Below are 57,671 nucleotides of genomic sequence, written 5' to 3'. Positions count from 1 at the left end.
ATATCCATTTTTATTTAAAACTCTGGAAACGGTCGCAACAGATACTCCCGCTAATTTCGCAACGTCTTTAATCGTACTCATTCTCTTTTCTCCTCATTTAATGTAACCGTTTACAGAAAATAATATAACGTATTTCTAAAAATACGTCAATCATTTCTCACTAAAAAGCTTTTAAGGTTATACTCAAAAAAGCACCGCCATAAGGCGATGCTTCTTCATTACGAGTATGATACAGTTTTTTCTTTTTCTTCTACAGCAGGCTCTTTAGCATCTTTTTTACGATCTGATAATTTAATTTTTTGTAAGAAAATCGTAAAGATGGCACCTACTACGATAAATACTAATCCTGTTAAGAATACAGTATGAAGCGAGTCTACTAAAGAGTTTTTCAAAATAGGTACAATGCTGTTAGCGAACGCTTCTGGCATTTGTTTTAATGCCTCTGGGCTAAATAGCATCGAATATAAACCTTGTGGATCTGTGTGAATCATATCTTTAAATTTCGTTACCATTTGTCCCGCTTCTTTCGGGAATGTATCTAATACAGGTACTAATTTATTTGTTAACGTTGTACCTGAAGTGTTATTCATAATTGATCCTAAAATTGTAATACCAAATGTTCCACCAATTTGACGGAAGAACTGACTTGATGACGTTACGACACCAAGGTCTTTTTTCGGGAAGCTTTCTTGTAACGCTAATGTTAATGTCGGCATTACAAGACCCATTCCTAAACCGATAACCATCATATAAGAAGTAGCTGTAAGCTTCGTTGTGTGCATATCCATCGTTGTTAATAACCAGAAACCACCCGCCATAATAAGCATACCTGCGATAATTTGTGGTTTTACACCAACTTTTAATACAAGTTGCCCACCGATAATACTCATTACAATCATTGTAATCATCATTGGAGTCATAATTGTTCCTGATTCAGCAGCACTTACTCCTACAATACCTTGCATGAAGAATGGTACGAACATAATCGCGCCGAACATTCCAATACTCATAAAGAATCCAATCGCATTCAGTATTGTAAATGTGCGATTTTTAAAGAAATGCATTGGTAAAATCGGCTCTTCAGCTTTCGTTTCAACAATAACAAAGCTAACGATACCAATTACAGCTAGTGCAAATAAACCGATAATTTGCCAAGAGTCCCATGCATAATCTTTTCCGCCAAACGTTAGCGCAAGTAATAAACTTACAACACCTAGAATCATCGTAAAGATTCCAGCGATATCAATTTTAATTGGTCCTGTTTGTTTATGTGATTTTAATCCCATTGCAATAAAGATTGTTGCTAAAATACCAACCGGTAAGTTAATGTAGAATACCCATCTCCAGTTCACTGCATCTACAATCCACCCACCAACTTGTGGTCCAATTACAGAAGCAAGACCGTATAACGCACCAAAAATACCTTGCCATTTCGCACGTTCTTTTCCCGTGAACATATCTCCAATAATAATCATAGCCATTGGCATCATAATACCGCCACCAAGACCTTGAATACCACGGAAAATAATTAATTCTGTCATACCATTTGCCATACCACATAACGCCGAACCAATCATGAAAATAACTAGCCCTGTTATATATACGTTACGACGACCAAGTAAATCCGCTAACTTACCTGCAATTGGTACAACTGTCGTTGATGTTAACATATATGCTGTTGTTAACCATGTCATTAAACTTAATCCGCCTAGGTCACCGACGATACGTGGCATTGCTGTACCAACAATTGTTCCATCTAATGCAGCAAATAGCATCGCGATTACTAAACCGATTAACAACAACTTTCTATTTTGATTTTCTTGTTGTTCCATGTAATCTCCTCAATTCCTCTTAGTTATTCTCTTTTTTCTCTTGTGTCCCGCAAATAATGGTTTCTAGCTTCTCAAAGAGACGTAATAAATCTTCTCTTTCTTGCAACTCTAAATGTGAAAAGTATTTTGCAATATGCTCGTTGCGAGCTGTCATTGCCTCTTCTACTCTAGATTTCCCCTTTTTCGTTAACTCGATGATGACAACACGACGGTCATCTTTGTCGTGATAGCGTTCTACAAGTTCTTGATCGATTAGACGATCAATCATCACTGTAATTGCGCTAGGCTTCACGTACATCTTTTTTGCTAATGTTGTCGCTCTTGAAGCCCCATAATGATCTAGAATCTTTAAAATATAAAACTGCGGTGGTGTAAGTCCTGTTGCTTGCATTTGTTCTAATAACTCCGTCTGCATTTTCTTTCCAATCGAAAAGGCTAGAGCTTGAATTTTATCGATATGCGTCATATCATTTGGCATGTTATCCACCTCTTATTTAAACAATAAAATATTTAACGTATTTAAATATTAATCCCACGAACAAAATCCGTCAATACTTTTATTCATAAAAACGTTTACATTTTTGTCACAAAGTTGTATAATTTTCGACGAAGTTAATATTGACAGTCACGGAGAAACGGAGTACACGGCTATGAATCATAAAAAAGGAAACTTTTTTATATTTCATGGCCTTTTTATATTCTCTGTCTTAAAACGCTTCGAATTAATTAGGGGAGGATTTTCATTTTATGTTTTTCACACAATTATTTAAACCTGCGCCCCACGCGGAACGCTTACCAGCTGATCGCGTTGATAGCGAATACCGTAAATTACGTTTACAAGTATTCTTAGGTATCTTCATTGGTTATGCAGGTTACTACTTTGTTCGAAAAAACTTTTCACTAGCAATGCCATACTTAATCGAGCAAGGATTTAGTAAAGGGGAACTTGGGGTTATCCTTTCAGCAGTATCTATCGCTTACGGATTAAGTAAATTTCTTATGGGTATCGTATCCGACCGTTGTAATCCTCGCTACTTTTTAGCAGCTGGGCTATTTTTATCAGGTATCATTAATATTATTTTCGGCTCATTTTCTTTCATTACAACGAGCATTATACTTATGTTTGTACTTCAGTTTTTAAATGGATGGGTACAAGGCATGGGATGGCCTCCTTGTGGTCGTACGATGGTTCACTGGTTCTCTATTAGCGAACGTGGTACAAAAATGTCTATTTGGAACGTCGCTCATAATGTCGGCGGCGCGCTGATGCCTTCTCTTGTAACATTAGGCTTATACTTCTTTGCAAATGACTGGCATAGTATTTTTTACTTCCCAGGTATTCTTTCAATTTTAGTTGGTATTTATGTACTAATTACAATGAAAGATACACCTCAATCTTGTGGACTACCTTCTATTGAAGAGCATACTGGAGAATATCCACCAGATGAGAAAATAAAAGATCGCGAACGCGAACTTTCGGCAAAGGAAATTTTATTTAAATACGTACTAAACAATAAATTTTTATGGTACATCGCTATTGCGAACGTTTTCGTGTATTTCGTACGTTACGGCGTTGTAGACTGGGCTCCTACTTATTTAGTAGAAGAAAAAAGCTTTACTCATAGTAGCTCACGTACTGCTTACGCTCTATATGAATGGGCTGGTATTCCAGGTACACTTCTTTGCGGATGGATGAGTGATAAACTATTTAAAGGACGTCGTGCACCTGCTGGTATTTTATTTATGATTGGTGTATTTATCGCAGTTCTTGTTTACTGGTTAAATCCTCCTGGTAATCCAATGGTTGATAGTATCGCTCTTGTCGCAATTGGATTTTTAATTTACGGACCGGTTATGTTAATTGGTCTACACGCTCTTGACTTAGCACCAAAGAAAGCTGCTGGAACTGCAGCAGGCTTAACTGGATTCTTCGGTTACTTAGGCGGAGCTGCTTTCGCTAGTGCCGCTATGGGCTTTATCGTAGATGCATTCGGGTGGGATGGCGGATTCATCTTATTACTTGCATCTTGCATACTTGCAATGTTCTTCCTTGCCCTTACTTTAAATACAGGGTCAGTAAAATCAAAACAAGCTTAAATAACATATAAAAATCATAAAAATAGCTCTTAGCATCTACATACATGCTAAGAGCTATTTTTTATTTTCATTGCTGTTCCTACTAATGATAACAACCAATTCCTTCCCTACTCTAATATTAAAAAATTTGATGAAACACCTTTATTAAAACAGCTAACGTAACAGATGCAGCAAATCCCCCTAGACAAATTAAGCTTACCCCTTGACTATATGACAAATTTTGAAATGATTTCATTGCTTCCATCCTCCCTATCTCCCCTGTGATACTTTTATTTTACCAATGGGAAAAATTTCATAACATCGATTTCTCTAACAACTAACTTACAAATTTGTAAGTTAACATCTTTTCAACTTATATATCTAGTATTTCCACAAATAAGAGTTATTTATACATAAAAAAGACCTCAGTTATACTAAGGTCTTCATTACATTCTATTTTATTTTATAATCATCACCGGACATTTCACTCGTTTTGCTATTTTATGACTGACACTACCAAGCACCATTTCTTGCAGTGTATTTAGCCCTCTGCTTCCAGCGATAACAAGATCTATATCTCCTGTATTTACATATTGAACAATTGTATCTCCAGGATCACCATGTAATATCGTAATTGTATAAGAAATGCTCTCTTTCTTTAATAGACCTTCAATCTCTTTTAATTTATCTTTTCGACTAGCTGATATTGTTTCTAAGTCTGTTTGACCTTGTATAATATCTGATTTTGCCGTTCTATTATCTACTACGTACACAACTTCAACATTTGTTTCTTCGCTACATTTCGCAATATATGTTGCATGTTCCGCTGCTCGAAGTGCATGTTCAGAACCGTCACATGCTAATATAATTTGTTTGTACATATGCTGAATCCCCTTTTCGTTATCCTACTCGTATTATATAATAAAGCCCCCTAAAAAGGAGGCTTTTAACTAGCAATTCTTTTATTATAAGTAGCCAAATTTGCAACAAGTTTTGAGCTACGTTCATTTAATCCTGTTATACTTACTTTCACACCACTTTGCTCATACTTCATGATAACTTTATCAATTGATGCCACTGCTGAATCATCCCATACGTGCGCATGAGTAAAATTCATTTCAATTTCTTTTACATCTTCATTAAATGAAAAATTATTTATGAAATCGGCTGTAGATGCAAAGAAAAGTTGACCGTGAATTTCGTATATTTTCTTATTTTCAATATATAAATGTTTCACGTGAATCTTTGCCATATTGAATGCAAATAACACCGCACTAATTACTGTTCCGATAATTACACCTAATGCTAAATTATGTGTAATTAAGACAATCACAACTGTTACAATCATAACAAATGCGTTTCCTTTTGGTACTTTATGAATCGTTGTTACAGAGTTCCAATCAAACGTTCCGATTGAAACCATAATCATAACCGCAACTAAAGCTGCCATCGGAATATGAACGACATAATTCCCTAAAACGAATAGTAATACGATTAAAAATCCGCCCGCTACAAATGTTGATAGGCGACCTCGTCCACCTGATTTAATATTAATAACAGATTGACCGATCATTGCACATCCTGCCATTCCTCCGAAAAATCCAGCAACGATGTTTGCGATCCCTTGTCCGCGTGCCTCTTTATGCTTATTACTTTCTGTATGCGTCATATCATCTAAAACTGAAGCTGTTAATAAAGACTCTAGTAAACCAATGATTGCAAGCATAACTGCATAAGGTAAAATAATCCCTAATGTTTCTAATGTAAATGGCACATCAGGAATACTAAAGAACGGTAATTCTTTCGGTAGGCTTCCCATATCCCCTACTGTTTTCAACTGTAATCCGCTCATAAGTGCAATACTCGTCACAATAATAATTGAAATAAGCGTAGAAGGTACAGCCGTTGTAATACGTGGAAATAAATATATAATTGCAAGTCCTAATACAACGAGTGCATACATTTGCCAAGTTGCATTTTTAAAATGCGGTAATTGCGCTGTAAAAACTAAAATTCCAAGTGAATTTAAAAAACCACTCATAACAGATTTCGGAACAAACTTCATAAATGAGCTCAGTTTGAACACGCCAAAAATAATTTGGACGATACCTGTTAATATTGTTGTAGCAAATAAATATTGCAAACCATGATCTTTAACAAGCGTTACCATTAATAATGCCATTGCACCTGTTGCAGCTGAAATCATTCCAGTTCTTCCGCCAACAAATGAAATGGTAACCGCAATACAAAAGGCTGCGTATAGTCCAACTGTCGGATCCACGCCTGCAATAACAGAGAAGGCTATCGCTTCAGGGATTAATGCTAAAGCAACGACAATTCCTGATAACACGTCCCCTCTCACATTAGAAAACCAGTCATTTTTTATCGTTTGAAACAAAATACCACTCCTCTACCCCTTTATAATTTGATTTTCTCCATAAGAAAATCTAGCCGACTGCACGAAAGCTATTATATAACGAGTAGAAGCTTTTTTGCTATGTAAAAGTTTCCTAAAAAAGATGTTACCTTCGTAGCTTCTTTTCCTAGAATATCAGGAAGACTTTAAATATACTATCACCTATTGTTGATTTAACGTACAACGATTTCGGATTCTACCGTATGTCAAATGAAGAGAACTTTGTTTGGATGGATGAAAAATGCACATGTAATTCAGCTCATTTAATTGAGTAGTCCAAGGATCAAGATATTAGCTACTCAAGGAATTCATTTACATTTCTATGGATATTTCCACTTCATATATGAGGTTTAGGATTAGAGGAGTTTATGCTAATTTAATGAAATTAGTAAAAGCACTCTTTCGAGTGCTCATTTTATGCAGATACAGTTGCTTTATCCTTACGGAATATGCCCATTAATCCACCGATTAATAATAATACGCCTGGTAATAAGTAAATTATAGAAATACAAATAAATCCACCGATAGCAGCCACAGTCATCATAATACCGCCAACCTTCGCTTTACTTCTTACCATAACAGATCCAACAATTCCTAAGATTGATAGAGCCACAGCTCCCCAACCTAAGCCAATAACAGTATTTGCTCCATCAGCTTCAAAAGCAGCTCCCATACCGCCGATTAATAAAGCAACAAATGCACAAATAATACCAAAAATACCTCCAATAAGACCTAATACAAATTCAGCTGTTCTTTTCATCTTAATCTCTCCTTATTTAGCAACTTCAAATTCAAATTTCACTGATTTCTCGTCAAATGTAAATGTAGGTTTAAATGTACCAACAAACTTATCGCCTTCTGGTACATCAAATAACATTTTGTTTGTAATTTGGTTACCTGGCGCAATATTTTCGTTTATAAACGTATTTTCCCCACCAAAGTACTCTTTGAATTGGTTGCCGTTAGTATCAGCAATTTTTAATTCAGAAGTTCCAAAATATATATCTTTTTTGCCATTATTTTTAGCATTAAAAGCGATTTCTAGTACTTTCCCTTTTTCAGCTTTTACGTATTCGTTAGGCTCAACGAATTTAGCTGAACTGAAAGTAAGTTGTAGGCCATTAACTTCTACCGTATCTCCAATTTTATAAATCTTGCTTTCAGCTTTTTCCTTTTTATCTTTCTTTTCAGCCTGTTTAGGAGCATCGTTTTTACTCACTTCTTTAACTTCAGTTTCACCACAAGCAGCTAAACTAAAAGCAAGTGCACCTGTTAAAGCGATAGTACCCAATTTTTTATACATTTCTTTTCCTCCGATTATGTAAAATGTAAGATTTCCGAAACTATCATAACAGAAACAGTTACAACTTTTTTGTCATATTTTGTCGAGGGAAATAAAAAAAGACGCTATATCAGTAGCGTCTTTTCTCATTTTATTAATGTCCACCGTGTCCTTGACCACTTTCCTGAACAATTTCTAACCTCTCATCTAGTATTCCTTGTGTTTCAAATGAAATATCACTCGTACTTCCTAATAAGAAGCCATGATTATATGGTCCAAGTGTTGGATCATCTTTAAACTTCGGCTGAATAGTAGCAAGGAAGTCATACACTGGTTGTGAAGCTTTCCCTTCTTCTAACAAGACAACAGGTGCGTGTTTACCCATATGTGAAAAAGGTGCTCCAGCAACTGCTAAATCTGGTGTTTTGCTTGAAACAAATGATAAACCGTGACCAGGTTTTGTGAATCCCCAGCCAAATTTTGTTTTTTCATCTTTAAATTTAGCGAACGCAATCGAGTTTTCTGTAGGGGTCTCTCCACTAATACGCGTTACTTTCCCGTATTTGCTTAACTCTTTTTCTACTTCTTTTGAAACAATTTTTTCTGGCCCTAATACATATATATTTGCTTTATCTTTTCTCATTTTTAATGCCTCTATTGTCGCTTCTGGCACTTTATTCTTTTCTGTATAGAGTAGTGGTTCCGGCATATGAGAAATCCAATTTACAGCGGGTGTTGTATATAAACGTCCTTCTTCTGCAGACGAACCGATAATAACACTATTTGGGTAGCTTCCTGTTATATCGGCATACTCCTTATCAACATCCTTCGCAAATATAGCTGGGTCCGTTTCTTTTATTTGTTTTACTTTATAACCTTTCAATTGTTCAAGCGCGCTAGTACCTACATCTCCCATCACCATAATTTGTGTTCCATCTTTCGTTCCGATTGGATTTAATCGTTTTATTTCTTTTAACGTCATTTCCGGTATCTTTTCTTTTTCTATAAATAAAATCGGCCCGTTATTCGGATGATGAATAAGGTCTGCACTCGCAATACCTAATTGCCACTCGCTTGCTGGTACTAAAATAACAGCACCTGGCTGGTTCTCTTTATGGGTTGCTGGCCATATCGTTTGCGAAGTTAACACTGCCATTTTTAGGGGGTCATTTGTATTTAACCTCGTTACATTTTTTAGACTTGTCGTTAATAAATCATTCGATGCCCCTTCGTTCATTTCTTTTGGCGCGGTTACTTCCTGATTCATTTTCATTTCCTTTTGCTCTGTTTTCTTCTCTTTTGTAGATTCATGATTTTTATGGTCTGTATTCGTTTGCCCACATGCAGCAAGACCAACTGCTGTAATTATTGTTATCCCAAAAATTCGGGTCATTTTTTTCACTATACCGCCTCCGTATTAATCATTTTTGAGCCAATATGATTACCTAAAATGTAATTTCAACTCCACAATAACAAGCAATTCTGAAGAAATTATGCAGACACATCATAATCTGCACCATTTCTTCATGATTTTGCATTACACTTTAAGTAACGATTATAAATATGGAGGGCTCTCTATGATTGATATACTGCTCGTAGACGATGAACCGAGAATGCTTGAATTATTAACGCTTTATCTTACTCCAATTGGATATAACTGCGTATGTGCGACTTCCGGAGAAGAAGCTATTTTACATATAGAAAATCGAAACTTTAAATTTGTTTTACTCGATATTATGATGCCAAAGATGGACGGATGGGAAACGTGCAAAAGAATCCGTTCATTTAGTAACGTTCCTATTATTATGGTTACCGCTCGTGATCAAACAGTAGATGTCATCCAAGGATTAAAACTCGGAGCGGATGATTACGTAACGAAACCTTTCCATGAAGAAGAACTTTTCGCAAGAATTGAAGCCGTTTTAAGACGTACAAATGAACATAAACAAATCCAATATCACGGTATTGTATGGGATGAAACAAAACACTTCGCTTCTGTACATAATGAAGAACTTCTTCTCACACCGATCGAATTCTCTTTACTCGGGTTATTTTTACGCCATGTGAATTATGTATTAAGCCGTGATCAGCTCATTGAACGAATTTGGGGATTAAACACAAATACAGAAGATCGCACAGTCGATTCACATATTCGTAATTTGCGTGATAAATTGCGAAAAGCAAATTTCCCTATTGATCATCATTTAAAAACCGTGTATGGAGTAGGTTATCGATGGATTGATACCGAACATTAAGGAGCAAAGTGATGAAACGAATCTCTATTCAATTCGGATTTTATTTTTTAATTGTCACACTTTTAATTGAAAGTGTTCTATTTGTATTGCTCTATTATAGTCTCGTAAACACTAGAGTAAATGAAGAAATGACTGCTTTATTAAAACGTGGAAACAGTCATCGTGATGTACTTGAAAAATATTATGATAAGCAAACAATCTCTCACGTAGCACTAATGGAATCTGAAGCTGAAACAACTGTCGTTATTACAAATACAAATAAAGAAATACTAGCTAAATCTAACGAAATAAACACGACTATAAACGATCATATTAGTAAAATGCAAACTCGAACAGACCATAATGGAGCGATTATAGAAAATCATTGGAAAACATCTAATTATATATGTACAGTTAGCCCTATTGTAGTCGATGGAAAACATGAAGGCTATGTGTACATGTTTCTTGGAACAGAATCAATTGAAAAGTTGGTTAATGGATTAACGAAACAATTCATTATTGCTGGTGCCATCACGTTTCTACTCACAGTCATCACAATTTTCCTATTATCACGTTTATTAACAAAGCCATTGTTACACATGAAACATGCAACTGAAAAAATGAGTAAAGGCGATTTGTCCGTTTCATTAACGACTACTCGAAATGATGAAATTGGTGAACTAGCATCATCTATTCAAACGCTCGCAAATGATTTACATTATATGAAAACAGAGCGAAGTGAATTTCTAGCAAGTGTTGCTCACGAATTACGAACACCGTTAACATACGTACGAGGTTATGCTGACATTGCTTTAAAAGAAAGCACCCCTCCTGAACAACGTTTGCGATATTTATCAATTATAAAAGACGAGTCTGATTACATTACAAACTTAGTTCAAGATTTATTTTCACTTGCACAAATAGAACAACATAGCTTTTCTATTCAAGTAAAGGAAGTGCATTTACACACCTTCCTTACTCGCATAGCTGAAAAAGTAAACGCCATGTATAAAGAAAGATACATTAAAGTTTCTTTCTCTTGTTCTCCTACATTGCTAGTAAACTTAGATGAACAGCGATTCGAACAAGTGATAGTGAACATTTTAAATAACGCTTATAGACATTCAAAAGAACATTCTCATATAAACATTTCTATTACAGACGAACATAAACGTATCTCCATTACAATTGAAGATGAAGGCGAAGGTATTCCACCTGAAGACCTCCCTCACATTTTTGACCGCTTTTACCGTGTCGATAAAGCAAGATCACGATCTACAGGCGGAACTGGTTTAGGACTCTCTATCGTGAAGGAAATTGTAGAACTACACGGCGGAAATATTACTGTAACGAGCGAAGTCGATTACGGGTCTTGCTTTATAGTTTCATTACCATCCATAAAGAAACACGACTATCATCAATAGTCGTGTTTTTTTATCACTTTACTTTATAATATAAATTTACAAATTGCCCAAAACGTTTCGTATCCGTTAAAATTAAATTGATTTCCGGATTCTTGTCTTGAAATAACGGAACTCCAGAACCTAATATATGCGGTGTAATTGTAACAACATATTCATCAATTAGATTATTCTTAAAGAACTCTCTCAGTAGACTCCCTCCACCGACCATCCATATTTTAGATCCTTCTTGTGATTTTAACCTTTTTGTAAACTCCACTACATCTTCATTTACAAACTCCACGTGTTCATTTGAACCTTTTTGTGAGTTAGAAAAAACATAACATTTTTTATCTAAATACGGGAATGTTTCCATATGCTCTACTACATAATCGTACGTTCTTTTTCCCATAATTATTGTATCAATCGTTTCGTACATTTCTGTATAACCGTTATCTCCCTCTCCTTCGGTTTCCATTAACCACTGTAAATCATCATCTTCTTTCGCAATATATCCATCCAAGCTAGCGGCTATAAATAAAACTATTTCACGTGACATATTTTTTCCTCCTTACATCTCATCTTGATAACATTATGCTGTAAACAATATACTAACAATAAAACACGACAATTTATGTCATGTTTAAAAAGAAAAAAGGTGATACATTTGTCAAAAGCTAAACGCTTATTAGATATTCTTATATTTGCTTCTGCAAAAAAAGCATTTACAGCTCAAGAAATAGCTGATGAATTTAATATTTCCGTTCGTACTGTCCACAGATACATTTTAGATTTAAGTGATATGGGATTACCTATTTATGCAGAACAAGGTCGTAATGGAGGATATAAAGTATTAACGAATAAAGTCATTCCCCCTATTTTATTTACTGAAGAAGAAGCGGTATCCATCTTTTTTGCTTTTCAATCTTTAAGTTACTATCGAGACTTACCTTTTAACACAGAAATCAATTCCGTTACGCATAAACTGTATAGCTCTCTACAACATGATGCGAAAGTGAAAGTTAATAAAATACGTTCTTATATCGCTTTTTGGAATCCGAAGAGAACAATTGATACACCTCTATTAAACGCAGTGTTAAGTGCGGCTATTGAAAATAAAAATTTACACTTTCAATACGAATCTAAATCGGGGATAAAAACAAAACATGTTCATCCTATCGGTGTATACGCTCATGATGGGCTATGGTACTTACCATCCTATGACTTCAGGAGAAAAAAAGTATTACTGTATCGTGTTGATCGTATTCTTTCTATATTATCAACAGAAAAAAATGAAAGTACGTTCATGAATTTAGAAGAATGGTTTACCTCTAGCTCTAACGTAGTGCACATTCCTACCCAATTACATGTTTTACTAACGACAGAAGGCGTGCGCCAATGTAAAAGTGTTCCTTACCTTGAAGAATTCGTGGTAATAAACGAAGACGGGACAGGATATATACATTCAACAATTGATAAAGGCGAAATCAACTTTATTACCCCTTTATTTTATAGACTTGGAAAAGATGCACGAATTTTAGAACCGAAAGAATTGATAGATGGTTTACTTATGCGTGCGAAAGAAGTTTTACATATGTATGAAGACGAAAAAAGCTGCTAAATATAAGCAGCTTTTTTCGTCCCGTTGTTCCTATTGTTTTATTATTGACGAATGTCAAACCACCAACGATTTTTCGAATTCATATTCTCAGTTCCACTAAAACCACTGTAACGGAAAGCATCAAGGAAAATTGAATCTAGTTTATCCTCATCCACAAAATAACCTAAATTAACTTTCATCGTTTGGCCAGGTAGGATACTGCCAATATTGTAGAAGCTTTTCCCATCTCCGTGAGGCTCTAAATAATCAACTTCTCCCGTCATAATACGCGTTGCATCCATTCCCTCTTCTTTAGCGTATTTCCATGCATTCCCTTCAAATTTAAGCTGCTTTATGGATGGATGCATATAGATTTCTTCTGTCGCCTGTTTACCAATGTTTCTCACTGTTGTTGTCAAGTAGACAAATTTAACATTAACTAATTGCGAATCTACTAATGTATCAATTGAATCTTTACCATTCCCTAATTTATATACATCCCGTCTGTACGATAGCAGTTTTCCCGTCTGATCTAAAGCCTTCTTCTTGCTTAATATCCCTAGGCCAAGTTCATTAAAGTTCTCTTGTTTAAAATCTTTAATCGAATCAAAAACTTCAACTTTTTCTATCACATATTCAATTTGGCTGTTATCCATAGATATCGTTACTGGAACCTTTTGCCCTATATGAAATAGTCGTTTGCTATCTTTTTTCAAAGGAATCACTTTAGATTTTTTAGGTTCATCTGCTTGGCTAAAATACTTTTTATCATAATTTGATATATGTGATGCCTTTTCTTTTGACGTGGGCTCAAGTGAAATATTCCCTAAGACATCTATCATTTGTTCTTCATTTATATCTGATCCAATAAAACTTTCTAACATAATCCCTTCTTTCTCAAAAAAGAGAAAGACCTTCCTATCAAACATTACATTGTTGTTTCCAGTTTCTTTATGAACAATTACTGCTTTCTTGCCACCTATCTCTTTTTCTTCGTAGCTTTTTGAATATAAAGTTTGAAAGTCCGCATTTTCCCCTACTCTCCAAAGACTAAATGAAAAGCCTCCATTTGCGTCGTTATCTTTAAATGAATATTTCATAGCAGAGTCATCAATTGCTTCCATATTTTCTGGTAATTTATCAATTTTCAGCTTATACCACTTATCAGCCTTTTTCGTGTCCTTATTTGTTACCGACACATTTACTTCATAATTTTGTTTTTGAACAATCATATTATAGACTTTTACTGCACCAAAAACGGTTGTCGGCATACCAATCAATAAGCAGGCAGCAGCGATTAACATACGATGTCTTTTACTCTTTTTCTGTGGTCGCTCGTCCTTCAGCTTCATTTCCTCCATAAACAGTTTCTTTTTGCGCGTATATGTATGTGAAAATTCATGTTGTTCTTCGGATTTATCAAAATCATCTAAAGCAATTTTTTCAGCAAGTTCATATATTTCTTTGGAGTTCTTTGAATTCGTCATGTTGTATACCTCCTATCATATTTTGGACTCGTTTTCGAGCGCGTTCAAACTGCTTGCGGACATTAGCCTCCGTAATCCCCATTACACTTGAAATTTCTTGATACGTTAAGTTATAGAAGACTTTGTACTTAAACACCTGTCTGTTAGATTCATTTAACTCTTTTAGCAATGTATCAATTTGAACCTCAGACATTTTACGTTTTTCCCACTCTTCAATATTTTCATCTACTGCTTCTATTGATTCTCTTTCATATTCTTCTAAAAATGTTTCATGTCGTTTATTTTTCCGGTAACTATCAATCGCCTTGTTTTTCGCGATCCTCAAAATATAGCGTTTAAGCTCTTCAGTGCTCAAGCTATGGAGCTTTTCCAATTTCTTATAAAGAGTAATAAACGTCTCTTGAACCGCATCTTCAGCCTGTTGAATATTATTTAAAATAGAATACGCTACATAATAAATTTTTTGTTCGTACAACTCGTATAGCTCTTCCATCTTTTCATAATCGTTATTTGTAACTTTCATATAATTCCTCCTCTCACTCTATATAACGAATGAGCACTGTACTTTGTGACACTGCAAAATCTTTTTATAGATAAAATTTAATAATAGAATAAACAAAAGCCCAATTTCTCTATTGTAACTGAGAAATTGGGCTTTTGTTTATTAGAATTTTCCTGACTGTATCTCTAAGAAAAATTCTTTTACACCTTTTCAATATGCAGTATTTGCTCTATCGCTTCTTTTAACAAATTCTTTGTCTCTTCAAAGTTATGATTCTTCTTTTCCTCCGGTTGCACCGTATAAAACTCAGCAAACGAACGCTCTTTATATCTTGGTACGACATGCATATGGTAATGTGTTAACTCGTTAAATACTCCACCATTTTGACAAACTGTAATTCCATCTGGTTTATATAATGCCTTAATCGCTTTTGCAATCAGCTTAGAAGCATCCATAATTGATCTTGCTACAACGTCATCTAATTCTTCTACTTCTACAACATGTTGCTTTGGCACAATTAAAGTATGTCCTGGGTAGAAAGGCGCATGATCTAAAAAGCAAGTTACATAATCATCTTCATATACTTTATATATTTTTTCCTCTTCGTTTGCTAATTTACAACCTAAACAGTCCACTACACTTTCCCCTCTTTCTAAAAACATAAAAACGTGAGAATACGGCTCTCACGTTTTTATGTTTCATTTTATTAGTTCAATTGTTTCCGTAACCTTTATACTATCTTTTACAGATTGAACAATCGTACAATTTTTCACTGCAAGCTGCAATGCTTTGTCCAACTGCTCTTCTGTAATGTTTTCCGCTTTAATTTTATATTGCAAATGAACACTTTCAACTGGTTTGGATAAAGCTTCACTTCTACCAATTTCAGTTTCGATCGTAAACGTATCGTATGTAATACGTTTCTTTTCTAAAATTGTTCGAAAGACAATTGCACTACATCCTGCGATAGAAGAAACGAGTAATTGTAACGGTGAATACCCGTTTTCTTTTCCAATCGCTAATTGAGCGTACGATAAATCTGCCTTTATATCATCGTGTTTGATTGTTAGTTTCATTTGTTTTGTCCATCTCCACTTTCATCGGTTTCTGCTGTTTCTTACTCATATAATAATAATATATATAGCAGAAAATGATAAATGGAATACCGCAGTATAACGCCATTCTTTGTTCAGGAATAAACGCTAAACTAATAACAACGATGCTATTTGTAATTAAAGCTAAAATTGGAACAATCGGATATAGTGGTGTTCTATACTTTAAGTCCTCTAACTTTCCTCCACCTTTTATATACTGACTTCTAAAGCGAAGTTGCGATAGAGCAATAATGATCCAACTTGAAACAGCCGATAAACCAGCTATCGATAATAAGTACATGTATACTGTATCTTCTGCAAGGAAACTTGTGAATAGGGATAATCCAGCTACCGCAATCGTTACGACTAGCGCTGTAATTGGAATACCACGTTTATTTACTTTCTTGAAAGAAGTTGGTGCCATTCCTTCATTTGCAAGTGACCATAATATACGTGTCGCTGCATATAATCCAGAGTTCGCTACAGATAATAACGCAGTAATAATAACAAAGTTCATAATATCAGCTGCATATGGAATACCGATTTTATCAAATACAACTACGAATGGACTTTCAATTACGCCTGCTTCCTTCCAAGAAATTAATCCTACTAAAATTGTCATTGTTAAAATGAAGAATAACATAATGCGCCATACTGTATTACGGATCGCACGTGGAATTGTTTTTTCTGGATTTTCACTTTCTCCCGCTGCAATCCCGATTAACTCTGTTCCTTGGAACGAGAAGTTAACTGTAATCATTGTAAGTAATACGGCAGCTAGTCCATTCGGGAAAAGTCCACCATCGCTTACAAAGTTAGAGAAAAGAGGTGCTGCTTCTTTTCCGTCATATGATATAAATCCTAATAATGCACTACCACCAAGAACAACAAATGCAAGGATTGTAATTACTTTAATACTAGAAAACCAAAATTCTAATTCAGCGTAGCTTTTCGCTGAGATAGCATTTGACGCATATAGAATAACGCCGAATACAAGGCACCATACCCAAACATCAACATTTGGAAACCATCTTTTCATCATTAAACCTATTGACGTTAATTCTAGACCCACTGTTACTGCCCAGCCGAGCCAGTATAACCAACCAATCATAAAGCCTGTTCCTGGTCCAATAAACTTCGTTGCATACTTTTGGAAAGATCCCGAAACCGGCATTGCTACCGTTAACTCTCCAAGACAAAGCATTGTTAAATACATAATAAATCCGCCTACTAAATATGAAAGGATGGCCCCCCCTGGTCCAGCCTGATTAATGGTGTAACCCGAACCTAAGAAAAAACCAGTTCCAATTACACCACCAAGTGCGATCATAAATAAATGTCTACTCTTCATCGTACGATGTAATTTCTCATTCGTTGGTTGCTGCATCTAAATCCTCCCCCTACAAATACCCCTATATCTTGTTAAAATTTTCTGATAATAAAAATATACACGAAAGCGATTACATTTTCTATATAAAATTAAAACTTTTCTGATAAAATAATATAAAAAATCTAATTATAGCTAGATTTAGATTCTATTTAGAGGAAAATAAGGAGAAACAAGGAAAAACCCTTACATATATTGTAAGGGTTAACGAAGTTCTAATCTTCTGGATAAAATTGATAAACTATAATTTACGATAAAGTACATACAAGCTACTACCATAAACGTTGGAATCATATAATTCACATTTTGTCCGCTAATAATTTGAGCATTATGCATAAGCTCTGGCAGTGATATAACAACTGCTAATGCTGTATCTTTCAGCAATGAAATAAATTGACTGACAAGCGGTGGAACCATTCTCCTTAATGCTTGTGGTAAAATGATATGCCAAAGCGCTTGCACATACGTTAATCCTGAAGATCTTGCGGCCTCAATTTGTCCTTTTTCAATCGATAATAGACCACTTCGAACAATTTCAGATATCATTGCTGCTTCAAATATTGTTAAAGCAACAATTACAGCTGTTATAATTTCTAATTTCAAGCCTGCTTCTGGTAGTGCAAAATACGTGAAAAATATAATCAAAAGTAGTGGTAAATTTCGAATTACTTCAACGATAATTCCTAATACTTGTGAGACGACAGGTATTTTCATGTAGCGCAATATCCCTATTACACTACCAATAATAAAGCTAAGTACAATTGCTACGAGCGCTACCTCTAACGTTATAAGTAATCCTTTTAATAAAAATAGAATATGATCCCCTGTAATTGCTCCCTTAAAATCCATTTACACCGCCTCCTTTGCTAAGCGTTTTTCTAAATAACGCACTAGCATACTGAGCGGAATTGTTAATATTAAATAAAACATCCCGACAAATATATATACATCAAACGTAACAAACGTCTTCGTTGAAATTAAATCTCCTTGATACATTAAATCAGCACCAGCAATAATTCCAAGTATTGAGGAGTTTTTAACTAAATTGAGAAACTGGTTTCCTAAAGGGGGAATTACAATTTTCATAGCTTGAGGTAAAACGACATGGTACATTGCTTGCGTATAAGTCAATCCTGAGGAACGTGCTGCTTCCATCTGACCTTTCTCGACTGATAGAATACCAGCGCGAATAACTTCCGCAATAAACGCTGCTGTATATACGGTAAGCGTAACTGTTCCTGCTACAAAACCATTTAAAGTAATTCCTATTACAGGTAACGCGAAATAAAATATAAATGCAATTAATACGAGTGGAATATTTCTTACAAACTCTACAAAAGCTGAACCTACCCAATTTAAAATACGAATCGGTGCGATGCGCATTACTGCCAAAATTACTCCTAAAATAAAACTGCCTATCAATGCAATTACACTAGACATAACTGTATATTTAAATCCTTCTAAATACATATCAATGTTATTCGTTAATATAGAAAAATCAGGCACATATTCTCCCCTCTTTCTTTACAAGAAGAGGATGAGCACTCTCATCCTCTCACTTTTACTATTTATCAAGAAAAATAAAGTTTCACTTTACTTCTCTTGTTTTTGACCGATCCATTTTTCATACAATTTATCGTATTCCCCGCTCGCCTTCATATCTTTTAGTAAGTTATTAATCTCTTTCGTTAAATCGTCTGCACCTTTTTGCACTGCAATTCCGTACGGTTCATCTGTAAAAATTTTTCCTACTACTTCATAATTAGAATCTTGTTTTGCCATTCCGTAAAGGATTGCATTATCTGTCGTTAACACATCACCTTTACCTGCCTTTAACGCTGTAAATGCCTCACTATAATTTTCAAATTCTAATACAGTCGCTTCTGGTGACTTTTGACGAATGTTATTTGTAGATGTTGATCCTTTTACAGCTAATACTTTAACGCCTTGTTTTATATCATCGATGCTCTTAATATTGCTTCCTTTTTTCACAAGTAACGATTGTCCGGCTTTAAAATATACATCTGAGAAATCCACTTCTTTTTTGCGCTCTTCCGTAATTGTCATTGTCGCAATAATTGCATCAATATCACCATTTTTCAGCATTGGAATACGTGTTTTAGACGTTACTTCTTTCAGCTCTAGCTTCTTTTCATCTCCAAGAATTTTTTTCGCAAGTGCCTTCGCAACATCAACATCGAATCCTTCTACTTGCCCTGTTGAAGGATTTTTTAATCCAAATAAATTCGTATCATTCTTCACCCCGACTACTAATTTTCCTCGTTTCTTAATTTGCTCAACAGCCCCGCCTTGCTTCGTATTTGTTTCCTTTGCCTCATCTTTCTTACTTCCGCATCCAGCAACAACAAGCACGAATAAACATGAAAATACGATTAAAGTAAATAACTTTTTCATTTTAAGCATGGAATTCCTCCTCTAATGATTTAGCACCCGACTTAAAAATAAACGAGCTCTTTCTTGTTCAGGATTTGCAAAAAATTGCGCCGGTGTCGTATCTTCAATAATTTGACCATCATCCATAAATAAAATCCGATCTGCTACTTCTCGCGCAAATCCCATTTCATGCGTGACAACGACCATTGTCATCCCTTCTTTAGCTAGCGTTTTCATAACATCAAGTACTTCCCCGATCATCTCCGGATCAAGAGCAGACGTAGGCTCATCGAACAGCATAATTTCCGGCTGCATCGCAAGTCCTCTAGCAATTGCTACTCTTTGCTGTTGTCCTCCGGATAATTGATGTGGATATACATTAGCCTTCTCCGGGATTCCTACTTTCTCTAAATAAAACATTGCTGTTTTCTCTGCTTCTTCTTTGGAAACTTTATTTACTTTAATCGGTGCTAGTGTAATATTTTGCAGAACTGTTTTATGTGGGTATAAATAAAAATGTTGAAAGACCATCCCAATATTTCGCCGTAATTCATTCATGTCCGTCTTTTTATTGTGTACCTCTGTATTTTGTACAATTAATTCTCCATCTGTAATTGCCTCTAATTGATTTATACATCGAAGCAATGTACTTTTTCCTGATCCTGAAGGCCCGACAACTACTACCACTTCTCCTTTTTTCACTTGCACATTAATATTTTTCAAAACTTGAAAATTACCATAATATTTATTTACATTACGAAATTCTATCAACATACTCCCCCTTCCCCTAACAACGCATGTACATTCTTTTTATATTCAAAAATAGTCCCAAAAATAACTTTCAGCTTCAATTTGTCCATAAAAAAAGCAAAGGGTTTCCCCTTTGCTTCTTCATTTCTATTCTATTAAGATACTTCTTCTTTCTTATCTTTCCCGTATTCATGCTCCCAAAAATCAGCATTTTTAATTCCTAATGGCTGCGGATCGAATACTGGATCTTTTCCTTCTTTTTTCTGTTTTTCATAATCCTTTAATGCGACTAATGCAGGTTTTTGTAATAATAAAATCGCAATGATATTTACCCATGCCATAATTCCTACACCGATATCACCTAAAGCCCACGCCGTTGCTGCTGTTTTAATACAGCCGTAGAATACAGCTCCTAAAAAAACAAATTTTAGTACAATAGACAACCAAGGACGGTCTTTATCACGATTTAAGTACGCGATATTCGTTTCTGCAATGTAGTAATACGCCATAATTGTTGTAAACGCGAAGAATAATAACGAGATTGCAACGAAACCGTTTCCAAATCCAGGAAAAACAGATTCTACCGCCGCCTGTGTATATCCTGGTCCTGGCTGAGCGCCATTTAATTTATTAACGATAAAGTTTTTTCCGCTTGCATCAAATACGTTATACATGCCTGTAATAATCATCATAAATGCTGTTGCTGAACAAACAAATAATGTATCAATGTAAACGGAAAATGCTTGCACTAAACCTTGCTTAGCTGGATGTGATACTTCAGCTGCTGCTGCTGCATGTGGTCCAGTTCCTTGCCCTGCTTCATTGGAATAAATACCTCGTTTTACTCCCCAAGAAATTGCTAAACCGATAATACCACCGAAAGCCGCTTCTAATGCAAAAGCACTTCTTATAATTAGCATAAATGCTTCTGGCAACTTTTCAATATTCATAGCAACAATAACGCAAGCTACTAAAATATAACCAACTGCCATAAACGGTACGACAACTTGTGCAACGTTAACAATTCGCTTTACTCCACCGAAGATGATAATAGCTAGTACAACAACTAATAAAGCCCCTGATACGGTGGTGTTAATTCCAAAAGCTGTTTCTAAACTTACAGCAATACTATTTGCCTGCACACCTGGCAGTAAAAGCCCCGTTGCAAGAATTGTCGCTGCAACGAATACTAATGCATACCATTTCACACCTAAACCTTTTTCAATGTAATAAGCAGGTCCACCACGAAACTGTCCTTGATGTTTCGTCTTATATATTTGCGCTAATGTAGATTCTATATAAGCTGATCCTGCTCCTAAAAAGGCCACTGCCCACATCCAAAATACAGCTCCTGGTCCACCGAAGGCAACCGCTGTTGCTACCCCAGCTATATTCCCCGTCCCAACGCGTCCTGATAACGAAAGTGCTAACGCTTGAAATGAAGAAACACCAGCCTCTGATTTTTCACCTTGAAATGTCAGCTTCACCATTTCTCCTACATGCCTTACTTGTAAAAACCTCGTTCGAATGGAAAAATATAAACCTACTCCTAAACATAAATAAACAAGTGCTGGACTCCAAACAATATTATTTAACCAATTCACGAAAGCTTCCAACATTCCCCCTCCTTCTTTATAAAGAATATTCAGAATATATATAAAATTATAAGTGTATACTGAATCTAGGACAATATTATTTTAATAAAGTAAACATATTTTTGTATAAAAAAACAAAGTATATATTTGTTTTATATACTTTGTTTCGAACTAAATGTATTATATATTCACAATTGCTTCTCTTTTTATAATTCTTTCATATAGCTCTTCTGATAATTCTCGGAAGTTATCTGGCATACCTTTCCCCTTAAACTTCTTTTGAAGTGTACCGTATAAACCAACATCACGTAGACGTAAAAACAACGGTAACGATTCATACCAACTATCCGCCAGTCTGTGCTCATGCTCATAGCCTTTTCGTAACACTTGTAGCTGTTTACGAGCAAAGTCTGTCTTCTCTTCCGCTGTCCATGGTGTAAATAGAATAGAGTAATAGAGAACCATCGCTAAATCATGTATAAAGTAATTATAAGCCGCATCATCAAAATCAAAGATTGTTAGCTCTTTACCATCATAATGAAAATTACCGGGATGGATATCACCGTGCATAAGACCGAACGTTTCTCTTTCAACTGGAAGGGCCTTAATCTCATCCATTAATACCGCTGCAATCTTTTTCACTTGATCATCTTCTAATTCATTAACAATTCCACTTTCGTCTTCTTCCCACGTATCACGATAGTCTGTTTTAGGATAGCTCATTGTTAGGCGATGCAGTTGTCCAATCGCTTTTCCCCATGCTTCAAAATAATCATCTCCCCAATAAGGCGATCCTTCCCCTTTTACTTGCTCACCTTTTGCATATGTAAATAAAGAAGCAAAAAAGAAAGTGCTATCTTCCGCTCCAATTTCTTCTACAAGATTTTGAGAAGTTGAGTTAAGAGGTCCTGCTACCTTTGCCCCATGCTCCGCAACATATCGTAAAAAATCTAGTTCAGCTTCAACTTCTTTTTTAGAGCGATGCGAAGAATGCGTTAAACGTAATACATAGTCCTCATCATTATCTCCCTTCGCCTTAAAAATATAATTTTCAAAATCTCCAAGCGGCTTCTCTTCCACTGTTACATGAAATGCCTTTGCCGCTCTTCTTAAGATCTCTTTCGTAAAAACACGTTCTACAGCTATTTCCATATGTATCCCTCCTATATATCTTCTTAATTCGACACAAATGTGAGAAGTACTGCTATGAAATTGAATAATGCACAAAAGACAATATAACGTAACTTTCAATTCTCTTTTAAAAAAATAATTCAAGCATAAATTTCTCACAAACGACAAAAATTAACAGAAACAGTTGCACTTTAAAAGAGGTGGAAATTATGACAGAGAGAAAAGAACAACAAGAGAGTAAAAAACAAAAACATATGTTTCCATCACTTCCTGAGAACATTAATTACATTGAAAATAAACTTTCTCATTCTGATGATATAAAAAAATTAGATATCCCTTTTCAAAACGGAAAAGGGATAATCTTATATATCGAATCTTTAGCAGATCCAAATCTAATTCATCAATTAGTTCTTGAACCATTATTAACGCGGTCGGATTTATCTTTAGATAAAGCTTTTTCTACATTAAATATGAAAAAAGAAACGAATTTAAATTATGGTGTGCAGCTTTTATTACAAGGTAAATCTTTATATTTTCATGAACATGTCGAAAGCTTTTGCATTTTTGAAACGGCTCTATCTTTAAAGAGAGATATAACAGAGCCTGATAATGAAGGTATTGTACGTGGACCGCATACTGGTTTTGTAGAAGATTTAGCAACGAATTTAGCCTCTATTCGTAAACTCATTAAGAGTCCAAATGTAGTTGTTAAATATTTTACACTCGGTGAAGAAATGCACACGAAAGTAGCTATTGCTTATATGCAAAACATAGCTAATGACGATTTAGTTACAGAAGTAAAAAGAAGGTTAGAAACGATTAAGACAGATGCACTTATGCCTCCAGGATATATACAAGAATTTATAGAGGATACGTCTTTCTCACCATTTCCACAGCAGTTAAATACAGAGCGTCCAGATAGAGTCGCAGCAAATTTAATGGAAGGACGAGTTGCTATTTTATCTGATGGAGATCCAACAGCACTTATCGTTCCTGTTACGTTATTTGCTTTCTATCAATCACCAGACGATTATAATAACCGCTGGATCGTCGGTTCTTTCGTCCGAATGATTCGCTTAGTTAGTTTCTTGATTGCCTTTCTCTTACCAGCTATATATATCGCAACCGTCGCTTTTCATCCTGATGTGTTGCCACTTGAACTCGTTTACACAATTAAAGCTTCTTTAGAAAAAGTGCCTCTTCCTCCTATTTTTGAAGCTCTCTTAATGGAATTAATCTTTGAATTATTACGGGAAGCTGGTATTCGCTTGCCAAGCCGAGTTGGACAAACAATCGGTATTGTAGGTGGTTTAGTAATTGGTGATGCGATTGTAAAAGCCGGACTCGTTTCTTACACAATGATTATCGTTGTAGCTTTAACTGCAATCTCATCTTTTCTCGTTCCATCAAATGATATGAGTTCAGCAGTTCGGATTCTTCGTTTTCCGTTAATGCTCCTTGCTGCTATATTCGGATATGTAGGCATCTCATTTGGTCTAATTATAACTTTCGTTCACTTATGCCAACTACATTCATTTCATACACCATATCTTTCTCCTGTTGCCCCGATGCGGATAAAAGATATGAAAGATTCTTTTGTAAGACTTCCAATGTGGTCGTTTTGGGAACGACCACATGATCCAAAACCGAAAAAAATGCAACGACAACATGTAACGAGAGAGGATGAGGACGGTGACAAACACGCAAAGTAAAATTTCACTTGTTCAATTTACCTTTTTCGTTATTCAATGCCAAATTGGGGTCGGTATACTCTCTCTACCTAACCGTCTTCATCCGATAGCGAAAGGCGGCGGATGGATTTCTGCTCTCATAGCTGGTCTTGCAATTCAACTTATCATTTTACTTATGTGGCTTTTCTTAAAACGATTTCCTGATGCGGATATGTATGAAAGTGTTTGTATGCTATTTGGTAATAAGTTTGGAAAACTATTAGGTTTTGCTTATGTTTTTTATTTTACCCTTATTGGTATGACCGTTATGTTAAACGCTTGTAATGTCATTAAAGTATGGGTTTTGCAAGCAACCCCTTGGTCTGCAATTCTCATACTATTTACAATAGCTTGCTGCTATGTAGCCTATAATACATTTAAAGTAATTGTAAGGTTTTATGTGATGGCCTCTATTCTCATTTTGCCCATGGCTCTTTTAATTGCACTAGGGTTTTCACGAGCTGATTTTTCTTATATTTTTCCAATCACAGAAGCCGGATGGTGGAATATTATTCAAGCATCTAGGGAAACCATTACAGCTATGTATGGTTTTGAAATTATTCTTATCGCTTTCCCAAAAGTAAACGGGAGTTCTGTGGCAAAACTAAAGGCAATTTCTATCGCTAATGGATTTGTAACCCTTTTTTATACTTTCACTGTTTGGATTTGCTTTATCGTATTTAGTCCAAAGCAAGTTGAGCTTATTCCAGAGCCAGTTGCTTACTTATTGCGCTCCTTACATATCGGGATTATAGACCGTACTGATTTACTATTCATACCAATATGGATGATAACAGTTGTGGCTTCTATTGCTAGTTATTATTGTGCTGCTTCAATCGGAATTGGACATATATTCAATCTTGCTAATCATAAAAAAGCTGTTCCAATAGTTGGTATTATTGCCTTTAGTGTAGCCGTATTTATCGATACACCCGAAGAATTAAAAGTAATTGCAACTTTCACTGATAAGTTCACCTATATTTTCATCGTTGTCCTTCCTCTTTTATTTCTACTTTATTCAGTGATAAGAAATAAGAAAGAAGAGCAGTATGTTCAAAAAAAGAGTTAAATTACTTTTTTTATTATGTACTAGTGCATTCCTTTCTGGCTGTTGGGATCAAGAACCATTAAGAGAAGCGAGATTAGCTTATAGCATTGGATATGATATTACGGAAGAAAATAAACTTCAACAAACGCTTGAACTTGTAAAAAGTTCAAGCGGAGAACAATCTTCATTCGAGAATGAAGTACATTCAGCAACTGGATATAACATAAGGGATACAAGTGATGCCCTAAAAAAAAATGTAACTGGGAATATCCGCTATTTCAAATATGGCGTTCAATTACTTGGAACCAAAATTCTAAAGAAAGGTATACTACCCTATTTAGATGTCAGCTTTCGGGACCCAACAAACCCAACTGCTTTAGTAAAACTTATTGCAGTAGATGGTGAAACATCCGAGATACTCAAAAAAAAGAAAGTAGGAAATTTATTAATTGGAGATTTTTTAAAGAAAAAAGTAAAAAGCTTAGAAGATATGAGTGTGTTTCCGAAAGAAACTTTAGAAACAGCTGCTACAAAAATGTTAGATCCAGGTAAAGATTTTACCCTCCCCTCTATAAAAATAAAAGAAAAAGAAGTTATTACAGACGGATTATCTTTATTTAATAAAGACAAATTAACTGGGCATTTACCTTTGAAACAATCTGTTTTATTCGTGTTATTAACTGGAAAAATGGGAACAAGTGCCCGTATCACCCAAAAACTTACTAGCGATGAATCAGAGACGACATCTGATTATTTAACGATGGAAATTAGCAATCGGAAATTAAAACGAGACTTAAAAATAACAACAGATAAAAAAGGAAATGTTTATGCTCACATTAAGCTTCAACTAAAAGTTATAGCGCTTGAGGCTCCAAGAGATAATCTTTATAAAATGTGGGAACGAAAAAAACTAAATAAAGAATTATCAAAGCAACTTACGAAAGAAGCGAAACAAATAACAAAAAAGCTACAAAAAGCAAACTGTGATGCTTTCGGTATCGGCAGACACCTTATCGCTTATCACCCTGAGTTATGGAGGAAAAAAAATTGGGATAAAGATTATGCAAAAGTAAAGTTTAAACCTGAAGTAGAAGTAAGCATTTTGTATAGTGGTGTCTTAAAATAAAAGGTTGTATGCCCATGCGGCATACAACCTTTTTATTTCGTATATCGATACACAATTGATTCATATGGTCTTAAGTTAAGTTTTGCAATATCCTTGCTGGCATCTTTATAATTCGACAGTAGTACTTCTTGTTTCATTCCATCTAATTGAACGTGCGCTGGTACAGAGTACGTTATTTCTTCTCCATAGAAGTTATTTATAACAAGTAGTACTTCACTTTCTGTAGTACGAGTATATGCCCAAATTTTAGGATCATTTTTATCCAAAATAGCATATTCTCCTTCTGTAATTACATCATACGTTTTTCTAAGTTCTATTAACTTTTTATAATGATAAAATACAGACTCTTTATCTTCTAATGCCTTCTCTACGTTTATTTCTGTAAAGTTTTCAGCCACTGAAATCCAAGGTGTACTTGTTGTAAAACCACTGTTCATCTCTTCATTCCACTGCATCGGAGTACGAGAGTTGTCACGAGATTTTTGTTTTAAAATCCCGATAATCTCTTCTTTTGATAATCCTTCTTCTCGCTTGATATCGTATATATTTAACGATTCCACATCGCGATATTGCTCGATGGACTCGAATTTAGGATTCGTCATACCGATTTCTTCGCCTTGATAAATGTAAGGTGTTCCTTGCAACATATGCATAGCTGTCGCTAACATTTTCGCAGATTCATTTCGGTACTTTCTATCATCACCGAAGCGTGACACTATGCGAGGTTGGTCATGATTACACCAAAATAACGCATTCCATCCTCCGCCCTTTTGCATTTCAATTTGCCAGTTAGACATAATCTCTTTTAATTTAATAAAATCAAACTCTGCTTTCGTCCACTTATCACCATTCGGATAATCTACTTTTAAATGATGGAAACTAAACGTCATGCTCAGTTCATTACGCTCAGGATTAGAATATTTAATACAATTATCAATTGTCGTAGATGACATTTCTCCAACTGTAATTACATCTTTTCCTGCAAAAACTTTTCGGTTCATCTCTTGTAAATATTCATGAACACGCGGACCATCTGTATAATACTTGCGTCCATCACTTGTCGCAGTATTACCTTCATCGTTTAAGAAACATTGGTCTTTTGAAATTAAGTTAATGACATCTAATCGGAATCCTGTTACCCCTTTATCCAGCCAAAAACGCATCATATCATATACTTCTTCGCGAAGTTGTTCATTTTCCCAATTTAAATCAGCTTGTGTTTCATCAAATAAATGTAAATAATATTGCTCCGTCTTCTCATCATATTTCCAAGCAGATCCACCAAACTTAGACTGCCAATTATTTTTTTCCTCACGCCAAATATAGTAATTACGATATGGACTATTTTTATCTTCCTTCGCTTCTTTAAACCACTTATGTTCAGTCGAACTATGATTTACAACAATATCAAGCATAATTTCAATGTTACGTACTTTCGCTTCTGCTAAAAGTTCCTCAAACTCTTCCATCGTTCCGTAAGATGGATCAATGCTGTAGTAATCACTTACATCATATCCATTATCATTTTGTGGTGATTGGTATATCGGTGTTAACCAAATATAATCCACTCCGAGTTCTTTTAAATAATCTAGTTTCTCTGTAACCCCTTTTATATCACCGGTTTCTTTATTGTAATAGCTATTAAAGCTCTTCGGATAAATTTGATAGACTACACTTTTATGCCAATCCTTCATGTTTAACTTCCTCCTACTTCTGTTTGACTCTTTTTGCAAATAACCATGTTAAAGTAAATGGGATTACAACTGCAATAATCATTCCTACAATAAACATTGGAATCGATTTCGGAATGATAGAAATAAATGCTGGCAATCCGCCAATTCCGATAGCAGGTGCTAATACACCATTTAATGTAATGAATATCGCTGCCACAGCAGACCCTATAATCGCTGCATAGAACGGGAACTTATTTCGTAAATTCACACCAAACATCGCTGGTTCTGTAATACCGAAGTATGCTGAAATGGCTGATGTTGATGCCATACTTTTATCATTTTGATTTTTAGAAATCCAGAACATTGCAAGTGCCGCACTACCTTGCGCAATGTTAGAAAGAGCAATCATTGGCCAAATGAATGTGCCACCGTGCTGTGCAATCAATTGTAAATCAATTGCAATAAACATATGATGCATACCTGTAATTACAAGCGGTGCATATAATGCTCCAAACAATACTGCTCCAACTACTGGTACTGTTTCATATACACCTACTAATCCTACTGTTAATAAATCTCCAATATGACGTGTAACCGGACCGATAATTCCTAATGCTAACACACCTGTCACAACGATTGTTGTAATTGGTACAACTAATAATTGAATTGCATTTGGTACATGTTTCTTTAAGAAAATTTCCACTTTACTTAATACAAAAGCTGCTACTAAAACAGGTAAAATTTGTCCTTGATATCCTACCTTCTCAATTTGGAACAGTCCTAAAATATTGAAGTACTCAATCTTTTGACCCTCTAAACCAGTCGCTGCTTTTCCATAGTCCCAAGCGTTTAATAAGGCCGGGTGCACAAGCATTAATCCCATAACAATCCCTAGTATTGGACTACCACCAAAACGCTTCGTTGCTGACCACCCGACAAGTGCTGGTAAGAATACGAATGCTGTATTGGCCATCATATTAATTAAATCCCAAAGCCCGCCTAAGTTCGGATAAACATCTAATAAATTTTTCCCATCAAAAAATAAGTCCTTTGCCCCTAATAGATTGTTAATACCCATTAGTAAACCAGCTGTTACGATCGCTGGTAATATCGGCATAAATACATCCGAAAATATTTTCACAAACTTTTGAGCTGGATTTAACTTCTGATTTCCAGAATCTTTTACGTCAGCTACAGTCGATTCTTCCATACCTGCAAGCGTTATCAATTCAGCGTAAACACGATCTACATCCCCTGGACCAATTACAACTTGAAATATACCAGCGTTATGAAACGCTCCTTTCACTAATGAAACAGACTGTAATTTATCATTATCTATTTTACTTTCATCTTTTAAAGCGATACGGAGCCTCGTCACACAATGTGCAGCTTGTTCAATATTGTCTTTCCCACCAATATACTGCAACACTTCCTCTGCTGTTTTACGATAGTCTTTCCCCATATTCCCGTCCCTCTTTTCTTTTTTTGATACCGTTTACAATTACATATTAACTCGTATATATAAGTTAGTCAACACTCGTATATACGAGTTTGTGTTTTTTTTTATAAAAAAAGAGATGAAACAATATTTTGTTCCACCTCTTTACTTCCTGCGTGCCACATCCGAAAAGTGAAAAATATCTAAACGGTGGCGTGATTCTGTGTATTCAAACTGACTTCCATCATACAAATGTGTAAAGTTTTTCACAACGACAACATAGTCTGTTCCATTTAAATCTAAATACTTTCTGTCATCCTCTGTACACGGCTGTACTTCAATTACCCTCTGCGAATAACTAATATGTAGCCCAAGCTCTTTCTCAATGTATTTATAAATCGATGCAGTTGCAATTTCTTTCGTTAATCCTGGAATAAACTCAGATACAAAATGATTTATATCTAAAATTACTTTTTCTCCATCAATATTTCGTACACGTTTAATATGATCAATCTCTGTTTTTTCTTTTACATTTAATAATTTCGCAATTTCTTTTGTGGCTTTTTCTTTGTCCATTTCCACAACTTCCGTAATACAATGACGTCCTAAACGTTCATTTTCTTCTTGGAAACTTACAATACCGCCAAAATTAAATTCAATATTTTTTCGCTTTAAAACAAAAACACCTTTTCCATGAATTTTTTGCACATATCCACGCTCTTGCAGTAAATCTACAGCTTTTCTTACCGTGCCTCGGCTTGCCTCATACTGCTTCATTAATTCTGTTTCTGATGGGATTTTGCATCCCTCTTTTAATTGTTTATTATCAATAGATTTACTGATTTCTGTATAAATTTGTTCATACTTACTCATCATCTACAATAGCCCCTTGTCACCTTCTAATTCTATATGTATTATAACATGCTTCACTCTTCTGCCAATCTCTCACTTATTTTCCAGTACAAGAAAAATATAGGTAAATATTTAATCTTTAAAACGTATTTTTATAAAAATTTTTCTTTTCATTCAAAAAAACATGTAGTATACTAACTTCAAAATCAGAGGAGAAAGGGAGCAAAGAACTATGCTTACTTATACAACAACTGTAGTTTCATTTGCACAAAAACATCATCATCATACGTAACCCTTGAAACCTAGCGGAAAAATTACGCGTAGGTACAAGGGTTATTCCCGTTGTACCTACGCTTTGGCGAAAGAGCCATGTAGGTATTTTTTTATCTACATGGCTCTTTTTTTATTGTCAAAAAGCTAGTAAAAAATGATGTTTAAGCAAAACTTACTACAAAGGAGTTAACAAAAATGGAAACGAAAAAATGGGGATTATGGGTTTTAACAGCATTTGTTATCGGGAATATGGTTGGCGGTGGCGTATTTATGCTTCCAGCAAATTTAGCACAAGTATCAGGGCCAATGGGTTCTACACTCGCATGGAGTATTACAGGCCTTGGCGTATTTATGATTGCACTTGTATTTGGAAATTTAGCGATTCGGAAACCAGAATTAAAAGCTGGACCACAAAGCTACGCTCAAGCGATGTTTCCTTCAAAAAAAGCTGGTAAAGTTGCGGGATATAGTATGGCATGGGGATATTGGGCTGCTAACTGGGCTGCAACAGCATCTGTTATTATTTCCTTTGCTGGATATTTATCAACATTCTTTCCAGTTTTACAAAGTAAGCAAATTCTTTTTTCAATAAACGGATTTTCACTAGAACTCGGAAAAGGATTAACTTTCCTCGTATGTAGCCTTATGCTGTGGGGAATTCAATATATTCTTTCTCAAAATATTGATCGAGCTGGAAATATGAATCTACTTGCTACCATTGCAAAAATTATCGGATTTACAATGTTTATTGTAATTACATTATTCATTTTCAATGCCTCTAATTTCGGAGACGGTCAAACCTTTATGAATGAAGCAGGACAATCCATCTCGTTAGGTGGACAAATCAATTCAGCTGCTATTGCAACACTCTGGGCATTTATCGGTATTGAATCAGCAGTTATGCTTTCTAATCGTGCAAAATCACAGCGCGATGTAAAAAAAGCTACGATTTTCGGATTAATTATCGCTCTTCTTATTTACATGTCAATTACTTTACTTACAATGGGAGCTCTTCCGCAAGATGCTTTAAAAGAGTCTCAAAAACCATTAGTAGACGCATTAAATTTAGCAATTGGAAATAAAGGCGCATATATCATGGCTTTACTCGCTCTTATATCTTTATTTGGATCTACAGTTGGTTGGATTGTTGTTAGTTCAGAAGTACCTTACCAGGCAGCAAAGAATGGACTTTTCCCTAAGTTTTTCGGGAAAACAAATAAAAAAGGTAGTCCTTCAAAATCATTATTGATTACAAATGTAATGACGCAAATTTTCTTATTTTCAACGATTTCTGGTACTGTTTCAGAAGCGTATAGTTTCGCTATTGTCGTAGCAACATTAGCCTATTTAATTCCATACCTAGTTTCTACTCTGTACCAATTCAAACTGGTTATTACAGGAGAAACGTATGATATAATGCCTGGTTCTCGAATAAAGGACGGGATCATCACTACATTAGCATTTGTATACTCAATTTGGGTTATCAAAACGGGAACTGCTGATTTAAAAACGTTCTTCTTAGGAATTGGATTGTTCGTATTAGGTCTTATTCTTTATCCAGTACTAATGAAAGACTCACAAAAAACGGATTAAATAAAGAGAAGCTGCTGGCTTCTCTTTTTTATTAAAAATCTGTAATTAACTTTTCTTTTAACTCTCCTACAGATAAAGGTTTCGCATAATAAAATCCCTGTACATAATCACAGCTCATTGATTGTAACAAACTCTCTTGCTCTACTGTTTCTACCCCTTCAGCAACTACTGCTAAATTTAAACTATGAGCAATTTCAATAACAGATTTTACAATTGTTCGTTCTGGTTGCGCGTGATCATAATGAAATTCACGAATAAAATTACGATCAATTTTCACAATATCCAGTGGTAGTTGTTTTAAATAATATAAGGAAGAATAGCCAGTTCCGAAATCATCCAAAGCAATTAAAACACCCATATTTCTTAATTCTTGTAATGTAGCAATAATATAATCAAAATGGCGGACTGCAATGCTTTCCGTTATTTCTAATATTAAACGGTTCGGAGGAAAACCAGTTCTCTTTAAAATGCTACGTACAGACAAAATAAAACGTTTCTGCATTAATTGTTGTATAGATAAATTCACAGATAACTTTAGTCCTTCTTGATAATTTGGCAATGTTTTAAACAATCGGCACGATTTTTCTAATACCCAGTCTCCTAGCTTTATAATAAGTCCAGACTCTTCAGCTACCGGGATAAATTCGCTTGGTGCAATGGGGCCGTCTTCTGTCATACAGCGTACTAAAGCTTCTATACCAGAATATCTCTTCGTTTTCAAATCAATAATAGGCTGCAATGCTACATCTAACTCTTCATCACGAATTGCCTTTTGCAAAGCAAACTCAACTTTCATTCTACGATTTATTTTCGCCCGTAGCTCATCTGTAAAGAAACATGCAGCGTTTCTACCTTGTTCTTTTGCACTATACATAGCTAAGTCAGAGTTTTTCAATAACGTTTCCACGTCTAGTCCGTCTTGTGGATAAGAACAAAGTCCTAGACTAGCTGAAATGTATACTTCATGGCCTTCCAACATAAATGGTGCCTGAAAACATGACAACACAGATGTCGCTAACTGACTCATATCATCTTGCCTATGATTTTTTGTTAACAGCACAAATTCGTCGCCACCTAGCCTAGCCAGAACATCTTTCTCTCCTAGTACATAATGCAACCGTGAAGCGACTTCGCTTAAAAGTAAGTCCCCTATCATATGACCTAACGTATCATTTACTAATTTAAAACGGTCCAAATCAAAGTAAATCATACCAAATTCTTTTTTATCTGCAATCAATTTATTAACGGTTGTTATTAATTGCAAACGGTTCGGCAAACTGGTTAAAGCATCATGATAGGCAAGTTCCCTATAACGACTTTCACTTAGCCGCAATCTATGTTCTGCTTCTTTTCTACTACTAATATCATTTCGAATTGCGATAAACTGGTATGGCTCTCCTTTTTCATTTAAAAATGGAACAATTGTTGTTTTGACCCAATAATATGTACCATCTTTTGCTCGATTCCGAATCTCACCTGTCCATACTTTCCCATTCAAAATACGTTTCCATAAGTTTTGAAAAAAGGTTTTCGGATGATGTCCTGAATTTAAAATACGGTGATCTTTTCCAATTAATTCTTCTCTTTTGTATTTAGAGATTTCACAAAATTTATCATTTACATATGTAATAAGACCTTTTCGATCTGTAATTGCAACAATTGAAGACTCATCTAATGCTAACTTTAAATCTCGCAATGAAGAGTCATATAATGCATGACCTCTCTGTTCTAGCATGCGCATCTCTCCTTGCTTCCTATCTGACTAAAACACAACCTGTTTCTCTTCATAGAAATAGAGATATTTCATTTTCTAATACTAGCCCATTACATAAATTATCTTTTTAAATAGACCGATTAAAATAACATAATATTATTTGTAATAAAAAGCAATATTATACCGTTTCAATTATAACTAGTAGCTTCTCATCTCCCTAATTATTTCGCACCTTATTATACTGCAATCCTTTTAAGTGGCTCTATCCAAGCCCTGTTTCTAACTAATACCATTCACATCTGATCTCTTTACTCTTTAATAACAAAATAGAAATTAGACCATACTACATAACTATTCACGAATAATAATATAAAAATCTACATTAATGTATATGTTTTTGAATTACAATAACAAAATATTAACATATTTTCACCTTAATTTTGGAAGTATTTTATAAATAAATACCGTATTAAACTAAAAAAGAGGGTAGCCTCTTTTTTAGTTTAATACGAATATGGTATTTGCTGATAACCTGGGTATGGCATTGGATACGTTACAGGGTATGGTGATGGATAAGTTACTGGATATGGCGCTGGATAATACCCTCCACTTGCTGCACCCGTTAATGCGCCAGCTGTCAGTCCACCTAACACTCCTCCTGCAAAGCTTCCAGGGAAAAATCCGCCTCCCCATGAACTACCCCCCCAGCCCCATCCGCCTCCGTGATGATGATGGTGATCATGGTGATTGTGTCCTCCATGGTGATGATGTCCGCCGTTATGATTGTGCCCACCATGATTGTGTCCTCCATGATGATGATTCCGATAATACAATCCATTATTTTCTATATAATTCATGTTTCTCCGCTCCTTTTCGATTTTTTCATTTTCATATGCATTAAGAGTGGGATAAAAATGTGATAGTACACTGTATGTAGGACAAATGCGGAAAGTATAGGTGAAATGTCTATATTTTGTAAAAAAAGCAAAACACCTTATAATAAAGATGTCATATTACATCTTCTATTTAAGAAATCTATATTGAAAAAAGATTAGGGGAATTATATAGAAATGAAGAAGCCTATCGTTCAGTTACTATTAATATTTACAATTGTATCTATCGTTCTGTTCCTATTAAATACATCGTATATTTCGTTATATACATTTGTCGGTGCTCTATGGTCCATCACAATCGTAGGAATTTCATTCGTTATCTTTATAGAAAATAGATCTCCACAAAGCACATTGGCATGGTTTTTAGTATTAGCACTTCTTCCTATTATAGGTGTGCTTTTATACGCTATTTTCGGGCGCAGCCGCTGGAGAAGAAAAAAACATCTCCATCGTTCAGAAGAACAAAGAAAATTATTCCGTGAAATATTAGAAGGAAGAAGACTAGAGTTATTACTCACAGTCCCACTAAATGAACGTTCCATACATTTAACAGAAGTCATACAAAAATTTGGAGGCGGTCCTGCCGCAGATAAAACAACTACAAAACTTTTAACAAACGGAGATCAAACATTTTCAGAAATTTTGCGAGCTATAGAGCAGGCAAAACATCATATACATATTCAATACTACATTTATAAATCTGATGAAATTGGTACAAAAGTTCGAGATGCTTTAATACAAAAAGCAAAAGATGGTGTTATTGTACGCTTCCTTTATGATGGTCTTGGAAGTAACACGTTAAGAAGACGATTTTTGCAACCTATGAAAGAAGCTGGGATTGAAATTGTAGAATTTGACCCTATTTTTTCAGCTTGGTTACTTGAAACTGTCAATTATCGTAACCATCGAAAAATTGTTATTGTAGATGGAGAAATTGGTTTTACCGGAGGACTCAATGTCGGTGATGAATATCTTGGCCGTTCAAAGAAATTTCCTGTTTGGCGTGATAGTCATCTAAAAATAGAAGGAAAAGCATTATATAAATTACAAGCAATCTTTCTAGAAGACTGGCTCTATGCCTCTAGTGGTTTAAATACTTATTCCTGGGATCAATTCATGAATAGACAATACTTCCCAGGTAAAGAGATTTCACATGCAGAAGGTGCTGTTCAAATCGTAGCAAGCGGACCAAGCTCCGATGATAAAAGTATTCGTAATACATTATTAGCTGTTATGGGCTCTGCAAAAAAATCCATTTGGATCGCTACACCCTACTTTATTCCAGATCAAGAAACTTTAACATTATTACGCTTAAGTGCAATTGCCGGAATAGATGTACGGATTTTATATCCAGGTAAAAGTGATAGCATCATTAGTGATCAAGCATCTCAATCCTATTTCACTCCACTTTTAAAAGCTGGTGCTTCTATTTACAGTTATAAAGATGGTTTTATGCATGCAAAAATTGTACTCGTTGATGATACAATTGCAACTATCGGAACAGCGAACATGGATGTACGTAGCTTTGAATTGAATTACGAAATTATTAGCGTACTTTATGAATCAAAAACAGTTCACGATATTAAACGTGATTTTGAAAAAGATTTTAAACATTCAACTGAAATTAAATGGAACTCTTTCCAAAAAAGAAGTATAAAAAAACGCATATTGGAGTCTTTCATGAGGCTCATTTCTCCTTTACTGTAAGCAATCAACTTCATCTTGATTGCTTTTTCTTTTCCCTTTATCCTCCTTCCTTTTCTTTGCATACCATATTAAAACAAGTTATCATAAGATGTATTACTTTATGAAAATAATGTTAGGTGGGAAATACATGTTAGAACAATTTCATATACATTCTGATTTAAAACAGCAGCTTTCTACGATTCATGAAAAGAATAAACAAGAAGCTGGTGAAAATGCTCATTTAATCGGTACTAAAATATATAAAGCATCTGATAACAGCATTATCGAAGATGCGATTACAGCACTTCTTCTTGGCAAGAACATTCTATTAAAAGGACCGACTGGTAGTGGTAAAACAGTACTAGCGGAAACTCTTTCTTCTTTATTTCAAAAACCAATGCATAGCATTAACTGCTCTGTCGACTTAGATGTAGAAGGTATTTTAGGATACAACACACTACAAACGAAAGATGGTGCATCTGAAGTTTCATTCGTTAACGGTCCTCTTATGAAAGCAATGAAGAACGGTCACTTCCTATATATTGACGAAATCAATATGGCAAAACCTGAAACTTTACCGCTACTTCACGGCGCATTAGATTACCGTAAAATGATCACAAACCCATTTACACAAGAGGTTGTATACGGTGATGAAGAATACCGTGTAATTGCTGCGATTAACGAAGGTTACGTTGGAACAAGTGAACTAAATGAAGCATTAAAAAACCGTTTTGTTATTATTGAAGTTCCTTACATTCAAGGTGACACATTAAAAGAACTATTATTAGCAGAATCAAAATTAAATAATGTTGCAACAATTGAAAAGTTTGTTGCATTTGCAAGCGACCTTATGCCTTTAGCTCGCGATGGACGTGTAAGTGAAGAAGCAGCAAGTATTCGTGGTATTATCGACGCATGTGATTTAGGTGTATATATTCCTGTTATGCGCGCTATTGAACGAAGCATAATTGCAAAACTTAATGATGAAACAGAACAAATGACTGTCCGTGAATTAGCAGAAAGTTATTTCTTTGAGGGATAATTTATGAGACAAATTTTTAGTGACAAAAAAATTGATGCGTCGCTGTTTCTACAAATGGAAAACTTAATGTATGCCCTTCTAAAAGAAGACGATGCCTATCTTGAATATGGCTATAAAGCATACTACGACGAAATTGAAAAGAAAGTTGTCATTAGTCACTTTTGGGATGATCGAAAAGAAGAAGATACAGTAATCGGATTAAAAAGCGAAGTGTTCTTAAAAGCACTTGGTAATAAACATTACTCGGACATGACTTTAATTCGTTCTTATGCGATTGAATTGCAAGAATCGCCCCTAAAAAAGTTTTTAACACAATTATTTGTTCTATTAGAAGATTTACGCGTTGAGGAAATCGTAAAGAACTTACGTCCTGGCACGAAGCATATTTTTAAACGCCGAAAAGAAATGTACCGCAATTATTTCGGCTCTCAAAATGAAATAAACCGCGTTCGTAATTATCACGGTGATCGTTTGTTTTGCCTATGCTATCTTTCATTAACGAGCGATAAATATGAAATGTTTAATAATGAATATTTTGAGCAAATTGAAGCGATTTTACATGAAACATTCCAAGCACGTAATACAGAAGATATTATGTATGTCGTTGAGAAAATTCGCTATCGCTTAGAGGCGCTTCTTGAAAGTGATATGCTTAACAACTATTTCGGACATGCTCCACTTTACTTATCTGTTCTTGCAGACGAAAAGAACTGTCGCGTCGAAGATTTAGCAAATGATGATACACAGCTTATAGATGACGATGAAAATAAAAACAAAATGGATGAAAGTTTCTCCACATGGCATCGTGAAAATAAAAATAACGAAAACGAGAACTTTTTACGCTTTGAATTAGAAAGCGGAACAAAAACAAACATGATGGGCGATACTGCTCGTGAATCAGAAGATGGCGACCAAGCACTTGGTTCTGTACAAGGTACTTCTCAAAAAAGTACACAATCCAACTTTGATGGCGCTGATACAGAAGAAGCAAGAGCTTCACACGCTTCTAGCCAGCACGACGGTGCATACGGTAAGTATAATGTAGGTGCTTCTCATACATTTAAAGAAGCTCGCAAAGCAAATATCGATGAGAAAAAAGATTACCAAGCTATCAAATCAGTCGTCAATAAAGATGTAAAAGAATTAAAGAAAATTATCGAAAAAACGATTGAAAATAAAACGAATGCGAATAGTGATAAATATTACGGAAGGCTTCGCAAAAAATTCCTTCGTATTTATACCGAAAAACAACCGCGTATGTTTTATAAAAAAGGACAAGAGTCACAAGAACTCGATGTTGCATTCCAACTATTAGTTGACTGTTCTGGTTCTATGTATAACAAAATGGAAGAGACGAAGAAGAGTGTTGTACTATTCCATGAAGCTTTAAAATCTTTAAAAATCCCGCACGCTATTAGCGGATTTTGGGAAGATGCCTCTAGCGCTAAACCTGAAGATAAGCCGAACGTTATCCATGAAGTTGTAAATTATAAAAACTCAACGTTACCAAACGTTGGTCCGGAAATTATGCAACTTCGTGAAGAAGAAGATAACCGCGACGGATATATTATTCGTATCGTTTCTGAAAAGCTTGCAAAAAGACCTGAGAAACATAAATTCTTACTAGTCTTCACAGATGGTGAGCCTTCTGCGCTAGACTATCAACAAGATGGAATTTTAGATACGCATGAAGCTGTTAAACTCGCGCGTAAAAGTGGCATGGAAGTAATCGGTATCTTCATCGAAGAAGGCGAGGCAAAAGAAGCAACTTATCAATTGATGAAGAACATTTATAACCATCACTTCTTAGTTGCAAATCATGCTGAAGATTTACGATTGAAGATTAAACCATTACTGAAAAAATTATTACTGAAGACGATTGAATAGAAGATAGGAGCCTTGTGGCTCCTGTTTTTTCATTCAATTACTTTGTTTCTGGTTGAAACTTATATGGAATGGCTACTTCTAATAAGGATTCAAATCCTCCGTCATAGTATGGGAAGCGCTCATTCGCAATTGTTCGATCCACCCACTCTATTGCAGAAATTTCACCTTCATCTTCCGCAATAAGTTCACCTTTTACTACATTCGCTCGGAATGTAAAAAATAGTGCATGATTCCCTGATTCCTCAAAGAATTTTTCATTGATCGCAACAAGTCCACCTAACGTAGCAATTAAACCTGTCTCTTCTTTCACTTCTCTTATTAGTGCTTCCTCTAATATTTCACCTTTTTCCACAGCCCCACCTGGCAATGACCAAACGTTTTGTTCTGCATTATGTACCATTAATATTTTATCTGTTTCCTCGTCATGTATTAGTGCGTATACGACATCTACTCTTTGCATAAGACTTCTCTCCTCCCAAAAATAATGAAGAGCCGATTCCTAAGAATCGACTCTTCCTATTAATTCATCACTAACTCAGCTGTGAGCTTTTTTTTTAACTTAGCCAACATGTCCGTTGTCATTTTGTCTAAATCGTATTCTGCTTTAAAGCCCCACTCTTTCATTGCTGCAGTTGCGTCAATAGAGTTTGGCCAACTATCAGCGATTGTTTGACGAGCTGAATCTACTGCATAATCCATTGTAAACGTCGGAATGTGTTTACGAATTGATGCTGCAATTTGCTCTGGCTCAAAACTCATTGCCGTAATGTTAAATGCATTTCTATGCACTAGCTTACTTGGATCAGCTTCCATTAATGAAATGATCGCTTGTAAAGCATCAGGCATATACATCATGTCCATGTACGTTCCTTCAGCAATGTATGAGGTGTATGCACCTTTTTTAATCGCCTCATAATAAATTTCAACTGCATAATCAGTCGTTCCGCCTCCTGGAGGAGCTACGTAAGAAATTAAACCTGGGAAACGGACACCGCGCGTATCTACGCCAAACTTTTGATGATAATAATCACATAGTAATTCTCCTGCTACTTTGTTTACCCCATACATCGTAGTAGGACGCTGAATTGTATCTTGCGGTGTATTATCTTTTGGCGTCGATGGACCGAATGCACCGATCGAACTTGGCGTGAAGAACTTACAGTTTAATTCACGAGCTGCTTCTAATGCATTTACAAGTCCGCCCATATTTAAGTTCCATGCGAATAACGGATTTTTTTCTGCTGTTGCTGAAAGTAAAGCTGCTAAATGAATAATTGTATCTACTTCATTATGCTTTGCAATATCATGTAATTTTTGTCCATCTGTTACATCTAACGTTTCAAACGGACCAGACTTTACTACTTCACTATCTGTTTCACGAATATCTGTTGCAATAACATTTGATGCGCCGTATACATCACGAAGTTTCATTACTAGTTCAGAACCAATTTGCCCTAAAGAACCGGTTACTAGAATTTTTTTCATTTTCCCCACTCCTCATTTGCAAGCTATTCAAAAGATGCCCTTACTTAAATGATGCCCATTTCTTTTCCTACTTTTTCATACTTACGAATTGCTTCATCTAACATTTCTTTCGTATGAGCTGCTGTAGGCATATTACGAACACGACCTTTTCCTTTTGCTACAGTTGGGAACACAATAGATTTTGCGTATACACCTTCTTCATTTAGACGCTTACTAAATTCTTGTGTTAACACTTCGTCCCCAATAATACAAGGTGTAATTGGCGTTTCACTTTCCCCAATGTTAAAGCCAAGTTCTTTTAATCCTTGTTTTAAGTAGCGGCCATTTTCCCATAAACGATCATGTAACTCTGTGCTTTCCATTAAGATTTCAATTGATCTCATGCAAGCTGCTGCATCAGCTGGTGTTAATGCTGTAGAGAATAAGAATGGACGTGAACGAACTTTTAACCAGTCAATTAAGTTTTGTTTCCCTGCTACATATCCACCAATTACCCCAATTGCTTTTGATAATGTACCAATTTGGAAATCAACTTTATCAGATAGACCGAAGTGCTTTACAGTTCCTGCACCTTTTCCAAGTACACCTGAACCGTGTGCATCGTCTACATATGTCATTAAATCTAATTCTTCTGCAATCTCAACAATTTCTGGTAGTTTTGCAACATCTCCATCCATTGAGAAGACACCGTCTGTAATTACCATTAATTTATTGTAAAGACCCGATTCTTTCGCCGCGATTGCTTTTTGGCGTAAATCTTCCATATCAGAATGTTTATAAACAATAATTTTTGCCTTTGATAGACGACTACCATCAATAATAGAAGCATGGTTTAATTCGTCTGAAAGAATTGCATCATTTTTATCCATAACAGCTGAAATCGCTGCCATATTACAGTTAAATCCTGATTGGTAAGCAATTGCCGCTTCTGTATGTTTAAACTTTGCAATTGTCTCTTCTAATTTAATATGCAAATCTAAAGTACCGTTAATTGTACGAACAGCTCCTGCCCCAACACCGTACTTATGAATTGCACCAATTGCTGCTTCTTGCAAACGGCTATCTGTTGCTAATCCAAGATAGTTGTTTGAAGATAAGTTAATATATTCTTTTCCGCCAATTGTAATGATTGGTCCATTTGAACTCTCAAGCGGATCAATTACGTTATAAAGCCCCTTTGATTTTAAATCCTCTAAATTTTCTTCTAAAAATTTTGCAAGTGTTTTACTAGACATCGTGAAGCCTCCCATCGTTCATGTAAGCGGATTATTGTCTTAATAGTTCTAATAATCCCTCTACTAGCTTAACACGTTTTCAGAATTTATTATAGAAAAATAGTTTAAAGTAACCGCTTACAATTTTAGATTATATATGATTCATTATAATAAATCTATCATTTACTTTTCATATTTGATAGAATTAAAAAAATATTTTGGGAGGTTTCAAACATGGCATTTACAGAATCTGATGTATACAATAACACAGCATTTTTCGAACAATATATGAAACGAAGATACCGAGAAAATAGCCCAAATGAATCCATTGAAAAACCAGTATTCTTTCAGCTCATTGGTCATGTGCAAGGAAAACAAATTCTCGATTTAGGCTGTGGTGACGCTAAGTTTGGTGCGGAATTATTAGAAAAGGGATGCTACTCTTACACTGGCATTGAAGGCTCCAAACTTATGTATGAAAAAGCTAAAAATCAACTAGAAAATAAAAATGGATCTGTTCATTTTTTAAACCTCAAAGATTATACCTATCCCTCTTCCACTTTTGATTTAGTAACATCTAGACTCGCCTTACATTATATTGAACATCTTGATACCATTTTTCAAAATGTGTTTCAAACTTTAAAAACAAATGGCACCTTTACCTTTAGCGTTCAACATCCCGTTATTACTTCTTCATTTGAAAGCTTACAAACAAGTGGTAAAAGAACGAGTTGGCTCGTCGATGATTATTTTAAACTAGGCAAACGGGTTGAACCATGGATTGACCAAGAAGTTATTAAATATCATCGTACAACGGAAGAGTATTTCACATTATTACAGCAAGCTGGATTTACCATTACATCATTAAAAGAAGCTACACCAAATCCAATCTATTTTCAAAATGAAGAAGAGTATAAACGTCGCTTACGAATTCCTCTCTTCCTCTTATTTTCTTGTACCAAATAAAAAAAAAAACGATGAATCACTCATCGTTTTTTTATCTTATCGCCTGAGCAACTTCTTTAACTACACGTCTTCCTCTTCCATGCGGGATACAAAGCGGTGTTCCAAACAACGGATCCGTACTAATTTGACACTCCATTCGGAATACATCACGTACTAGTTTCTCATCTACCACTTCTTCAGGTTTACCTTGTGCATATATTTGTTTATCTTGAATTGCTACAATGTTATCTGCATAGCGGCATGCTAAATTTAGATCATGTAATACCATAACAATTGTTCTTTGTTCTGTTTCATTTAATTCGAATAATAAATCCAGCACTTCAATTTGGTGAGTCATATCTAAGTATGTAGTGGGCTCATCCAGTAAAATGATATCTGTATCTTGTGCAAGTGTCATTGCGATCCAAGCACGTTGACGTTGCCCACCTGAAAGAGCATGCACATCACGCTCAGCAAATTCTGTCATACCTGTCGCTGCAAGTGCTTTCTGTACCATTTCCTCGTCTTTTTCTGACCATTGCTTCAGCCATGTTTGGTATGGATAACGCCCTTGCTTTACAAGTTGTAATACTGTAAGTCCTTCTGGTGCTTGTGGTCCTTGCGGTAAAATCGCCATTTGACGAGCGATTTGCTTCGTTTGCATGCTTTGAATGGCTTGATTATCTAACAAAATATCACCAGTTGTTGGTTTTAATAATCTAGCTAGTGAACGTAATAAAGTTGATTTCCCGCAACCGTTAGAGCCGATAAAGATTGTAATTTCGCCTTTTGGAATTTCTAAATTCAACTCATCAATAATACTTGTTTCACCATAAGACAACGTCAAGCGTTTCGTCTCCAATGCTTTTTGCATATTCATCTCCCTTTATGAATTCCGACTTTTATAAAGTAAATAAATAAAATAAGGTGCACCAATTGCTGATGTAAATACCCCTGCTGGAATTTCAAGTGGCGTGAAAATTGTACGCCCTATTAAATCTGCAGCAAGTACTAGAATTGCACCGACAATAGCTGCAACTGGGAGTAATGCACCGTATAAAGAACCAACCAATCTTCGTGAAATATGAGGTGCCATTAAACCGACAAATCCAATCCCTCCGGCAAAAGCTACCGCACCACCAATTAAAGCTGTACTAAGTAATAGCATAAATACACGCGACTTCGTTAAAGGAACCCCAAGTCCTACCGCTATATCATCCCCTAGCTCTTGTGCATTTAAATGCCTAGCTGCGATAAATGATATTACTGTTAAAATGAGAACCCAAGGCGCAAGTACCATAACATTTTGCCAAGAAGAGCCATAAACGGTACCCGTAATCCATACATTTGCTTGGCTCGCTTGATAAATTGGTGCTAGCAACATAAATAATGTTGTCGCAGCCTTCGTTAATGCCCAGAATCCAACACCAATTAAAACGAGACTAATTGGTGATAATCCATCATTTTGCCATGCAAATAAGTATACAAAAACCGCTACAATCGTTGCTCCTGCAAAAGCTGCGAGCGGCATATAATGAATACTTACCGTTAGTGCATTATTTTTATCACTAAATAGCGCTAAAAATAATACAACTGCAACACTTGCCCCGCCCGTAATCCCGATGATATCAGGAGAAGCAAGTGGATTTCGAACAAGCCCTTGTAAAATACAGCCCGCTACCGCGAGCGCAATTCCTACGAGGATAGCAATTAAAATACGCGGCATACGAAACTTATTTACAACCATGTTTGACATCGCATCGCCATTTCCGGTAATTGCTTGCCATACGTCATAAGGAGCAATTTTCATGTCTCCCATACCTGCGCTCGCAAAGAATAATCCTATTAAAACAAGTAGTAAACTTAACAAGACGAGACAAGCTCGTTTATACATTAAAAACGAGAGCTCGCCTTTTCCTATACGAAACGGAATATATTTCTTCATTTGCTAAGCCCTCTCTTACGTGCAATATAAATAAAGAACGGTGCTCCAATAAATGCTGTCATAACTCCTACTGGTACTTCTTGTGGCATAATGACATATCTTGCTGCTATATCAGCCAATATTAGTAGTATTGCACCTAACAATCCGCTATAAGGCACTCTCCATCTGTGGTCAACTCCAACAAGAAATCTAGCAAAATGCGGAGTAATAATCCCAATAAATCCAATTGGGCCAGCAACCGCAACTGAACCACCAGACAACAGTACAATAATAAGTAACACGAATGATTTCATTAAAATTGTTCGTTGTCCAAGTCCTTTCGCGACGTCTTCTCCCATCATCAATGTATTTACTTTTCCTGCCATAATAAGAGATGCAATCCATCCTATTAATAAATATGGGAATACAGATTGTAAAATTTCTAACTTTCGCCCTTGCACAGATCCAGCAAGCCAAAATAATACCTCTTCAAGTGCTTTTTCATTTAACACAAGTAATCCTTGTGTTAATGATGAAAATAACGCACTAATTGCGACCCCTGCTAACGTTAACTTAAGAGGAGTAGTCCCTTCTTTTCCTAAAGAACTAGAAGCAAATACAAGCACAGCTGCAACCGCCGCTCCTAAAAAGGCGATCCATGTGAAAGCTGATAATGATGTTACTGAAAAGATTACAATTGCTACAACTATGAAGAACGCAGCACCTGAATTTAATCCAATAAAATCTGGAGAAGCAAGTGGATTCTTAGTTAAAGTTTGCATAAGACAACCAGCAATGGCTAAACTAGCACCAACACTAGCTGCAATTAACGCCCTAGGCAGACGTACATTTTGAATAATAATATGTTCATTGGAACCGTTAAAATGGAAAAAAGCATCCAATGCTAGTTTCCAACTCGTATTTGTATATCCGAAAATAATACTTCCCCAAATACAAATAACGACTGCAATGATTCCAACAAATAATCCAATCCCTTTTGCTCGATTTGTTTTTAATAACATGCAGCGTTTCCCCTTCAATGTATAATGATACGTTGTTAGTGTATTTCAACTTAATTCTTATTGTCAACGGAAATGAGAATTATTTTCACCCATATATATTGACAATTAAAAGATAAAGGCTTAATATCATGCTTGCTATTGAAAAATATTCTCAACATGTAGGGGGTACATAATGAATTTCATGCGGAAGAAATCGTTTACAGTATTTGTATTTTTACTAGCATTTTCAATGCTTTTAAGCGCTTGTGGAAAATCAAGTAACAAAGAAGAATCTACAAAAGAAGATAATAAAAAAGAAGTGGTTACTGTAGAACATGCAATGGGTAAAACAGAAGTTCCTGCTAATCCAAAACGTGTAGTTATCTTAACAAATGAAGGAACTGAAGCTTTACTTGAATTAGGTGTGAAACCAGTTGGTGCTGTAAAGTCTTGGACTGGTGACCCATGGTATCCACATATTAAGGATAAAATGAAAGATGTAAAAGTTGTTGGTGATGAAGGACAAGTTAACGTTGAAACAATTGCTTCTTTAAAACCAGACTTAATTATCGGTAACAAAATGCGTCACGAAAAAGTGTACGAACAACTAAAAGCAATTGCACCTACTGTGTTCTCAGAAACATTACGTGGTGAATGGAAAGATAACTTCAAATTTTATGCAAAAGCATTAAATAAAGAAAAAGAAGGTCAAAAAGTTGTAGCTGATTACGAATCACGTATGAAAGATTTAAAAGGCAAACTTGGCGATAAAGTAAATCAAGAAATCTCTATGGTTCGTTTCATGCCTGGTGATGTTCGTATTTATCATGGTGATACATTCTCTGGTGTTATTTTAAAAGAACTTGGATTTAAACGTCCTGGAGATCAAAACAAAGATGATTTTGCAGAGCGTAACGTATCTAAAGAGCGTATTTCTGCAATGGATGGTGACGTATTATTCTACTTCACATTCGATAAAGGAAATGAGAAAAAAGGATCTGAATTAGAAAAAGAATATATTAATGATCCGCTATTTAAAAATTTAAATGCAGTAAAAAATGGTAAAGCATACAAAGTTGATGACGTTATTTGGAATACAGCTGGTGGCGTAATGGCCGCTAACCTACTATTAGATGACATCGAAAAACGCTTTGTTAAATAATATTTCCTTAACCAGCTCCCTTCTATGGAGCTGGTTATTTTTCAATTCACTTAAATGTCACATTATTTCGTTTTGTATTTTTATTCCCAATATGTTATATTGAGAAAGTAAATAGAATATATTTTCTTTATATCGGAATAAATATTTTAATCTAAATTTTCTGATTAATCACTATTTTATTTTCTTTTAGAATTCAATTATTACATTTGAAAACGCTTATCATCTTGTTTTCAGGGCAAAATACAGTAACGGTCGAAGAAAAATAGAACTTTTTCAGAAATTTTCTTTCTATTTCCATATAATTCTATTGACTTCTAAATATTTTGTAAATTAAAATGATTACATAAATATCCGTTATACAGGATTAGGGGGAAACAAACATGGATGCAGCTTTAAAATTAGACAAAGCTGGAGAGCAACAATCACCAAAAAAACATCCACCAGGGTTATACTTGTTGTTCTTTACAGAGGCATGGGAAAGATTTAGTTATTACGGAATGCGTGGCTTATTAGTTCTTTATTTAACAACGAGCTTAGTAAGCGGCGGTTTAGGATTTGATAAAGCAGTTGCAGTTCAAATTTACGGTATTTTCACAATGCTTGTATATTTCACACCTATTATTGGTGGTTGGTTAACTGACCATTTCATTACGAAGCGACATGCCATTACTATTGGTGGTATCATCATGGCAATTGGTAACTTCGTACTATTTTCAATGAATACGAAAACTGGACTATTTTTAGGATTAGGATTATTAGTTATTGGTAACGGATTCTTCAAACCGAATATTTCGACTTTATTAGGTCAATTATATAGCGACAACGATTCTCGTCGTGATAGTGCCTTCACTATCTTCTACATGGGGATTAACTTAGGAGCTCTTATCGCTCCATTCATTTGCGGTTACTTCGCAGATTATAGATACGGTTTCTTAACAGCTTGTATCGGTATGATTATTGGACAAATTGCATTTAACTTATTAGCACCTCGTTACTTAGGATCAGCTGGAACAACAGTTGTGGGTAAAAAATCTAAAGAACAAAATGCAAAAGCTGTTGAGAAAAAACCTTTAACACCACAAGAGAAAAAACGTACTGTTGCAATTTTAATTTTAACTTGTTTCGTTGTATTCTTCTGGGCAGGATTTGAACAAGCTGGTAGCTCTTTAACACTTTACACAGATAAGTTCGTAGATCGTACAATTGGTGGATTTACAATTCCAACACCTTGGTTCCAATCTGTAAACCCACTATTCATTATCTTACTAGCATTACCTGTTTCTGCGTTATGGATTAAGCTTTCAAAAACAAAAAATGGTGATTTGAAAATCCCAACAAAAATGGCATTAGGTATGATTTTACTAGGGATTGGATATTTAGTTCTAACTTTAGCTGTTTTAAAAACTGGTAGCGATGAAGGTAACATTACAATGAAAGCAAACTTACTATTCATTGTATTCACTTACATGTTCCACACAATCGGTGAGTTATTCTTATCACCAATCGGATTATCTATGGTAAGTGCAATCGCTCCTGTTAAACTAGCATCATTATTAATGGGTGTATGGTTAGCTGGTACTGGCTTCGCAAACTTATTAGCAGGACAATTAGCCGCTTTCACTCAATCTTTAGGATATTTAGAAGTATTCGCAAGCATCGGTATTATCGTAATTGTACTGGGATTAGTACTTCTTATGTTCTCTAAGAAAATTGCACATATGATGGAATAACAAAAAGACGCTTCTAAAATTAGAAGCGTCTTTTTTATTATTTCTCCTCTAAAGCTGTCACGTCCACATGAACGCTCTCACCAGGATTAGATACATCATACACTTGAGCACTCCCCTTCTGCTCATCACAGCTCTCAATCCATACTGGTACGCCCTCATATGTAACGTCAATTCTACTTGAAGAAGATAAGATTTGTTTCACACGTTTCACATCCATACTACTATCCCTCCTTTTGCTTACTACACTCCTTTCTATTTTTTCTTTTCCTTTTAGAATATATTCGGTAAGGTAGCATGTTGATTAATAGTCATTTCTTCCTCACATGCTAATATTTACTCTCTCGCTACCTTTCTGACAAATAAAAAAAGACGTATATTCTACACGTCTTTTTCCATAATATTCAAATTTTAAGAAAATAATGTTTTTACTACCGCACTTACTTTATCATTATGGATTTGATAATACACTTCTAATCCTCGTCTTTCAAAGCGCACTACTTTATTTTGCTTTAACTTCGTTAAATGTTGTGAAACCGTTGATTGCGGAATTTCTAACACTTCCTGTAGTTGTGTTACATTACATGTTCCTCTTTGCATAAGTTCCATTACTAGACGTAGACGAAGTGGGTGAGCTAACGCTCTTAACATTTGTACATCTTCTTCTGAAATACGACATTCGAATTGATTTTGGTTCATAAAGTTCCCCTCATTTTCGTTTTTATTTGCGTTTTTATGTTCTTTTTATTTATTTATATATCTGTTCTTATATTTCCTGTTACGACATAACTTTATCAACCTATAAAGCCGAAAATTTTTTCCATCTTCATCAGCAAAAATTCAGGAAAAAATCCTTGCTGATTTTGAATATTATACTATATGATATAACGAAAAAGCAAAATAATGGCCTACGAATACTTTGCTTACAAACGTTGTTTTATCAGGCTTTTTGTTATATTTTCACCTCATTGAAATGCACAGTAACGGTATTGTAAAATATCGTCTATAATTGATAACCTATCGTAATGTAGTTGAACTATACTTAACCTCTTTGTTACGCTAAAAGGAATTTTCAGTAAAAAGAGATGATATGGTATTAAAAATTTGTTTCTTATTTTTTATTCGTATTGCAAGCGGTTGAATTGTTGTGAAAAACTTCCTATTAAATCCACTCACCGTTCCTCTCTCACTAAATCAAACAGGACAGATAAGTGCATATATCAAACTTTAATCAGTAGGGTTTTTGTTCATCCCCACTGATTATCAGCCCTCACCAACCGGGCGTTTACTGGCAGCCCGATCCCCACCTAACTTCTTTGCTTCCGCTGAATTTTGAGGTGTGGGTCTTACTGCCCGTTAATGCGGGATAAGAGACGGCATCTAATATACACCTATAGGGAACATGCCATCTGAATAAGCAAAATAATATGCAAATAATTTATACAGCACACTTAAATTCATTTGAGTGTGTTTTTTGTCTACTTTATGAACAAAGCTTTTCTTTTAACACTATTATGGAATAATTATACTTTTTTACGTTGACAATAGTGTTGAAGGAGAATATACTAAGCATGTAAGTTGATTGTGAATAGTTTCACAAATAATGTGAATTTCTTCACATATAATAGATAGGAGTTGTCATTATTATGAGTACTTGGACACAAATTTATGATCCATTAAACAATATTTGGTTATCTGCACTAATCGCAGCACTTCCAATTTTCTGCTTCATCATTTGTTTAATGGGACTGAAAATGAAAAGTTATATCGCTGGTCTTTACAGTGTGATTGTCGCTATTATTCTTGCAATATTTGTTTATAAAATGCCAGCAACAGTAGCTGTAGCATCTGCTGGATTCGGTGTTTTATCTGGATTTTATCCAATTTGTACTATCGTTATCGCCGCAATTTTCCTTTACAAATTAACTGTTAAAACAGAGCAGTTCAATATTATTCGCGATAGTATTTCAAGCATTACAAATGATCAACGTTTACAAGTATTATTAATTGCTTATTCTTTCGGTGCTTTCTTAGAAGGCGCAGCTGGTCTAGGGGTTCCAGTTGCTATTACAGCTGCACTACTTGTGGGTATGGGCTTTAATCCATTAAAAGCAGCAGGTATTTGTTTAGTAGCTAATATTGCTGGTGGTGCTATGGGTGCTATGGGTATTCCAGTTACAGTACCGGCACAATTAACTGAACTTGACGCATTAACTATTGGTCGTCAAACTGTTCTTATTTTACCTTTCATTAGTATTATCTTACCTTTCTTACTTGTTTCAATGGTCGATGGAGTTAAAGGTATTAAAGAAACTTGGCAAGGTATTCTTGTAAGTGGTGTTTCTTTCGCTATTACTCAATTCGCTGTAACTTACTTCTTAGGTGCAGAACTTACTAATATTTTCGCAGCCGTTGTAAGTATGATTGCTCTTGCATTATTCTTACGTGTTTGGCAACCAAAATCTGCTACTAAAGAAGAAAAACAAGAAACTAAAGTATCACATACATTCAATCAAATTTTATATGCTTGGTCTCCATTCGTATTCTTAACTGCATTTGTAACAATCTTTAATTTAAAACCAATTAAAGCTTTATTTGCTCCAGATGGTGCGTTAGCAAACTTAGTATTTAACATTCAGTTCCCTGGTCTTCATAATGCTGTTATGAAAACTACACCAATTACAAAAGCTGATACACCTTTCGCAGCTGTTTTCAAATTTGATGTATTTTCTTCTACAACTACTGCGATTGTACTAGCAATTATCGTTTCACTTATCGTTTACCGCGTAAAAGGTAAAATGGTTAAAGAATTAATGATTGAAACAATGAAAGAATTAAAAGCTCCAGTATATACAATTTGTAGCGTTATCGCTTTAGCTTACGTAGAGAACTACTCTGGTATGTCATCTACACTTGGACTTGCATTCTCATCTACTGGTAATGCATTCCCAATTCTTTCTCCAATCTTAGGATGGATTGGCGTATTCATTACAGGTTCAGTAGTTTCAAGTGGTTCTTTATTCGCACCACTTCAAGCAGTAACAGCAGACCAATTAAACATCGTTCCTTCTACACTCGTTGCCTTAAACGTGGTAGGTGGTACAATGGCAAAAATGGTTTCACCACAATCTGTAGCAGTTGCTTGTGCCGCAGTTGGACTAGTTGGTAAAGAATCTGCTCTATTTAAAACAGCAATGAAATACAGTTTAATCTTCTTAGCTGTTATTAGCTTACTTCAATTAAACGCTGTGTTTAATATCTTTTAAAAATAAAACACCGATCCAAATGGATCGGTGTTTTTCACATTATATTTTTTTATTTTTTAATAAAGAAGCTCCAGCAATTTCAGGATGAGTCATTTCGAATGGATCTAAAATAATATCCAATTCCTCTTCTGTCAGTACACCATGTTCTAAACATAACTCCCTAACAGATTTTCCTGTTTCAATTGCTTCACGTGCAATACGAGATGCTGCTTCATAACCAATATGAGGATTAACTGCTGTAATAATTCCAACACTTTTCTCAACATATTGCTTCAGCAATTCTTCATTTGCTGTAATTCCTTCAATACAATATTCACGGAATACACGGAATCCATTATTCATAATGCTTATAGATTGAATTAAATTAAATACAAGCACAGGCTCCATTACGTTTAACTCTAATTGTCCTGCTTCTGATGCTAAGCAAATTGTATGATCGTTTCCGATTACTTGGAATGCGACTTGGTTAATTACTTCTGCCATAACTGGATTTACTTTTCCTGGCATAATGGATGAACCTGGCTGACGTGCTGGCAATTGAATTTCAGCTAACCCAACACGTGGACCAGACGCCATAATACGAAGATCGTTTGCAATTTTAGACATGTTCATCATACATACTTTAAGCGCTGCAGATACTTCTGTGTATGCATCTGTATTTTGCGTTGCATCAACTAAATGCTCTGCACCAACAAGTGGGAATCCACTAAACGTTCTTAAATGTTTTACCACTTGTTCAATATACGTAGGATTTGCATTTAATCCTGTACCAACAGCTGTCGCCCCCATATTCACTTCATATAAATGTTGACGAGACTGTTTAATTCTTTTTATATCACGCTCAAGCACTCGGCTATACGCTTCAAATTCTTGTCCAAGGCGAATTGGAACTGCATCTTGTAAATGTGTGCGTCCCATTTTAATAACGTGATCAAACTCTTTTGCTTTTTTACGAAAAGCAGAATGAAGTTCTTCCATTGTAATAAGAAGCTCTTCTAACATCATAAGAGTTGCAATATGAATCCCTGTTGGAAACGCATCGTTCGTTGATTGGGCCATGTTCACATGAGTGTTTGGGCTAATTTTCGCATATTCCCCTTTTTCATATCCCATACGCTCTAACGCTCTATTCGCAATTACTTCATTTGTATTCATATTAATAGAAGTTCCGGCTCCGCCTTGAATAGGATCCACGATAAATTGATCATGAAACTTTCCATCAACAATTTCTTGCGCTGCTTCTGCAATTTCATGTCCAATGTCTTTAGCTAAGTAACCAGTATCTATATTCGCAAGTGCCGCTGCTTTTTTCACAATTGCCATTGCTGTAATGAGTGATGGATGAATGCGGTATCCTGTAATTGGGAAGTTTTCTACGGCACGTAATGTTTGTACACCATAATAAGCTGCACTTGGTACTTCTTTTTCACCTAAAAAATCTTTTTCTATACGTATATCCTTCGTTGCTATCATTTTTATCACCTATACTTTTTCATTCTAAATCCTTATCCAAAAAATCCGCCCTCTAAAAACACGAGTATCATTCAGAAGAATTTTTCAGTATCCACCTTCACTATATAGCACCTTTTTTGAAAGCGCAAACATTTATTTTTCTGTATATCCTTTTTATTAAAGTTTATAGAAAATCATTCTTCTACTTTCCTTATTTCCACTCGTTTAATTTGATGCATATCCTTTTCAAGGACTTTAAAATAAAAACCGTGTTTCTCAATAACATCTCCTTCAGCAACGATTTGTTTTTGTACCATAATCCAGCCACCAATTGTATCTACATCATCAGCAATTAAATGTATGCCAAGCAAATCATTTACTTCACTAATAAGCACTTTTCCCTCTACGATTTTATATCCTTCACTTACATGCTCTATAGGTGGATTCTCATCTTCATCGTATTCATCTCGAATTTCTCCAACAATTTCTTCTAAAATATCTTCTAGTGTAACAATCCCTGCTGTACCACCATATTCATCATATAATACAGCTAATGGAATGTGTTTTCTTTGCATTTGTAACAGTAAATCATGAATTGGAATATTTTCTAGCACTTCAATAACTGGCCTTGTATATGGCATAATTGAGCACTCCTCGTCCCGATTACCATCCATATAACGAATAAATAAATCTTTTACATTTACCATCCCAATAATTTCATCTTTATCTTCACCAAATACAGGATATCTCGTGTACTTTTCTTGTGCGATGACTTTAATATGTGTTTCAAATGGTTCGTCCTCATATAAGCCTACAACTTCCGTACGAGGTACCATAATTTCTTTTGCTACTCTATTATCAAATTCAAAAATATTATTTACATATTTAAATTCCCTTTGGTTAATCTCTCCGCTCTCATAGCTCTCAGATAAGATTAACCTTAATTCTTCTTCTGAATGAGCTACTTCATGTTCAGAAGCTGGATGTAATCCGAATAAACCAGTTACAACCCTCGCTGAACCATTTAAAGCCCAAATAAACGGGTACATAACTCGGTAAAAATAAATAAGTGGTTTCGATAACAATAAGCTAACTTGTTCTGCTTTTTGTATAGCAAATGTCTTTGGAGCAAGTTCCCCAATGACAACATGTAAAAATGTAATTACTGCAAAGGCAATAATAAATGAAACTGTACTGGAAATTGCAGGTGAGAATTGTAATTTTAAAAACAACGGCTCGAGTAAATGTTTAATAGTTGGTTCCCCTAACCACCCGAGCCCTAAAGCAGTAATTGTAATACCTAGCTGACAGGCCGATAAATACTCGTCTAAATTTGAAGTTACCTTTTTAGCTGCCAGTGCACCTCGTCTTTTTTCACTAACGAGTTGATCAATACGACTGCTACGTACCTTAATAATTGCAAATTCAACAGCCACAAAAAATGCTGTTAACCCAATAAGAATGACTACCATCAATAATTTTAAAATATCCACATATGCTCTTTAGCTCTCTTAGCTAAAGTTACACCTCCTTTTAAAAAGAAGTTTCACTTTAGTTTCTTCAATTATTGGAAAGCAACTCTATATAAAATCCACCAATTTTCAAACCTCATACAATTCTAAAGGTAAACCATCAGGGTCTTGGAAAAAGACGAATTTCTTCCCCGTTATTTCATCAATACGGATTGGTTCTGTCTTAACACCACATTGGTTTAAATGCTTCACAGCTTCTTCTATATTTGTAACAGCAAATGCTAAATGTCTAAGACCGGCTGCTTCTGGAAAACTTTTGCGCTCAGGCGGATTTGGAAATGAAAATAATTCGATTTGATACTCTTCTCCTACACATAAATCTAATTTATAAGAATCTCGTTCCTTTCTATATACTTCATTTATCTCTTCAAACCCTAATATTCTAGTATAAAAATTCTTTGACCTCTCATAATTCGAACAAATAATTGCAACGTGATGCACTCTACATATATTCATACTCTCTCTATTCCTTTCTTTACCAAAGATGCATATTCTCCCTTGAAATGAAAAACATATATAGCAGAATATCTCTTTTAGGGGGCTTATCATGAAATTCATTACTTTTTTCGTCGGACTAATTGTTGTTTTCTTACTCGCTTATATTGCTAGCAACAATAAGAAACATATTAAGTTTAAACCAATTTTCATCATGCTTATTATACAGTTAATTTTAACCTACCTATTATTAAATACAGAAATCGGTCTCATACTTATTCGTGTCATTTCCAGTCTGTTTACAAAGCTACTCGAGTATGCTGCTGATGGAATAAATTTCGTATTTGGTGGTATTGCAAATAAAGGTGAAATGCCATTTTTCCTTACTGTATTATTACCAATCGTCTTTATTTCTGTTTTAATTGGTATATTACAACATTTCAAAATACTACCATTTTTTATTCATTGGATCGGGTACTTTCTTAGTAAAATAAATGGTCTTGGGAAATTAGAATCTTACAATGCTATTGCCTCTGCCATTGTCGGTCAATCAGAAGTTTTTATTACAGTGAAAAAGCAATTAGCTCAAATTCCAAAACACCGTCTTTATACACTTTGTGCCTCTGCTATGTCAACCGTATCTATGTCTATCGTAGGTGCCTATATGACAATGATTGAACCTAAATATGTAGTAACTGCACTCGTTCTCAATTTATTTAGCGGTTTTATTATCGTACTCATCATTAACCCTTACGACGTTAAAGATGACGAAGATATTTTAGAAATCAAAGGTGAAAAACAAAGCTTTTTTGAAATGCTTGGAGAATACATTCTTGATGGTTTTCGTGTAGCCATTGTTGTCGGCGCTATGCTCATCGGATTTGTCGCATTAATTAGTTGTATTAATGACCTGTTCCTCATTATATTCGGTATTACGTTCCAACAATTAATCGGCTATGTATTTGCACCTATCGCATTCCTTATCGGTGTACCAAGTTCTGAAATTGTCGCAGCTGGCAGCATTATGGCAACGAAGCTTGTAACGAATGAATTTGTCGCAATGATGGACCTTAGTAAAATTTCTAATAGCCTTTCTCCCCGTACAGTTGGGATTATTTCTGTTTTCCTTGTGTCTTTTGCCAATTTTTCTTCCATTGGTATTATTTCAGGTGCGGTAAAAGGACTAAACGAAGAACAAGGAAACGTTGTTGCGAGGTTTGGCCTTAAATTACTATATGGAGCTACTCTCGTTAGCATTTTATCCGCAATTATCGTAAGCATTATGTTGTAATTAGGTAAAATTTTATCATTTTCTTATCCCTATCTTTTGTATACAATAACGAATAGATGTCTTATAAAGTGAAACTTTACTCAGAGGGGCTATCCCCCTCTG

53 protein-coding genes (1 of these 53 cut by a window edge) are annotated in these 57,671 nt (G+C 35.2%); 16 read left to right on the top strand and 37 right to left on the bottom strand.

The annotated features are described in order from the left end of the window. The 3 genes from rbsR to NZ044_RS03590 all read right to left on the bottom strand — a co-directional run. Positions 1-81, bottom strand: the beginning of a protein-coding gene (rbsR, locus tag NZ044_RS03600) for a ribose operon transcriptional repressor RbsR (RefSeq protein WP_000104047.1). 891 nt of this gene lie to the left of the window's left edge; only the first 81 of its 972 coding nucleotides appear in the window; it begins with the start codon at positions 79-81; its stop codon lies beyond the left edge, outside the window. Between the two features lie 137 nt (positions 82-218). Next, complete coding sequence (locus tag NZ044_RS03595; protein WP_000437648.1) at positions 219-1,832, bottom strand: MDR family MFS transporter; 1,614 nt, start codon at positions 1,830-1,832, stop codon at positions 219-221. A gap of 19 nt (positions 1,833-1,851) precedes the next feature. Continuing rightward, positions 1,852-2,310, bottom strand: a complete 459-nt coding sequence (locus NZ044_RS03590; protein ID WP_001132366.1) for a MarR family winged helix-turn-helix transcriptional regulator — start codon at positions 2,308-2,310, stop codon at positions 1,852-1,854. A gap of 269 nt (positions 2,311-2,579) precedes the next feature. On the opposite strand from NZ044_RS03590, the gene glpT reads away from it, so the two are divergent. After that, entirely contained in the window at positions 2,580-3,929 is a 1,350-nt protein-coding gene (gene glpT / locus NZ044_RS03585) for a glycerol-3-phosphate transporter (RefSeq protein WP_000466386.1), read from the top strand. Between the two features lie 118 nt (positions 3,930-4,047). On the opposite strand, the gene NZ044_RS03580 is transcribed toward glpT, so the two are convergent. From NZ044_RS03580 to NZ044_RS03555, 6 genes are all read right to left on the bottom strand, one after another. Beyond that, entirely contained in the window at positions 4,048-4,164 is a 117-nt protein-coding gene (locus NZ044_RS03580) for a DUF4027 family protein (protein WP_000834733.1), read from the bottom strand. A 202-nt stretch (positions 4,165-4,366) separates the two neighbouring features. Beyond that, positions 4,367-4,789: a universal stress protein gene (locus tag NZ044_RS03575; RefSeq protein ID WP_044783728.1), complete on the bottom strand. Its 423-nt coding sequence runs from the start codon at positions 4,787-4,789 to the stop codon at positions 4,367-4,369. A gap of 65 nt (positions 4,790-4,854) precedes the next feature. Then, positions 4,855-6,306 (bottom strand): SulP family inorganic anion transporter, encoded by a 1,452-nt coding sequence (locus NZ044_RS03570; protein ID WP_000487912.1) that lies wholly within the window; start codon positions 6,304-6,306, stop codon positions 4,855-4,857. 433 nt (positions 6,307-6,739) lie between these two features. Then, the gene (locus tag NZ044_RS03565) at positions 6,740-7,084 is read right to left on the bottom strand and encodes a DUF4064 domain-containing protein (RefSeq protein ID WP_000831286.1); all 345 of its coding nucleotides are present in this window, start codon (positions 7,082-7,084) and stop codon (positions 6,740-6,742) included. Positions 7,085-7,096: 12 nt separating this feature from the next. Continuing rightward, positions 7,097-7,627, bottom strand: coding sequence for a DUF4352 domain-containing protein (locus NZ044_RS03560; protein WP_000277056.1), 531 nt, complete (start codon positions 7,625-7,627; stop codon positions 7,097-7,099). A 133-nt stretch (positions 7,628-7,760) separates the two neighbouring features. Further along, a complete protein-coding gene (locus NZ044_RS03555) occupies positions 7,761-9,008 on the bottom strand; it encodes a hypothetical protein (RefSeq protein WP_000738865.1) in 1,248 nt (415 codons plus the stop codon). 175 nt (positions 9,009-9,183) lie between these two features. On the opposite strand from NZ044_RS03555, the gene NZ044_RS03550 reads away from it, so the two are divergent. Both NZ044_RS03550 and NZ044_RS03545 read left to right on the top strand, forming a co-directional pair. Beyond that, positions 9,184-9,861: a response regulator transcription factor gene (locus NZ044_RS03550; protein ID WP_000565487.1), complete on the top strand. Its 678-nt coding sequence runs from the start codon at positions 9,184-9,186 to the stop codon at positions 9,859-9,861. A gap of 11 nt (positions 9,862-9,872) precedes the next feature. Further along, entirely contained in the window at positions 9,873-11,264 is a 1,392-nt protein-coding gene (locus NZ044_RS03545; protein ID WP_000822549.1) for a sensor histidine kinase, read from the top strand. A gap of 13 nt (positions 11,265-11,277) precedes the next feature. On the opposite strand, the gene NZ044_RS03540 is transcribed toward NZ044_RS03545, so the two are convergent. Next, complete coding sequence (locus NZ044_RS03540; protein WP_097891595.1) at positions 11,278-11,799, bottom strand: dihydrofolate reductase family protein; 522 nt, start codon at positions 11,797-11,799, stop codon at positions 11,278-11,280. A 75-nt stretch (positions 11,800-11,874) separates the two neighbouring features. Between NZ044_RS03540 and NZ044_RS03535 the strand changes: the two genes are divergently transcribed. Next, positions 11,875-12,861: a helix-turn-helix transcriptional regulator gene (locus NZ044_RS03535; RefSeq protein WP_114365429.1), complete on the top strand. Its 987-nt coding sequence runs from the start codon at positions 11,875-11,877 to the stop codon at positions 12,859-12,861. A gap of 41 nt (positions 12,862-12,902) precedes the next feature. Here the strand turns inward: NZ044_RS03535 and NZ044_RS03530 are convergent, their stop codons facing one another. From NZ044_RS03530 to NZ044_RS03480, 11 genes are all read right to left on the bottom strand, one after another. Beyond that, positions 12,903-14,327, bottom strand: coding sequence for a DUF4367 domain-containing protein (locus tag NZ044_RS03530; protein ID WP_000185125.1), 1,425 nt, complete (start codon positions 14,325-14,327; stop codon positions 12,903-12,905). Beyond that, positions 14,293-14,850: an RNA polymerase sigma factor gene (locus tag NZ044_RS03525; protein WP_098505638.1), complete on the bottom strand. Its 558-nt coding sequence runs from the start codon at positions 14,848-14,850 to the stop codon at positions 14,293-14,295. The genes NZ044_RS03530 and NZ044_RS03525 overlap by 35 nt, the downstream gene beginning before the upstream one ends. 179 nt (positions 14,851-15,029) lie before the next feature. Beyond that, positions 15,030-15,464, bottom strand: a complete 435-nt coding sequence (locus NZ044_RS03520) for an HIT family protein (protein ID WP_000340518.1) — start codon at positions 15,462-15,464, stop codon at positions 15,030-15,032. Positions 15,465-15,527: 63 nt separating this feature from the next. Next, the gene (locus NZ044_RS03515) at positions 15,528-15,905 is read right to left on the bottom strand and encodes an OsmC family protein (protein ID WP_000778854.1); all 378 of its coding nucleotides are present in this window, start codon (positions 15,903-15,905) and stop codon (positions 15,528-15,530) included. Beyond that, positions 15,880-17,310 carry an amino acid permease gene (locus NZ044_RS03510; RefSeq protein ID WP_001187093.1) on the bottom strand — a complete coding sequence of 477 codons (1,431 nt, stop codon included), beginning with the start codon at positions 17,308-17,310 and terminating at the stop codon, positions 15,880-15,882. The genes NZ044_RS03515 and NZ044_RS03510 overlap by 26 nt, the downstream gene beginning before the upstream one ends. 204 nt (positions 17,311-17,514) lie before the next feature. Continuing rightward, entirely contained in the window at positions 17,515-18,159 is a 645-nt protein-coding gene (locus NZ044_RS03505) for an amino acid ABC transporter permease (protein WP_000345975.1), read from the bottom strand. Continuing rightward, the gene (locus NZ044_RS03500; protein ID WP_001112685.1) at positions 18,160-18,816 is read right to left on the bottom strand and encodes an amino acid ABC transporter permease; all 657 of its coding nucleotides are present in this window, start codon (positions 18,814-18,816) and stop codon (positions 18,160-18,162) included. A gap of 87 nt (positions 18,817-18,903) precedes the next feature. Continuing rightward, positions 18,904-19,734, bottom strand: a complete 831-nt coding sequence (gene glnH / locus NZ044_RS03495) for a glutamine ABC transporter substrate-binding protein GlnH (RefSeq protein WP_000916489.1) — start codon at positions 19,732-19,734, stop codon at positions 18,904-18,906. A 12-nt stretch (positions 19,735-19,746) separates the two neighbouring features. Then, entirely contained in the window at positions 19,747-20,475 is a 729-nt protein-coding gene (locus NZ044_RS03490) for an amino acid ABC transporter ATP-binding protein (RefSeq protein ID WP_002162934.1), read from the bottom strand. Between the two features lie 134 nt (positions 20,476-20,609). Next, positions 20,610-22,070, bottom strand: a complete 1,461-nt coding sequence (locus tag NZ044_RS03485; protein ID WP_000387172.1) for an alanine/glycine:cation symporter family protein — start codon at positions 22,068-22,070, stop codon at positions 20,610-20,612. 159 nt (positions 22,071-22,229) lie between these two features. After that, positions 22,230-23,201, bottom strand: coding sequence for a phosphotransferase enzyme family protein (locus tag NZ044_RS03480; RefSeq protein WP_000401662.1), 972 nt, complete (start codon positions 23,199-23,201; stop codon positions 22,230-22,232). A gap of 188 nt (positions 23,202-23,389) precedes the next feature. On the opposite strand from NZ044_RS03480, the gene gerKA reads away from it, so the two are divergent. Genes gerKA through NZ044_RS03465 form a run of 3 tightly spaced genes read left to right on the top strand, consistent with a single transcriptional unit; the run spans position 23,390 to position 27,084 of the window. Further along, positions 23,390-24,892 carry a spore germination protein GerKA gene (gerKA, locus tag NZ044_RS03475; protein WP_044783725.1) on the top strand — a complete coding sequence of 501 codons (1,503 nt, stop codon included), beginning with the start codon at positions 23,390-23,392 and terminating at the stop codon, positions 24,890-24,892. Continuing rightward, a complete protein-coding gene (locus NZ044_RS03470; RefSeq protein WP_340949563.1) occupies positions 24,873-25,979 on the top strand; it encodes a GerAB/ArcD/ProY family transporter in 1,107 nt (368 codons plus the stop codon). The genes gerKA and NZ044_RS03470 overlap by 20 nt, the downstream gene beginning before the upstream one ends. Then, positions 25,960-27,084: a Ger(x)C family spore germination protein gene (locus NZ044_RS03465; RefSeq protein ID WP_044783723.1), complete on the top strand. Its 1,125-nt coding sequence runs from the start codon at positions 25,960-25,962 to the stop codon at positions 27,082-27,084. Before NZ044_RS03470 ends, NZ044_RS03465 begins: the two co-directional genes overlap by 20 nt. A gap of 32 nt (positions 27,085-27,116) precedes the next feature. On the opposite strand, the gene treC is transcribed toward NZ044_RS03465, so the two are convergent. The 3 genes from treC to treR all read right to left on the bottom strand — a co-directional run bounded on the left by treC (position 27,117) and on the right by treR (position 31,071). Further along, positions 27,117-28,778: an alpha,alpha-phosphotrehalase gene (treC, locus tag NZ044_RS03460; protein ID WP_098505639.1), complete on the bottom strand. Its 1,662-nt coding sequence runs from the start codon at positions 28,776-28,778 to the stop codon at positions 27,117-27,119. A gap of 13 nt (positions 28,779-28,791) precedes the next feature. Further along, complete coding sequence (gene treP, locus NZ044_RS03455) at positions 28,792-30,219, bottom strand: PTS system trehalose-specific EIIBC component (RefSeq protein ID WP_000513939.1); 1,428 nt, start codon at positions 30,217-30,219, stop codon at positions 28,792-28,794. A 141-nt stretch (positions 30,220-30,360) separates the two neighbouring features. Then, positions 30,361-31,071: a trehalose operon repressor gene (treR, locus tag NZ044_RS03450; RefSeq protein WP_000987242.1), complete on the bottom strand. Its 711-nt coding sequence runs from the start codon at positions 31,069-31,071 to the stop codon at positions 30,361-30,363. 444 nt (positions 31,072-31,515) lie between these two features. On the opposite strand from treR, the gene NZ044_RS03445 reads away from it, so the two are divergent. After that, positions 31,516-32,913, top strand: coding sequence for an amino acid permease (locus NZ044_RS03445; RefSeq protein WP_000448446.1), 1,398 nt, complete (start codon positions 31,516-31,518; stop codon positions 32,911-32,913). A 31-nt stretch (positions 32,914-32,944) separates the two neighbouring features. Here the strand turns inward: NZ044_RS03445 and NZ044_RS03440 are convergent, their stop codons facing one another. Together NZ044_RS03440 and NZ044_RS03435 are read right to left on the bottom strand one after the other, a co-directional pair. Beyond that, positions 32,945-34,648 (bottom strand): putative bifunctional diguanylate cyclase/phosphodiesterase, encoded by a 1,704-nt coding sequence (locus NZ044_RS03440; protein ID WP_000893348.1) that lies wholly within the window; start codon positions 34,646-34,648, stop codon positions 32,945-32,947. A gap of 482 nt (positions 34,649-35,130) precedes the next feature. Next, the gene (locus NZ044_RS03435) at positions 35,131-35,484 is read right to left on the bottom strand and encodes a hypothetical protein (RefSeq protein WP_001106404.1); all 354 of its coding nucleotides are present in this window, start codon (positions 35,482-35,484) and stop codon (positions 35,131-35,133) included. Positions 35,485-35,697: 213 nt separating this feature from the next. On the opposite strand from NZ044_RS03435, the gene NZ044_RS03430 reads away from it, so the two are divergent. The 3 genes from NZ044_RS03430 (at position 35,698) to NZ044_RS03420 (ending at position 40,135) form a co-directional block, all read left to right on the top strand. Then, positions 35,698-37,227 carry a cardiolipin synthase gene (locus NZ044_RS03430; protein ID WP_000743027.1) on the top strand — a complete coding sequence of 510 codons (1,530 nt, stop codon included), beginning with the start codon at positions 35,698-35,700 and terminating at the stop codon, positions 37,225-37,227. A gap of 127 nt (positions 37,228-37,354) precedes the next feature. Then, positions 37,355-38,248, top strand: a complete 894-nt coding sequence (locus tag NZ044_RS03425; RefSeq protein WP_098505640.1) for an ATP-binding protein — start codon at positions 37,355-37,357, stop codon at positions 38,246-38,248. Between the two features lie 3 nt (positions 38,249-38,251). Further along, complete coding sequence (locus tag NZ044_RS03420; protein WP_001248845.1) at positions 38,252-40,135, top strand: vWA domain-containing protein; 1,884 nt, start codon at positions 38,252-38,254, stop codon at positions 40,133-40,135. Positions 40,136-40,172: 37 nt separating this feature from the next. On the opposite strand, the gene NZ044_RS03415 is transcribed toward NZ044_RS03420, so the two are convergent. The 3 genes from NZ044_RS03415 to NZ044_RS03405 are packed head-to-tail and all read right to left on the bottom strand — an operon-like array spanning position 40,173 to position 42,855. Continuing rightward, a complete protein-coding gene (locus NZ044_RS03415; protein WP_001189930.1) occupies positions 40,173-40,595 on the bottom strand; it encodes an NUDIX hydrolase in 423 nt (140 codons plus the stop codon). 59 nt (positions 40,596-40,654) lie between these two features. Further along, on the bottom strand, positions 40,655-41,620 hold the full coding sequence (locus tag NZ044_RS03410) for an L-threonine 3-dehydrogenase (protein WP_000723120.1): 966 nt from the start codon (positions 41,618-41,620) through the stop codon (positions 40,655-40,657). Positions 41,621-41,664: 44 nt separating this feature from the next. Further along, a complete protein-coding gene (locus NZ044_RS03405) occupies positions 41,665-42,855 on the bottom strand; it encodes a glycine C-acetyltransferase (RefSeq protein WP_000095903.1) in 1,191 nt (396 codons plus the stop codon). A 213-nt stretch (positions 42,856-43,068) separates the two neighbouring features. Between NZ044_RS03405 and NZ044_RS03400 the strand changes: the two genes are divergently transcribed. Then, the gene (locus NZ044_RS03400) at positions 43,069-43,800 is read left to right on the top strand and encodes a class I SAM-dependent DNA methyltransferase (protein ID WP_098505641.1); all 732 of its coding nucleotides are present in this window, start codon (positions 43,069-43,071) and stop codon (positions 43,798-43,800) included. 31 nt (positions 43,801-43,831) lie between these two features. Here NZ044_RS03400 and NZ044_RS03395 read toward each other — a convergent pair whose 3' ends face one another. From NZ044_RS03395 to NZ044_RS03385, 3 genes are read right to left on the bottom strand one after another with little or no spacing between them, the layout of a single operon-like run. Next, positions 43,832-44,653 (bottom strand): ABC transporter ATP-binding protein, encoded by an 822-nt coding sequence (locus NZ044_RS03395; RefSeq protein WP_001167972.1) that lies wholly within the window; start codon positions 44,651-44,653, stop codon positions 43,832-43,834. A 12-nt stretch (positions 44,654-44,665) separates the two neighbouring features. Then, a complete protein-coding gene (locus NZ044_RS03390; RefSeq protein WP_000760052.1) occupies positions 44,666-45,724 on the bottom strand; it encodes a FecCD family ABC transporter permease in 1,059 nt (352 codons plus the stop codon). Then, a complete protein-coding gene (locus tag NZ044_RS03385) occupies positions 45,721-46,725 on the bottom strand; it encodes a FecCD family ABC transporter permease (RefSeq protein ID WP_000925213.1) in 1,005 nt (334 codons plus the stop codon). Before NZ044_RS03385 ends, NZ044_RS03390 begins: the two co-directional genes overlap by 4 nt. Before the next feature lie 172 nt (positions 46,726-46,897). On the opposite strand from NZ044_RS03385, the gene NZ044_RS03380 reads away from it, so the two are divergent. Together NZ044_RS03380 and NZ044_RS03375 are read left to right on the top strand one after the other, a co-directional pair. Beyond that, positions 46,898-47,866, top strand: coding sequence for an ABC transporter substrate-binding protein (locus NZ044_RS03380; protein WP_001010281.1), 969 nt, complete (start codon positions 46,898-46,900; stop codon positions 47,864-47,866). Positions 47,867-48,246: 380 nt separating this feature from the next. Continuing rightward, positions 48,247-49,596 carry a peptide MFS transporter gene (locus NZ044_RS03375; protein WP_000338303.1) on the top strand — a complete coding sequence of 450 codons (1,350 nt, stop codon included), beginning with the start codon at positions 48,247-48,249 and terminating at the stop codon, positions 49,594-49,596. Positions 49,597-49,633: 37 nt separating this feature from the next. Here the strand turns inward: NZ044_RS03375 and NZ044_RS03370 are convergent, their stop codons facing one another. Both NZ044_RS03370 and NZ044_RS03365 read right to left on the bottom strand, forming a co-directional pair. Beyond that, positions 49,634-49,813 carry an acid-soluble spore protein H gene (locus NZ044_RS03370; protein WP_000382679.1) on the bottom strand — a complete coding sequence of 60 codons (180 nt, stop codon included), beginning with the start codon at positions 49,811-49,813 and terminating at the stop codon, positions 49,634-49,636. A gap of 191 nt (positions 49,814-50,004) precedes the next feature. Further along, positions 50,005-50,292 (bottom strand): ArsR/SmtB family transcription factor, encoded by a 288-nt coding sequence (locus tag NZ044_RS03365; RefSeq protein ID WP_001075219.1) that lies wholly within the window; start codon positions 50,290-50,292, stop codon positions 50,005-50,007. A 947-nt stretch (positions 50,293-51,239) separates the two neighbouring features. On the opposite strand from NZ044_RS03365, the gene NZ044_RS03360 reads away from it, so the two are divergent. Beyond that, complete coding sequence (locus NZ044_RS03360) at positions 51,240-52,859, top strand: L-lactate permease (RefSeq protein WP_098505642.1); 1,620 nt, start codon at positions 51,240-51,242, stop codon at positions 52,857-52,859. A gap of 39 nt (positions 52,860-52,898) precedes the next feature. Here the strand turns inward: NZ044_RS03360 and aspA are convergent, their stop codons facing one another. The 3 genes from aspA to gloA2 form a co-directional block, all read right to left on the bottom strand. Further along, positions 52,899-54,332: an aspartate ammonia-lyase gene (gene aspA / locus NZ044_RS03355; protein ID WP_000562136.1), complete on the bottom strand. Its 1,434-nt coding sequence runs from the start codon at positions 54,330-54,332 to the stop codon at positions 52,899-52,901. 173 nt (positions 54,333-54,505) lie between these two features. Beyond that, a complete protein-coding gene (locus NZ044_RS03350; RefSeq protein WP_000353320.1) occupies positions 54,506-55,804 on the bottom strand; it encodes a hemolysin family protein in 1,299 nt (432 codons plus the stop codon). 108 nt (positions 55,805-55,912) lie between these two features. Continuing rightward, positions 55,913-56,299 (bottom strand): SMU1112c/YaeR family gloxylase I-like metalloprotein, encoded by a 387-nt coding sequence (gene gloA2 / locus NZ044_RS03345; RefSeq protein ID WP_098505644.1) that lies wholly within the window; start codon positions 56,297-56,299, stop codon positions 55,913-55,915. A 91-nt stretch (positions 56,300-56,390) separates the two neighbouring features. Here gloA2 and NZ044_RS03340 point away from each other — a divergent pair, with 91 nt between their 5' ends. Beyond that, positions 56,391-57,569, top strand: a complete 1,179-nt coding sequence (locus tag NZ044_RS03340) for a NupC/NupG family nucleoside CNT transporter (RefSeq protein WP_000668872.1) — start codon at positions 56,391-56,393, stop codon at positions 57,567-57,569. The last annotated feature ends 102 nt before the right edge of the window (positions 57,570-57,671 follow it).

The sequence above is a fragment of the Bacillus sp. FSL K6-1338 genome, assembly GCF_038006965.1.
GTDB lineage: Bacteria > Bacillota > Bacilli > Bacillales > Bacillaceae_G > Bacillus_A > Bacillus_A thuringiensis_S.
This window is presented reverse-complemented; position numbering and strand designations above follow the sequence as displayed.

Bases quoted from the DNA above. Each gene is read 5' to 3' on its own strand.
- NZ044_RS03480 (WP_000401662.1), bottom strand. From the start codon at position 23,201: ATGGAAATAGCTGTAGAACGTGTTTTTACGAAAGAGATCTTAAGAAGA.
- NZ044_RS03525 (WP_098505638.1), bottom strand. From the start codon at position 14,850: ATGAAAGTTACAAATAACGATTATGAAAAGATGGAAGAGCTATACGAG.
- NZ044_RS03530 (WP_000185125.1), bottom strand. From the start codon at position 14,327: ATGACGAATTCAAAGAACTCCAAAGAAATATATGAACTTGCTGAAAAA.
- gloA2 (WP_098505644.1), bottom strand. From the start codon at position 56,299: ATGAATATATGTAGAGTGCATCACGTTGCAATTATTTGTTCGAATTAT.
- NZ044_RS03435 (WP_001106404.1), bottom strand. From the start codon at position 35,484: ATGAATTATATAGAAAATAATGGATTGTATTATCGGAATCATCATCAT.
- NZ044_RS03380 (WP_001010281.1), top strand. From the start codon at position 46,898: ATGAATTTCATGCGGAAGAAATCGTTTACAGTATTTGTATTTTTACTA.
- NZ044_RS03425 (WP_098505640.1), top strand. From the start codon at position 37,355: ATGTTAGAACAATTTCATATACATTCTGATTTAAAACAGCAGCTTTCT.
- NZ044_RS03575 (WP_044783728.1), bottom strand. From the start codon at position 4,789: ATGTACAAACAAATTATATTAGCATGTGACGGTTCTGAACATGCACTT.
- gerKA (WP_044783725.1), top strand. From the start codon at position 23,390: ATGACAGAGAGAAAAGAACAACAAGAGAGTAAAAAACAAAAACATATG.
- NZ044_RS03505 (WP_000345975.1), bottom strand. From the start codon at position 18,159: ATGGATTTTAAGGGAGCAATTACAGGGGATCATATTCTATTTTTATTA.
- treC (WP_098505639.1), bottom strand. From the start codon at position 28,778: ATGAAGGATTGGCATAAAAGTGTAGTCTATCAAATTTATCCGAAGAGC.
- NZ044_RS03375 (WP_000338303.1), top strand. From the start codon at position 48,247: ATGGATGCAGCTTTAAAATTAGACAAAGCTGGAGAGCAACAATCACCA.
- NZ044_RS03590 (WP_001132366.1), bottom strand. From the start codon at position 2,310: ATGCCAAATGATATGACGCATATCGATAAAATTCAAGCTCTAGCCTTT.
- NZ044_RS03595 (WP_000437648.1), bottom strand. From the start codon at position 1,832: ATGGAACAACAAGAAAATCAAAATAGAAAGTTGTTGTTAATCGGTTTA.
- treR (WP_000987242.1), bottom strand. From the start codon at position 31,071: ATGATGAGTAAGTATGAACAAATTTATACAGAAATCAGTAAATCTATT.
- NZ044_RS03395 (WP_001167972.1), bottom strand. From the start codon at position 44,653: ATGCAAAAAGCATTGGAGACGAAACGCTTGACGTTGTCTTATGGTGAA.
- NZ044_RS03540 (WP_097891595.1), bottom strand. From the start codon at position 11,799: ATGTCACGTGAAATAGTTTTATTTATAGCCGCTAGCTTGGATGGATAT.
- NZ044_RS03580 (WP_000834733.1), bottom strand. From the start codon at position 4,164: ATGAAATCATTTCAAAATTTGTCATATAGTCAAGGGGTAAGCTTAATT.
- NZ044_RS03550 (WP_000565487.1), top strand. From the start codon at position 9,184: ATGATTGATATACTGCTCGTAGACGATGAACCGAGAATGCTTGAATTA.
- NZ044_RS03515 (WP_000778854.1), bottom strand. From the start codon at position 15,905: ATGAAACTAACAATCAAACACGATGATATAAAGGCAGATTTATCGTAC.
- NZ044_RS03560 (WP_000277056.1), bottom strand. From the start codon at position 7,627: ATGTATAAAAAATTGGGTACTATCGCTTTAACAGGTGCACTTGCTTTT.
- NZ044_RS03390 (WP_000760052.1), bottom strand. From the start codon at position 45,724: ATGAAGAAATATATTCCGTTTCGTATAGGAAAAGGCGAGCTCTCGTTT.
- glpT (WP_000466386.1), top strand. From the start codon at position 2,580: ATGTTTTTCACACAATTATTTAAACCTGCGCCCCACGCGGAACGCTTA.
- NZ044_RS03410 (WP_000723120.1), bottom strand. From the start codon at position 41,620: ATGAAAAAAATTCTAGTAACCGGTTCTTTAGGGCAAATTGGTTCTGAA.
- NZ044_RS03400 (WP_098505641.1), top strand. From the start codon at position 43,069: ATGGCATTTACAGAATCTGATGTATACAATAACACAGCATTTTTCGAA.
- NZ044_RS03370 (WP_000382679.1), bottom strand. From the start codon at position 49,813: ATGGATGTGAAACGTGTGAAACAAATCTTATCTTCTTCAAGTAGAATT.
- NZ044_RS03430 (WP_000743027.1), top strand. From the start codon at position 35,698: ATGAAGAAGCCTATCGTTCAGTTACTATTAATATTTACAATTGTATCT.
- aspA (WP_000562136.1), bottom strand. From the start codon at position 54,332: ATGATAGCAACGAAGGATATACGTATAGAAAAAGATTTTTTAGGTGAA.
- treP (WP_000513939.1), bottom strand. From the start codon at position 30,219: ATGGGGAAAGACTATCGTAAAACAGCAGAGGAAGTGTTGCAGTATATT.
- NZ044_RS03420 (WP_001248845.1), top strand. From the start codon at position 38,252: ATGAGACAAATTTTTAGTGACAAAAAAATTGATGCGTCGCTGTTTCTA.
- NZ044_RS03365 (WP_001075219.1), bottom strand. From the start codon at position 50,292: ATGAACCAAAATCAATTCGAATGTCGTATTTCAGAAGAAGATGTACAA.
- NZ044_RS03445 (WP_000448446.1), top strand. From the start codon at position 31,516: ATGGAAACGAAAAAATGGGGATTATGGGTTTTAACAGCATTTGTTATC.
- NZ044_RS03405 (WP_000095903.1), bottom strand. From the start codon at position 42,855: ATGTCTAGTAAAACACTTGCAAAATTTTTAGAAGAAAATTTAGAGGAT.
- NZ044_RS03360 (WP_098505642.1), top strand. From the start codon at position 51,240: ATGAGTACTTGGACACAAATTTATGATCCATTAAACAATATTTGGTTA.
- glnH (WP_000916489.1), bottom strand. From the start codon at position 19,734: ATGCTTAAAATGAAAAAGTTATTTACTTTAATCGTATTTTCATGTTTA.
- NZ044_RS03535 (WP_114365429.1), top strand. From the start codon at position 11,875: ATGTCATGTTTAAAAAGAAAAAAGGTGATACATTTGTCAAAAGCTAAA.
- NZ044_RS03340 (WP_000668872.1), top strand. From the start codon at position 56,391: ATGAAATTCATTACTTTTTTCGTCGGACTAATTGTTGTTTTCTTACTC.
- NZ044_RS03465 (WP_044783723.1), top strand. From the start codon at position 25,960: ATGTTCAAAAAAAGAGTTAAATTACTTTTTTTATTATGTACTAGTGCA.
- NZ044_RS03510 (WP_001187093.1), bottom strand. From the start codon at position 17,310: ATGCAGCAACCAACGAATGAGAAATTACATCGTACGATGAAGAGTAGA.
- NZ044_RS03545 (WP_000822549.1), top strand. From the start codon at position 9,873: ATGAAACGAATCTCTATTCAATTCGGATTTTATTTTTTAATTGTCACA.
- NZ044_RS03440 (WP_000893348.1), bottom strand. From the start codon at position 34,648: ATGCTAGAACAGAGAGGTCATGCATTATATGACTCTTCATTGCGAGAT.
- NZ044_RS03565 (WP_000831286.1), bottom strand. From the start codon at position 7,084: ATGAAAAGAACAGCTGAATTTGTATTAGGTCTTATTGGAGGTATTTTT.
- NZ044_RS03415 (WP_001189930.1), bottom strand. From the start codon at position 40,595: ATGCAAAGAGTAGATGTCGTATACGCACTAATACATGACGAGGAAACA.
- NZ044_RS03385 (WP_000925213.1), bottom strand. From the start codon at position 46,725: ATGTTATTAAAAACAAATCGAGCAAAAGGGATTGGATTATTTGTTGGA.